The following is a 57671-nucleotide window of genomic DNA, read 5'->3' on the forward strand; positions in this document are numbered from 1 at the left end:
TCGAGCGTCTTGCGATCTTCGTCGCTGAGCTCAACAATGTACTTCTTCGCTCCCATTTGGTAAGAGACGCGCTCAGAGAAGATACGTTAGACGTTCACTGTTGAAGCTACACTTAGAGGTGGGTCGGGCAGAGGTTGTGTATCGAGAGGGCGTGTACTACCTACACGTCCCGATACGACACCCCATCACAATCGACACCGCAAACGAAGCGGAGTCAATTATCGCCATCGACATCAACGAACGCAACATCACCACCACCGTTCTTGACAGGGAGTCGAGTGAGACACTCGCACAGCTCACGCTTGATTACGGCCAAGTCAAGCAGAATCGCCAGCGATACTACGACATTAAACGTCGCTGTCAAGAACACGACAAACACAGTGAGGTTCACCGAATCGGGAACCACGTGGAGAACTTTACTGAGTGGACGCTACACCGACTCAGCAAAGTCATCGAACACTACGTCCAATGGTTCCCAAACCCTGTCGTGGTGTTCGAATCGCTCGAAGGCATTCGCAACGACATCGACTATGGCACGTATATGAACCGCAGGTTGCATAAGCTGCCGTTCCACGAGTTCGAACGCCAGGTCACGTACAAAGCTCACCGGCACGGTGCTCCAGTTGAGCATGTCGAGTCTGAGTATAACTCACAGCGTTGCTCGATGTGTGGCGAGAAAGGCCTTCGTAACGGTGGGAGGTTCACGTGTCAGAACGATGTGTGTGCTCTCGAGCAAGATCATAGTGATCGGAATGCGTCGGTGAATGCTGCGGTGCGATGGATTGCGAAAACAGAGACTGGCGATGACAGTCATAGCAGTGCGGATAACTACCGGCCTCGCAAAACCCCGCCTCAAGTACGGGTGCGCCGGGTCGGGTCGGGACGCCACAGCACCACCTCTTGTGGTGCGGTGGATGTAAACCGTCCAACCTCATCCCGTTCCATCGCGGAACAGGGAGTGCTTCACAGCTAAACTTGAGGGAATTACAAAAGCCGCGGGCCACCGCGCCCGCGGTCGTTTACGTTTGCCAAAGACACTGGACACAGTGGGGTGGGTGTGTCCCTCGTTTTCTTCCACTAAATTCCAGTATCGCATTATTCATTTCCATTGGGTTCTACGATCGATGGCCAGATGAACGTACGGCCGTATTCCCCTCTTTTGACCTCACCGTCTTTTTTTGATTTCTTTCAATCGGTGACGGGCGGTGTTTCGATGGCAGTCAGTTTCCTCGGCAACGCATGGTCATGAGTACAACAACTTTGTGTCCCCCAAAGGGGTGGGGACTCGAACAGAGTCTGCCGCAGCAACCCATGAGACAAAGGAACTCAACGCGACCAAAGACCGTGTCGGCGAACTCCAAGCACGCGAACTCGAGAAGGGCGCGCATCTCCTCGAGGAGCACATCGACGAGAGCGAGATCGATGTCGTGGATGGCCGCCTCGAACGCATTCGCAAAGACGACGGTGAGCGCTACTTTCGACTCTTAGGGTGAACAGACGAAACGTACTCTCCGTCTCTCTGGATACTGCTTCACTCTCTGAAAGAACAGACGAAACGTACTCTCTATCTTCTTCTATTATTTGTTACTTAGTCGAAAATTCTGTTGTAACGGACGAACTGTACTCTCTCTGGACCTCACTTGGATATTGAAATTCCAAAGGGACTCATAACGGATCGCCAGTAGCGTCGTCTCGCCATCCTGTCGTCAACGTTGCAGCACCCAGTGATTGATCCTTAGGACAGACGCTTCGATCCCCGGTGAGATGACAGGCTCGAATGGAGAAAGCGCTGGGCACAGCTGACGTCCACGGTTAGCCACCGTCTATTTTCAGTTTCACCGTGGTTGGATCGCCTATATGTGCATCCAAATACTATTCTGCTTGTAGAGGGAGTACCCACATCATCCCTGTCACAGTCACACGCTCCCTCCCTATCACCTTCATCAACCATGTCCGCGACGAACCCTCCGTCTCTCGGTACGTGTCCGTTCTGCCAGGCCGAGATCACGACTCTCAACGTGATCCTTGAGTATGAGACAGATATGGGACCGGCCGTATACGCTGAGTGCCCAGAGTGTCTCGACGTTGTAAACCCGGAGTGATCTACGTATGGTATTTGAAGGTGTGGATCGGTTGAAGGACTTGGTGAACCGGCCAGAAGTCGTGTACGAGTGCCGGCGCTGTGGCACCACTGTCGACAGCAATACTGAGACCTGTCCTGCCTGCGGTGCAGACGCGATCATCCAATATCAGATATCCTGACCGATGAACGCAGAATATGGTCCGGTCCTGGACATTGTAGCGGAGAACCCGGGGACCACCCTCGAGGAAATTACGGAGCTGGAAGCTGATCACGGCGTCATTGACACGGATATCCCGGATGTCCTCTCAGTGGCGGTCAGCAACGACGATCTTCTCGAGTTTGACGACCGGTACTGGGTGATGCGGAAAGGCAAGTACAGGTTCCACCGGTACGATCATCCGGAAACCTAATTCATAGGGGTGTGACCATCTCTGTCCTATGCCTGTGCGATCTCCGATCTCATCACCTGTATATAAATCAGCTACCCGTCGCTGCGCCACTTGTGGCCGCATCGGGTGCAGCGGAACAGTCGTGTCTCCGGTTCGTCGGCCGATCGGGTTTGATGTAGCCGCCACTCGGCTTCGTTGTATCCACAACGGGGACAGATCTCGTTAATCGTCGGCAGGTACAGGGCATCCTCCGGGACGAATCGAGACGAATCCTGTTGCTGCGATGTGGTTGTCGTGAACTCGAAGTTGGTGTCGGTGGCGGGTTGTCCGCATCCTTGTCGGCATTGCCAGCCGTCATGACCGGGTAATCGGTAGCTGCCGCAGGTGCAGAACACCGGGCCGGTATCGGATGATGCGTTCTCGGGATGATCACGGCGGATGTTTCGGGTCATCGGCACCACAGACTACACAGCACATACCTAACATCTCATAAGATAATTTATACTTCTGGTGGTTCGCCGTGTCCGTGGTGGATCGCCGTCACCGTAGTCATCCGAATGTTCGGATAGCAGATTGAGGAGGAAGAAAAACGATTTCACCGTCTTGACCGATCAGGCAAGTTCCTCGTCAAGAACGCGCTTGACCACCTTTGTTTTGGATTGCCTTTCAACCTCTTCTTCAAGGTTTTCAGATAGTTCGAAACAGTCACTGAGGGTTTTATCCGGGTCTTGTGCGATTTCGCCCCACCACTTGTCCTCGTCATCTGCTAGTATGAAGAGGAAGGTACGTACCCGGTCTTTTTCGGTCTCTTCATCGATGATCCGATTGTACTTGTAGATCTGGCCCAGCACCTTGTTTTTCGAGAGGTTCTCCGCGATCTTTGACTCGATTAGATAGCACTTGCCGGTCGGAGTGTGCTCGACGTACAGGTCGAACTTCGTTCGGGTGTGATCGTGGATACTGTGTTCCCGATACACCTTGTAGTCATCTCCGAACTCGTTGCGGAGCGCGCCATACATCTGCATCGACACCAGACGTTCACGCGGCCGTTCATCACCACATATCGGCGTCTGTAACAACACATGCTTGATCCGGGTCTCCGGTAGATTCGGGCTTCCTCGGAGGACCTCGTTATGGATCTGTCGGACCAGCTGGTCAAACGAGATGTCGCCGTCCTCGACAGATGTCCGTGCGGAGTTACGGATTCGTTTGGAGAACTCTGTTTCTGCCTTTTCAGGTGACTGTACGTTACACCAGTCGCAGCGGCGGCGAATCGCCCGTAACTCGCTTTCATCCAGTGTATCGAGAACTCGGTACAGTCCGTGCCATGGACTCGCCATATAATTTTCGCGCTCACCGCAAAAATATAGCTCTGTGGGAATTATCGCAGTGCTGTCGTACGATTTCCTATCCTGCCCATTTCAAAGCTGAGAGAGGATAGAGTTTACTCGGAGAGGAGGTCTTCCACGTATTGTTGTTCCCAGTCACGACGGGCTTCGATCTCTCGAGTGCCACGACGGGTCACCGAGTACACGTTTGTGCGGCGGTCGGCCTCCCCTTTTTCGATTAATCCTTTGTCGACGAGCGTGTCGAGGTTCGGGTAGAGACGGCCGTGGTGGATCTCTTTCTCGTAGTAGTTCTCGAGTTCTTCCTTAATCGCTAGGCCGTGCGGCTCCTCCAGTCCAGCGGTAACGTATAGCAGGTCGCGCTGGAATCCGGTCAGATCGTACATATCAGAACTCATGGCTATCATCCGCTTAAGGGTAGTGATGAGTGAACAGGGTAGGAAAGAGAAGTCCAGATCAAGTGAGGGTACCGAGATTCTGTAACGATCTTCCTACTCTTCCCTTGAATTCCCTTTAATTATGGATAGACAGGGAAACCAACGTAATAGTTATCCATATAGGAGATATTGACTGTAGTGGAGACAATAATGACGCAAACACCTGACGTCCCCGACGACCTTGATCCTGAACAGGTCAAGCAGTACGTGAAGAGCCTCCCAGAAGAGGAACGCGAAGAACTCCTGATGGAAGTCCAGACAGAGGATGTATATCCCGTTGTCAACTGGGCGCCGAATCCTGCAGCGGTTAAAGCCACGTTCAACTTCATCGCAGACAACGGCACGGTCACCTACGAGGAGCTGCGTCAGCACCTCGTTGATCTCGACTACGCTGATACCGATGAAGGAAAGTACAACTTCGGGATCGTCTCGATCGAAGACGACGACCCCATCTTCAACACGACCGGTAGCCGGGAAGCTGACACCGAGATCTCATTGACACCGATCGGTGAGAATATCGCCAGCGTGTTCGACGAAAGCGAGAATATTCGGCCTGTTGAGCGGGCATTGCTGTGCGGTCTCCAACCCTACGGCAGCGGGTTCACGTATCTGTCGCTGCTGGAGGAACACCGCGAAGATGGTATCCTCCGTCAGGATTTGGAAGACGCAATGGTGGACCAGTTCGGCGGGAAGGGTAAATACTTCACCGGCTATTTCACCTCTTGGTATGCGAAACTCGGATTGCTCGAGAAAGAGCGGGTCGGCCGGAAGAAGAAATTCCATCCGAACTTCCCCGAGGCCTGGTGAAGTTGGTCCGCTAGTAATCGCTGTCAGTTATCAGTTCTATCTGCCACGGTCTGAACTGAGAGAGACATAAATTGAGGATTGAAGCACCACTAAGCGGTTGGATCCTATTTTTGAATCTAGATCGGATTATCAATAATCTCAATAGATCTCGGATGTGCCTCGAGTGGCGTCTGAGGGGAGTGGGACAGCTGGTCGCAGGTTCCGCGAGCCGTTCGGCGTGAGGCGTCGGGCTCACGATCGTGGGTGAGGCCGACTGTCTCGAGAGGTCGTTCGGTGTGTGATTACACTCGGTGCGAGGGGTGATGTCCGGCACCCCGTCTGAGGCTGGCTCCCTCGAGAGGTCGTTAGTAGCAGCTACTAACAATCAAAAACTGTCACTTATTTTAGAATGGTTATAAACGAACTCGAAACCGACACGGAAGAGCTCGAGAAGACCGCGCTTGCCGACTTCGTCTGATGGCGCTGGTGAACCGTTAGACTGCGTCGGGTTGCAGTGTCTCGCTCTCTTCCTGAGATCGGCCAATCGGTTCGTTATCGACGGATTCCTCAAGGTTGCAGTCACGACCGTTCCAAGATGACGCCTTAAGCGATGTACTCTCCGGCGGTTGGTCGCTGCCGTCTAGTGATTCACCAGAGCCTTATGTGGTCAAGAGGTCCGATGCCACATCGATTACTCGCGAGACGAGTTTCTTTGCGTAGGTCTCACCCGTCTCAAACTCCTGGCGTCGAATCCAGTGTTTCAGATCCCTCGCTTTTACAGGGGAATCTATCTGTCGCTTTTGTACGTCTTCCCCTCTATGTTATCTAACCATTCTTCGATTTCTGCCATTTCGAAGCCGGCGGATGTGACATATTCTATGTAAGTTCCACACTCCTCGCCTGCTCCGTAGTAGTCATAGAGTTCACGAGCTGTGTTCAAACAGACCTTTGCCATTAAATCTGGATTTGCATCGTCCTGGATTCCTTTCACCATTAGTTTGTTGATTAGTATTACAAACTCTTCTTCGGCTGATTTCTCTTGATTTGTGTCTGCCATGGTTTATTGCCGGCCGGATCCGGCATGACCGCTCATGCCTCGTCATCAGTTAATAAATCAACGACCTAATCAACTCGTCAGATTGACAAACGAGATATAAAATGCATCGTCAACATAACTCCGAGTCCTCACGGCGAGGATAGGAGTAACAGCTGTGTGGTGGTTCGAGAGACGGAGTCTCTCGTCATCACGAAAATCGGAGATTTTCGAACGATACAGCCTTCGACACGACCTGTTCTCTCGTGCGAAACGTCCCGCTTTCGCGGTCGGACAGTGCGTGGAAGTGTCGATGGGACCGGCATCCGAACGCACACAACTCACGAGATCACTTCCATCCGCCACCAACCGCGATCCGCACTGACGCGAAGAATGCTCAGTGGCCGGATGACCATCTCGACGTGAGCCGCCTCGTTCTTGATCGGATCGAGGAGCGCATCGAGATGCTGTGGAAGTAGCAGTGATGTTTTGGATATCCCTCGGCGTTGACGAGACACTTCGGGCCACGTTCGTACACCAGAAGTCAGAGATTCCTGGGGACGCTGTATCCTCTCCCTGCTCGCGCCTTCGGAACTCGCCGAAGAAGGGGATTTCAGCGTCTCGATTCAGCTAACCAGCGATCGGAGTTCATCCTCGAGAGCTGTGATCTGCGACGGGTCCCAGTCGAACGATTCTGTCACACTACCGTCGGTGAATCGTAGCGTCGCGCGCACACTCCGAGACGAATCGTGCTGGAAGAGCGCCAGTGCATACGACAGCAGCTGCGGCCGATAATGGGCTGCAAGTTCCTCAGTGGGTGTCGCGGAAACGTCGTTTGTCTTGTAGTCGATGATATGATACCGGTCAGGTGTGACGAGAAGCCGGTCGATGTCACCAACGATCCTGTGCTTGTCGAGTCGAGCAACAACGGAGTACTCGTCGTACGTATGCTCGATCTCTGCCGCCGCTTCGACATCGTCAACGAATGCGATCGCATCAGTTGCGTGGCTTTTCGCTGCCTCGATGTCAGCCTCAGTCGGCTCGTCGCCGGCTATTTGACTGATGCGCTCGATCGTCGCTTCCCAGTCGCTTCGTGGCGGCCGCAACTCCGCAAGACGATGGATGACAGTCCCAAAGGTCGTCGGTTCCAACCCAGTAGCAGTCCGCTCAAAGGAATCGCGTGACGCTGGTCGCGCGACGGTGTCGCCGACGAGGGCCGTCGCAGAAACCCGCGTCCCAGACTCGCGTTCTGGCGGTGAAGGAAGCGTTATTTCGGGCAACGACGCGTCGGACGGAGGTTCATCACGCCACTCGACCGGACGTGGTGGTGACCGAACCGTGTAGGCTACGTCACCAATCTGTTCAGTTGTAGCTCCGGTCTCGAATGCGTGTACGAGTGTCTCCTCGCCATCCAATAGAAGCGGCTGCAACCAATCTCGCCATCGGTCTGCTTCGTCAAACGCGGCGGGCTCTGCAAGAGACACTGTCTCGTCCGCTGCCCCCAGTTCGATCTCGTGTGTCCCACAGAGCAGGAGATGATCACGTGTTCTGGTGCAAGCGACATAGAGGAGCCGTTTCGCCTCTGCTCGTTCTTGTGGCTGGGTGATGCGAGCAGCATACTCGTGGGCGGCAGTCTTCTCGACGGAGAACGCGTCGTCAGGGTCCGGTCCACCGACCGCAGGAATCGGTGGCGCCGCATCTGTATCATCGACGAGTTGAACGTACCCGTACTCGTCGATACTCCGCCCGAAGTTGAGCTTGCTACCGAGATCGGGGACTGTGACGATCGGGAACTCCAGTCCCTTCGCCGTATGGATCGTCATGATTCGGACGCCGTCAGCGTCGCCGGGAACGTCTGCTTCACCCTCACGCGGATCCAATTTGGCCTGACGATCGATCCGGTGAAGGAGTTCGGCAGTTGTTTGAACCCCACTCTCGCTCCACGTTCGCACCTGATCTCGAAACTTCTCGACGTTTGCGACGGCCTGTCGACCGCGCTCGTCGGCGCTTACACTTGCAAGATATCCAGTCTCGTTGATTACGCGCGAGAGCAGTCGATGCCACGGGAGGACGCCGTCCTCGCCGGGCGTCGAACACCCGCTGAGTGTTCGCCACGCCGTCAGCAAGTCGTACGCGTCTGCGAGCTGTGGGTCGTCTGTCTCCTCGAGAGCTTCCCAGACGGAATTGGCATCGGCGACCGCTGGTGCGAGTCGATCATCCGTGAAACCGAATATCGGTGACCGAAGGACACCGTACAGCGAGACATCGTCAGTCGGGTCTCCAAGGGCACGGAATAGATTCGTTAGGGCCTGAATCTCAGGCGTGTCGTAGAATCCAGTACCACCAACGACCGTGTACGGAATGTCGTACTCCTCGAGGGCCCGTTGGTACCGATCCAGATGTGTGCGCCGCCGGAGGAGAATCGCCACGTCGTCGGGCGTCGCCGCCCGTTTCTCACCGTTGTCTTGGTCCTGTATCTGTGGCGGATCATCGAAAAGCTGGGTCAACCGTGCAGCGAGTGCCTGCGCTTCGGCTTCGATCGAGTGATCACGCGCTCCCTCAGCGACTGGATGCGCGTCGCCAAGCAGCGTTGCGGCCGTCTCGTCGTCGTCGGGAATGACCAGATATTCGACGTGTCCGTCAAGCCCCTGAACGTCATCGAGCCGGTCCCGTTCCATCGTGAGCTGCTGGGGGGTTGCTTCGAATGACTCGTGCGCCGCACCGGCCGGCTGGAAGAGGTACTCGAACACCTCGTTGCAAAAGGACAGTGGGTCGTCGAGCGTCCGGAAGTTCCCCGAGAGTTCAAGCGACGTCGGATGCACAGCGTCACTGTCAGGAACTTCGTCGAGTCCGAGTGCCGCGTTAGCCATCTGGAGTTCGTCACGTGCAGCACCGAAAGTGGTGACGTCTGCGCCACGGAACCCGTAGATGCTCTGTTTCTCGTCACCGACCAAGAACGCGTTCGTCGCAGTCCCGTCGTCAAGCCCAGTCAGCAGCTTGACCAGCTCCCATTGGCGCGGGTCGGTGTCTTGGAACTCATCGACCATCACCGACGAAAACGTGTCCTGTATCCGCTCCCGGACGTGATCGGTTTCGTCGAGGAATCTGATTGTCGTCTCGATTAGATCAGTGAAATCGAGCGTCTCCCGGCGATGTTTCTCCTCCGTATAGTGCTCCAAGACGTCGTCGAAAACTCGGAGCAACGCGAACACGTAGGGTGCGCTGTTCTCCTCGAGGTCACCCGGCGTGGTCTCGACGTCGTCCTCGTATGGTTCGACGGCATCGATCACCGCGTCGACAGTGGTTTTCAGCTCATCGTAGACCGATGCATGGTCACCCCACGCGTCACGATCGCCGACCACGTAGCCAGAACTGCTGTAGAGGCCACCGCGTTTCTTCTCACAGGCTTCATAGAGGTCGACCACGGCTTGCTGGCAGGCACGGGAATCAGTCGCCGCTGAAGTGTCCGGGAGCCGAGCAGCGACGTCGGTGAATGTCTTGAACGCCTGGAGGCCATCCTCGTCGCCCACACCGTGGTCAGCAGGGAGTCGACCCTGTAGCTCGCGGAGCTGTGCGAGCAGTCCGTTGTCGTAGAGCGTGGCTCGCGCCTCATCGGCATCGAGTTCGCACGCCACGTCCCAGAGTACGTCGAGATAGTCGTCGACGGCTTTGTCCTGCCAGTGCTCGAGAACCCGTTCGCTCCGCGGGCGATCAGCAAGGAGCGCTGCAAGCACGGAGAGCAACTGGTTGCGCCCCCAAAGTTGGGCGAGAAACCGTACGTCGTCGGCTGCCTGATTGCGGTCGAGATACTCTGTGACGACTTCACGTTGCAGGACGGATGCGCCGTCTTCATCAAGCACGTCGAATCCAAGCGGAACGGGCGCCTCGACAGCGTGCTCCCGAAGCAACCGGGTACAGAACGCGTGGATCGTGTGGACGTAGCCGTTCTCGAGTTCGTCGAGTACCGCACGCCATCGGTGGTATTCGTCGTCAGACTCGACGGCGGCAAGCCGATCGTACACTTCCTCACGAACACGCTCGGTCAGTTCGGCGGCTGCTTTCCGCGTAAACGTGATCGTGACGATATTCTCGGGCGTCACGTCCGGGTTCTCCTCCAAGACGCGCACGTACCGTTCGGCCAACGTCGTCGTCTTTCCGGTTCCGGCGCCGGCGGTAATCGCCACGTTTCGATCGAGAACCAGTGCGTCCTGCTGTTCGGCGGTCAATTGAATCTCGTCGTTATCCTCAGTCATTGCTCATCACCTCCTCGAGGTCGGTGTCATCCTGTACGCGCAACGGAACGTACGCAGCATCATCCGTGGACGCTTCATCACGACGGTCGCGTTTTCGATGGTGGCGGACGTCACAGCTGCGTTGATACTCACAGTACGTGCAGTTGGCTTCGCGTTCGGACAGCAACGTCGTGTGGAAGCGCCCGTTTGCGATGGCATCGTCGATTGCCCCGAGTCGTCTCGGAACAACGTCCTGGAGGAACTGCCGGAGTTCGGCCTGTGAATCGAACTTCGACTCGACACCACGCCGAATACGGACATCGTTCGGCGGGCGGGCCTGATAATAGGTCGCTGCAAGATCAGCCTCGTCCAGCGCTTCCTCGAGGACTCCGTCCGCTGCGAGCAAGTAGATCGGGAGCTGAAACTTCGTTCCGCCCGTCGTCGTGGTCATGTAGGGAGCGCGGCCAGTCTTGTAGTCGTACAGCGTCAGCCGAGTCCCGTCCTCGCCTCGGGCCACGTCGATGCGGTCGATATAGCCTCGAATGGACACCGTCGATCCGTCCGGGCGCTGTACTTCGAACGGCCCCGTCTCCGAATCGGGAAGGCCGTCACCGAATGGTTTCTCGAACCATGTGGGTCGATCGTCTCCGCCTCGAGAGCGCTCTTGCTCGAGAAACGCCGCGAACAGACCTTTTTCGGGCGCCTCGTGTGGCCGGTGACTTTCGGCGTATGGATTCGACGCCTTGTCAGCGAGCCCAGCGAACAGTTCCGTCAGCCAGCGCTCATAGAACAGGCCGTCGTAGTCTAACTCGGCAGCATCGAGTTCGTCCAACGCGACAGCAAGCAGGTGCTGTTCGAGTTCCTCGGGATCATATGCGCTGAGATCGACGCCACTGCTGCTGTCTTGCTGTAGATCCGCGTAGAAGCGTTCGAAGACGTCGTGAACGTAGCTGCCCGTCTCCAAGGGATCGGGCGTCACGGCGATGTCGTCGGGATCTTCGATCTCGAGGATATTCTCGGCGAAGAATTTGAAGCCACACTCGACGTACCGCTCGAGTCGACTGGCGCTGTACGGTTCGCGATCTGCTGCTGGATACACGTCGGCGACAGTGTCCGGTTCGAGGACGCCATCGTGTGGTGTAAGTCCGGTCTGGCGGCGGTTTTCGGCACAGGCCACCCCTCGGTCGACTCGCGTCGTCTGTTCATGAGAGAAGTCACCGCGTTTGCCGGCATGATCGATCGCTGCCCGACGGTCATCACAGTCGGCAACGTGTCGCTGCAGGTCTTCCCGTGCGCCAATACGCTCGTCAACGCCAGTGGTCGGTTCGACCCCCGTCACCCGTTGGAGTTCGTCGAGGACTGGTGAGCGAACGACCGCCGAATCGTCGGCTCCGGTGTTTGGCGTCGTTAGCGTGACTTCGTCGACGTTTGCCAGTAGCGTCGCAAAGAGGTACCGACCGCGGAGTCGCTCGTCGGCGGTATCCAGCCGTGGATGGGCATCGGTCATCTCCTCGAAGAAGGCCGGCCGTTCCGGTGTCGATGGGAAGTGTTCGGCTGTCATCCCGACGACGAACACTTTCTCGAACGCTCGCATCCGTGCGTCCAGCATCCCGATAACCTCGACGCAGCTCCCTGCAGCAGTCTGTGGGAGTCGGACTGGGATACCATCGAACGCGCGTGTGAGCAGCGCCAGCGGTGACAGGTCACTCGACGCATCCTGCAGCGAGTCGAACGACTGGAGTACCTCGTCGATGAGGGCGTATCCACGGCGCTCGAGTACTCGGTCGGTCTCGTTCGCATACTCATCGATCGCATCGTCGATGCCCAGTCGATCGTCCAAGAGCTGGCGAAGCGTCTCGATTGCCGTCTCGAGGTCGCTTGTCCGGAGTGACTCGAGCGTGTCGAGTAAATCCCGAATCGGTCGTTCGATATCGCTCTCGAGTTCGCCGAGCATCGCCTCGAGCGCGACAGTATCCCGTCGACGGGTTGCCGCTGTGACGGCACTGGTTTGCTCCGATGAGAGCAGATCAGTCAGTGGATTAGCGAGCAACGAGGCGAGGTCGTCAGCCCGTGGGTCGGGTTCGGCAAGCGCGAGGAGATTGTGAACGATCTTCCCGGTATAGGTTCGGTCTAGCCGTGATGCAGCTGTACTGGTGTACGGGATATCGAACGTCTCGAACGTGTCCTCAACGGAGCCAGCGTACGCCTCAGTCCCCGGAATGACGACTGCAACATCGTCCGGATCACGCCCGTTTGCGAGCTCGCTTCGAAGTTCACGAGCCACAAAGCGAACCTCTCGTTCGGGCGTTGGCAACTCGCGCCACAACAGATGCTCCAGATCATCGACTGGATCTGGGTCAGGGCGATACAGTCCCATCGTGACGTCGGTTAACGGGGTTTCCGGTGTTTCGACCTGTTCGCGTTCGAACCCGAGCGCCTCGTACGTTTTTAGCGTCTCCGTTGTGACGGCGTCGACGCCGCCCTTCCCGGACTGGTGAAGCGGGAGGAGAGCAATCGTGTCGAACGCCTCAGTGATTTGTTCGAGCAGCGCACGTTCGACCGGTCGGAATTCGTAGTAGCCAGACAGAATGACGACGTCCACTTCTGGTGCGAGCGTTGTCAGTGATTGCTCCGTTTCGGCAACTGTGCGGATGAGTTCGCCCCGGGTGTGCGTCCAGTCGGCGATGTGCTCTCGCTGTAGTGTTTTGTAGTGCCGGTACACGTCGGTCGTTGCCGTCGCAATGCGATCGTCGAGTGGTGAGTCATCGAACTCGGAGGCGAGTTCGGCTGCCGTGGTCAGTCCAGCCTCGTCGAACAACGAAAACCGCGTACTGAACGCGTCTGCGAGTGCTGCCGACGCTGACTCATCGGTCAGCGCGTTCGCTTCGTCGGCGGTACCAGCATCGAGCGCGTACTCAGTGAGTCGGCGATTCGCTTGTCCGGCGAGTCGCGTTGCTGGTCCCTCGAGTTGCTCGTACCACTCGTGGACGACTGCATCGAGCGTTTCTGTGCGCAGTCGGAGGGGCTGGTGCGTCTCGGCCCACGTGTCTTCGACCGAGCTGCGACGAGCGTCATTGCGAGGAATGTACAAAATGCTCCCGGGAGCATCTCCTGCAGTTCTCTCAGCGATATTGAACGCTCGAGTCTCCAAGTCTCGGTGTCGGGGCCCAGTCAGAAGCGTCGAATCCATCGAATATACTGTATGGCCACACGACAGGCACTTTAACTTTCGGCCATAGTAAACCGCCAAACTGCGTCGGTTTCTGGCGTCTTGCTGTTTTTTTGAGGGCGTCAAATCGGGTTCGCTACCGCCAGATTCCTCAAGGTTACAGTCACGTTCGTTCCAGCGAGATGTCTTGAGAAGTATATACCCTTCCGATCGGTCGCGGTCGTCTAGTGGTTTACCAGAGCCTTACTGATTGGAAGTAGATTTCATCCACCACATAAATATATGAATTATAATAAACCCTCCAGCGGCAAAGGATTATAATAGTGGACTATCTCTGGTGAGATGTGGTGAAAATCAAACCAGCCTAAATGGTAGATAGAAGCCCTCTCGAGCCACTACCCATTGAATTGTAGTATGGCTCGACAACTACAGGACGATTAACGACCACACAACTCAGTGAGACTTCACTCCGCTTGTGTGAGAAACATCTGACCAGAGACATCTACACGATAAAACGCTGAACAAAAGCGAACACAACCCGGCAAGACTCGCGTTCTCGAGGTGATCGCCTGTTTGCGAGTGGAACGTGCGCGTTCTGTGGTCGGGTATTACAGAACATATGACCATGCGAGAGACACGTAGCAGCGAAAGTGACGTCGTCAAGACGACCGTTTGCCGAGCAGCGATAGCTGACAGTATAGGGGTAGGGCAATGAGCAGATTCGACATCCTTCCTTGTTCGACGTGTACGAATACGTGGATTCAAGAAAGCGGGTGGCAGGCTCAACAGACCGTCTTATGTCCACATTGTCAATCTGAGCATCCCACAGACAGAGTGGAACCCCGTGGATCACAGGAGACACTGGCCGGTGCATCTGAGCTCCGATCACGGATCGAAGCTGCCGAGGCCGGCGAGTCTGAGGTTTACGAGGCCTTCATTGAAGACCGCGGCCAGTACGCCGAACAAGCTGATGAAGTCGAGTCACAAATCGACTCACTTGCTTTTGATGACGAGGAGATGGATCTGTCACCACCAGGGAGTGATCGATATGAGGAACTTGCGAAGACTGTATTTGAATCAGATCGGTGGAGATTCGAAGAGTTGGCCGAGGAGTACAGCGGGATTGGGTTCGATGCGTTCGAAGACAAGGTGTCCCTTCAAGATTCGAACGCCAAGATCTACAGTGACTATGTCGACGATTCGCTTGAGGGTTGGGCCGACCGACCCGATCGCGACGAGCTACCGACTGGTGAAGTCTCGATCGCTGACACCCGACCGATCGACACGGCCGCAGTCGTCGAGATTGACGATGTGACGATCACTAGCGTCTGGGAAGATCTCATGGCCAGCCACGCATTACAGCGCGCTCTCGCACGCGCGCTTGGTAACCTGTTCGGTGGTTTGGACTTGGAAGAGTGTTACGACGAGCTCAAGACCCGTAACGTGCCGTTCTGGCTTCGGAAACCAATTGCAGATGCGACGAAGGGTTATACGCACGATATCTGGATTGTGGTTAGCAACTTCGTTCCTGAACTCGCTGACCCCTCTCTTTCGGCTATTGAAGACTTACTGGCCGTCGCCAGCCTATTTAACGGACTTGAGCACCCAGAGACGGTCACCATCGTCGTGCGTGATGCATTCGTCGATCCGACGCAGACTCGCCGCGATCAGCGTGTCGACGTCTGTGATCTGCTGGCCGTGCTGGCAGCCTCGCTTGACATCCAGATTGTGGGCGATAAGTCGACGCTACAAACATTGGCCGATCGGCATCGACTCGACCTTCCCGGCGTTAGCGAATGGTGCAATCGACACCGTGGGGACAACCATGTCGGAGATCTGAGTGAGCGTGCCCTAGCCGCACTAGATCCGGACGGTCGTGCGGCGATGATCCTCCGGGATCTGGCCGACTCCCCCGACGGTGTTCTGTCGCGTCACGCCCTCGAGAGCACGCATGCCGTCAGTTCCCAACGGATCTCTCAGGTCCTACGAACTGACGATAACTCGCTGATCGACCTCGGTCTGATCGAGATCTACGGACCAGACGGTGACCAGATGATTCAGTTGCTCGAGGCCGGCGAACGCGTAATCGATACATTCAACCGCGAACACGGCCGTCAACAGTCGCTTTCGGATTTCGACTTCTCGACCGGAAAATCACATCTACAGTGCCGTGTAACCCCACGTGAGGGAGTAGGTGGGGAGGAAGATGTCGACCTACCGCAGGAGGGTCGACCCTACCGCACCCGCTACGCCAACAGCAACACCCACGCTGCAGCTGCCGCATGTGGCCGCTCCGGCGCTGTGACCATAGTAGACGGCAGTATAGAAGGCCGAAACGGCGATGATGGGAAAGTGCGGCTGGTAAGCTACGACGATGACCGCGACGAGGCGGTTGTGGCTGTACGAGCGGCCGAACCGTTGCCGTGCACGGTGAGCGTTGCACTGGCGTTAGCGAGCCCGCGATTTATTGACCGTGCCCTACCGACCAATCGTCTCGGCACCATCGATGACCCACCGGCTATCCTTCGCGATGCTCGGAACATCGGTGCCCTTTCGAGTGACGCACTTGCCGATCCGGAGGTCCTTCGCGATGACCTCGTTGAGTGGGGCGAGTCCATCGCACAAATGACGACAAAACTTCGCCATCAGGACTACGAGGATCGCTGTGCGTTCCGCTCGAGGATTATGCGGCTGGCACATGGGCTGACAGGATCGATCGTGCACCTCCTCGATCTCGTCGGGACGGACATTATCCGGGAAATTCGTGTCCCTCAAGGTGCGAACCTCGAGAAACACCTCAAGCCGCTGGCGAAGTCGATTGGGATCTCAGCGGCGATCCAATCGCGGTATGGCGCGTTCGCTCCCTACCGACAGCTGTTCGATGTCCCGAACTGTGACAGCCCGCTGCTGTCGCCGACTGTCGACGCCGCTGATCCAACGGGCACTCTGATCGGGTCGTTCGTGATCCGTGGCCCGGATGTCCACCGCTTCCGTGACGTTCTCGAGTACTACCTTGAGACACCCCGTGAGCTCGTCGACGACGCACCGGAGTTTGGGATCGACATCACGGTTCGGGACGTCGACCGAACGGACTTTGAGCAGACCATAACACGGATCCTCGAGCAGAAGAACATCGCGACGACCCACCAAGCTATCTCGGTGCTGTACGGACTTGTCGCGACGCCACACGACGTCGCACGCGTTTTGAACACCCGACTTAGTCCCGAAGATCGCCGGCGAGAGATCCGTCCCGACGAACTTCGCGTGGCGCTGCGTGGACTCGAGCCAACAGCGCTCGTGCCGGAATTACCGCGATCGGTCGGAAAGATCATCGCGGCGCTGCTGACGGCATCGGAACCACTCTCACAAAAGACCGTCGCCGAGCGGGCTGATGTCTCTACTCGGACGGTCCGCAATCACGCCGACAAGCTCGCGGCGTTCGATATCGTCCGAATCGGCGCTGACGGGTATCGGCTGGCGCTTTCGTTTGTCAGTGCCTCCGAACGTAGACAGCCCGTGTTCCCGTCAACGACCTCAAAATCGGCGAGTCTACTCTTTGACGCCGTTGATCCACTCCTTGTCTCGACATTGCCACCAGCTCAGTATGGAGATCCTGCAGATCCAATCGGCAGCGTGCTCTTTGAGCCGCAGGACCCGTTGGCGTTGCTCGAGATCGATGCCTATGCGCCGTGGATCAAACTCGCCGGCCGGCTCACGGACTGTGAGCGACAAACGCAACCGGAAAAACACATTCACATGGGGCCAGAACTCGCACAACAACCGATCGAAGCCGCGGCGATGTCGGCGGCCGACTAATCCTTGAGTCCGATGAACCGACGTACGGAGATTCGTCCCACTCCACCCTACTCGCTTACGGTTGCCGCCGTTTGCTCCTCGAGGAAGGGGCCTTAGCGCCTCAACCCAATTATTCGTTTTGCGCTTGATCGGTCGAAATTCAGAAAGAGACGCTGGTCAATCCCGAAGTTTTGCAACCGAGTCGCCAATTTCGCGAACGTGTTCACAGAATGTCAAGGCGGATGCCACGGGGCTTGACCCCGAGGTTGTTGACTCGTTCCTTGAGGTCGGAGGCTCCACCTCGAATTGCTGACTCAGCAAAAAATCAGGGTATGATTCGACCGCAGAGAGAGAGCACGTTTCCAGTCAACAACCCCGACCTCAAGGGTCGGGGTATCCGCCTCGACCGCCGGTAGAAACGTATTAACGATGACTGACGAAAACAACGGCGTCGACCTGAACGATCCGCGATCGTCCAGCACTACGGGCGATTCCGAGATGTGTCGTGGTACTATGAATATTGACGTCCTCCTACGGCTTCAGCCGTAGGATTCCCGGGCGTTGGGATATTACGGTTTGCAGTCGGCGACCTGTTCTCGGCCGGCTACTACGCCGGTGTGTTTGTCGAACAAGCGGACTGCTGGCTGCGCCAAACCGCCGTTACTCCTATCCTCGGCGTCGGTGACCCCCACCTATTGTTTTTGCCAGCAGGGAACCGACTAACCAATTTTAGAATAGGCTATTTCAGAATAGGCTACTCGGAAGTATTATTCTCTGACGGAATAACATAGACGACAATTTCAGGATATCTTTCATACCCTGAATTTGGGGTTTCAGATACCAATCCGCCGAAACAGACAAGTCATTATCGTACGAATCATTAGGCAGAGTATGACCTTCTACAACCGGGATGACGAACTCGCTGCACTCGAGACTGCGTTCAATTCGCCCGGCCACGATTTTTATGTCGTCTACGGACGGCGTCGAGTCGGGAAAACGGAATTGCTCAAAGAATTTTGCACTGACCGTCCCCACATATACTATCTTGCAGCTCAGGAAGCCGAACACCGCCAGCGTGAGAAGTTCGTTGAACAAGTCGCCGACACCTTCGACGACCGTGTCCCACGCATCGATGGTTGGGATGACGCCTTCGAATATCTCGGAGACAAACTCACATCAGAGCGACACGTCGTTGTTGTCGACGAGTTTCCCTATCTGATTGCGGAGAACGACTCACTCCCATCGTATATTCAGGCGTTTGTCGACGAACAGCTCCAACACACTGACTCCATGCTCGTGCTCTGTGGCTCGAGCGTGAGTACCATGGAGTCAGAGGTACTCGGTCACGAAAGTCCATTGTACGGCCGTCGAACGGGCCAGATCGATCTCCAGCCGTTCTCGTTTCAACAGGCCCGGGACGTCATCACGTACGATCTTGCAGACGCGATTCGGTCGTACTCGGTTACTGGTGGGACGCCGATGTACCTCACGCTCTTCGACTACGACCGGACGCTTGCCGAGAACATCCAGACACAGCTCCTCTCACCGACAGCTGTACTCTACAACGAACCAGAGTTTCTGTTGCGGACCGAGCTACGAAACCCCGCTCGGTATATGAGTATTCTCGAGGCGGTTGCGCTGGGCCATACGACACCGAATGAGATTTCAGGAGCGACTGGAATCGATCCGGGACCGTTATCGAAATATCTCCAGACACTCCGGCGACTGCGACTCATTGATCGTGAGGTTCCAGTCACAGCATCGAGCCAGAAATCCAAACGGTCCCAGTATCATGTCGCCGATGAGTTCTTGCGGTTTTGGTTCCGATATGTCGAGCCGAATCGCTCCAGTATCGAAGAAGCGCCAACTATCGTCTTCGACGGCACCATCGAACCCGATCTTCCCACCCACGTCGCAACCACGTTCGAGGACGTCTGTCAAGAGGCCGTCTGGGAGGCGATTCGACGCGGTGAATTCGACCCGTACTCCAAGATCGGGCGATGGTGGTATGGCGAAGAAGAGGTCGACATCGTTGGTCTTGCCCCCGACGACGATCGAATCCTGCTTGCCGAGTGCAAGTGGACTGCCGAGCCTGTCGGATATGCACTCGTCGAGAACCTTCGGGACAAAGCTGAAAACGTTCGATGGGGGCCAGGGAATCGAGAAGAACGGTTTGCTCTCTTCTCGAGAAGCGGATTCGTCGATGGACTTGAAGAAGACCTTGATAGCAATTGGTCGCTATTTAGTATCGATGATCTTGATATACTATTCTCGAATAATAATCTCTGAGACACTAACGCATACTTTGGGGAAGACTGATCCAACTCATGCATCACACTTATAATGATGGCTGGCTAGAATATTGTTTTAAATAACCCCCGCGTCCGCAATGTCCGCCTGGAGGTTTCTTTAAATAACACCCCCACCCCCTCGCGCCGCATAATTCTCGTTCAAACAGGGGGGGAGGGGTGGATAGGATGATATACAACAAGAGGTGCCCGGGTGAGAAGACCAAAACAACCTCACTTATCATATACCTGTTGTGATCACTCACTCAGATACTTTCGCGACAGTTGGGAAATTAAGTCCCGTCTCCCGGGTACTTGGGAAGGAACTGCTGGGACGTTTGATCCGAAAATCGTGAACGTGGTTTTGGCTCCCCCACCCCGGAGTGCCGCCGCATAGAATGTAGAGGGAGGGGGATGGTTAGAGATGTTATTGAAATAATCTTTAAGACACGGTCATACACCGGACTTCGGATGTAAATCTCTATTTTAATGACGATATAGAGACTGAGACGCCAGATCTCATTCTGTACATACACCAGCATATATTGCTGATAAACATAAGACTTTACATACAGGACTCTTACTATTCCGTAATCCATCTTCGGCACACTGAAAAGCCGAGACGTCTTCGGCTTAGAAGACTTGAAATGATCCTTCAGTCTGTTTTACGGTAATCCAGCTATTTCGGTTCTATATGCGTGTGAAGAGGTTACTACGTAGATCTAACCCCTCTTTCAACTCCCCCATCCCCTTCGAATTCTATGCGGCGGCACTCCGGGGTGGGAGGGTCAAAAAACATAGGCTAGCCAGAAACGAAGGCTATCCCGTCTAGTCAACTGCGGAATCTCCTGTCTCTCACACCCTCCCCTTGTTTGAACGAGAATTATGCGGCAGAAGGGGGTGGGGGTGTTATTTAAAGAAACCTCCAGGCGGACATTGCGGACGCGGGGGTTAGTTAAAAGCTCTATAGAAATACAATGCGAGAAAATCTTTGAATCGTGGACGACCTCTTCCGCAAGTACATTGATATGGAAGTCAAGGTCGAGTTCGACCGGAGAGAGTACGCGGATACACAGTCACAAGATACGAAACGGTTCCGCGTCATCGGCGTCCACAACGAGGACGCCGACGATCTACCGATGTCGGTGGGGGTCGAGTTGCTGTCCCGGGAACTCCAGACATAGTACGAACTGGATCGATCGTGACTGCAACCTCGAAGAATCCAGCAACCGATCGACCGATCTCAGGAAAACGATGAGGCACTACAATCCGGTGCCGTATGGCGATTGTTCTCTGACATTCCCAACTCCAGACAGTGAAAGCTGGCGATAGCTGCAGGCGGCTCTCACTCACCTCACAAACTCGAATAACTCTGTTCGAGTCCGATCTTCGACGGTGACGATGGTGTCGTTATGCTGCCCGCCATGGGGGACCAAGAGGATTCGTCTCCTCTCAAACCCTCGAGTTTTACCGACGCCACCGCTGTTCCAGCCGCACGAGATGACCGTTGCACCGCTCGAACAGACGCGCTCGATTTCGTCTTTTACATCTGACCAGAATGTCGCCTGCGTCGTCTCAATCGACGTCTCGAGACCGATTGAGTCGTACACCTCTTTGATCTGCCGTGGCGAGTAGGGCGGATCAAACAGCACTCCACCATCGATTTCTCGGTCATCATACTGCTTGAGAAAATCGAGTGCCTGCATGGTGTAGTCAGACTCGATTTCGGGATTGAGATCGTTTGTCACGTCAGCGACGGTCGCTCCACCAGAATACGGATCGATCCATAGACCATCGGACTTGTGATACTCCTCAGTGACGAGATCTCCGATAGGCCCGATGTCAAACGTCGCGCTACTCGGCATTGCCCACGTGCGCTGAAATCGAATACCGTTATGCGTGGATTGCTCAGCATTGCTTCCCGACATCACGACCACCTCGAAACGGTAGTGTGGGTCGGACTATGGATTTCGTCAACGGCTACATGAGAGATCCGACGGTCACTCGTTGCGGTAATCGCACCTGTTGGGAGATATCCATTGCTATGGTTATTTTTGATAGACTGTTCGTCATCGTGTTCGTAGTCGCTGTCTTTAACAGAGAGACAGCGCGTACGTTGCACTGCGGGTTGCATGTATGTTCGTTTCATGTATGCTCAGTCTTTGGACCTGACACCCGCACTGCGAGGCCGCGGTCACCGTGTCATAGCACGGTGACTGACCTTGCGGCCTTGTGTCGTCTCAACTCGGCCTATCCGCAGTACGGGTGTCGGGTTGCATTTGATGTGCTGCAGGGATAATATATATAACTTGTGCACAATGTGTAGAGAATGTGAAACTCAATTACAGCTTACACTGCGCCGTCTTGCGGTTTTTTCGAGTGATAAACCTTTGGGGATGTGGGGGGTGAAGTGCTCAAATTTGCCCATTTATAAGTGCGTGTGAATCGCATTTTTCGGAGCAAATAATCTTTAGGATTGGGGTGTGACAAATCACTTTCACTAAACTCGCGCGCACCAAAGGTTGCTCTCAAACACACTCTTTCGTTAGTACCAGCTACTAACGTGAGGGTTGAGCTTCCTATCGCTACGCATGGAGAACGTCGCGTTCGGTCGCAGGATTGAGAGCAGGATCGCTCCGAGGTCGAGGCTCGAGGCCGTGTTCGAACTGGCACCACAGTCGCAATCGCAGCTGCAGCCAGCGTTCTGTTCAGTGTCGGATGGCTCTGTTGAAATCATATTCTTCAGATATATTCTCGTCTGAAACAGTCGGTCAATGAGAGCTGCGAATTGATCACTTAGAACCGGAACATGTATCGTAAATCTTGAGAGATAATAATACAATGCCTATAGATTCAGAGAGGCAGAGCGATATTTTACTGATGCTCTTTGCTGTACAGTTCACCCTACTTATCCTACTGGTTCCGTGGTTATGGCCACTTCTTCTCTTCCCGGTGCTTCTCACCCTACACGTAATGAAATCTGAGTATCACCGTCGATTAACCGAAGAAGAACTCCAGTAAGTCCTTCACCTGTATTGACCGTTCAGAGTGATCGGTCTATATTATGAATGAGACAGGCGATGGTGAGTTCACGGAACTGTTTCCACCAGCATCGTGATCGGACGAATGCACCGTACTTTCGCTTGAGCGTGGAATTGACAGTCTCGGATTGACTCCGCTGACCGTAGAGATCAGCGTCTATGCGTGCGTTCCATGCCTTGTGGAGCGATGTGAACTCACGATGCTTGATCAGTGGGCGAACCTCGTGTTGACGGGCAAGCCGTCTGATCTTCTGGTCGTCGTAGCCTTTGTCACCGAGAAGGATGTCAATGGTATTGGGGTTGCGTTTGATCAACGACGGCGCAATCTGGCTATCGTGCTTTCGTGTCGTCGTCACGTGTAGATCGAGGATTACGTTTACCTTCGTATCGACTAAGAGCGTGACCTTCAGCTGCTGAATCGTCAACTTCGCCCGTTTCGTGTAGTGCTTCGAGGCGTGAGTTCGGTCGAATCCTGACGCATCGATTCCCGCAACACTGTTGGTCGGGAGCAGTGACACAGAGAGATTGAGAAGCACTCGCCAGACCGCCATATCGAGTCTGTCGAACGCTTTGCACAGCGTTGACGGCGCAGGAAGTTCGGTAAGGTTGATCGCACTCCGAATGCGGGGCATCTCGATAAGTTCGTCGAGGAGTGTTCGATAGGTCGTGTTCTTCCGAACTTTGAGGCACAAGAGAACGATGTGTTGATGGAGCGTATAGCGCTGTTTCGAGAACTTTGAAGAGTATCGTGCCACAGCACGTTGCGCTAACTGAAATGCCTCCTCGACGAATCGGAGCAACCGTGATTTCGGGAGAGTCTGCATTTGGTTATACTACTGGCCAAACTTGTAACTCTTCAAGGATTTCAACAGAGCCTTATAGACTTATTCACATGAACCTACTGTACTCTACACGTGCATACTGACTACCAGAACACCTATCAGCTGTTTTAGAGGGCTTGTAAACTATCTGAGATGACTTTATGAACGATAGCGACAATAGTGATTATTAAAACACCAAAAGAAACCACAGACAGAGCCATTGGTATGAGATAATTGAGGATGCGAACCGGGAAACCTCCACGAATTATTTCTTCAAAAACCTGGAGCAACCAAAATATGAGAAACCCTAGATAGAGTGAAAGAAGGTCCTTGCTTGTTGCATACTTAATTGCATTCAGAGCAGTCATTTTCCTATACTGCTTTTACATATCGCTTAAAAATAAATATTACGTCTACAACCAATGCGGATATTTAATGAATTCACACTATCGTGTTTTCGTGTCGTCGTCACGTGTAAATCAAGGGCTGCGTTCACTTTGGAATCGACTAGCAGTGCTACTTTGAGTTGCTGAATCGTGAGTTTGGCTCGTTTCGTGTAGTGTTTTGAAGCGTGACTGCGGTCGAATCCCGAAGCATCGATCCCCGCAACGCCGTTGGTCGGAAGCAGTGACACAGAGAGATTGAGCAGCACTCGCCAGACAGCCATATCGAGTCTGTTGAACGCCTTGCATAGCGTAGACAGCACAGGGAGTTCAGTGAGATTCATCGCGTTCCGGATACAGGGCATCTCGATGAGTTCGTCGGGGAGTGTACGATAGGTCGTGTTCTTCCGAACCTTGAGACAGAGGAGAACGATGTGCTGATGGAGCGTGTAGCGTTGTTTCGAGAACTTCGAGGAGTACCGAGCTACAGCGCGTTTCGCTAACTGAAATGCTTCTTCGACAAATCGGAGCAACCGAGACTTTGGGAGGGTCTGCATCTACTCAGACTACCGTCTGAACCTGTAACTCACTAAGGATTTCAACAGAGCCTGTCGGATTTAAACGTCTGCCTTGGACGACCATCTAGGAAAGTAGTGCTGGGATCTGTGATAGAATTATAGTGCCTGAAGCGGTGGGAGGAATACCCGCCCAGGGGTGTTACCCTATGACTGAATTGGAGTCAATCCATCCGGCGGAGGCGTTCGAGATCTATCTTTAAGCAGCGAGAGAATCCCGTCGTTCACGACGGGCGTGAATCGCAAACGCAGACGCCACCCTCCCTGATTTGATTTGTAACGTACTCGTGGACGCTTCGAGCAAGTTGTTGCATCGTGTTTGCTTGGCGTTCTGTCGGGCGTCGCCCGCCGTAATAACTGTCTGTGCGGTTGGTGTCGTACAGTTGCCGGAGTTCGCGCGTCGTTGTGGTGGAGAGAAGTCCGAGGTCGGTGGCACGATCGTAGCAAGTGGTGTGGTCGTGGAAATCATTGAGTTCGTCGCCGCCTTCGGCTAATGCGAAGGCTTCGACCGATCGTTCGGTCGCACCGAAACACAATTCGATGGTAGCAGTGTAGAATTCCTGTTCGGCGATCGTATCGACTGCAGCCAGCAACCGGCACGCCTTCGTCAGTTGGGTTTTCCAGTCAGCGTCTGCGTCAATTGCCTCCTCTCGCGTAGGGACGCCGTATCCTTCTTCGTTGAACGCGTCGACGGCCGCGGTGAGCGCGTCGGTGATGGCCTGCGGGTCGGCTTCGCTACTCATCGAGATCACCGTGGAACACCATCTTCCGGACCGTTTCGAATTTATCTGTGTCGTGGACGACGAGCCCGTCGCTGAGTATGTCTCGGAGTTCGTCAGTGTAGTTCGGGATGGCTGGAAGCGATTCGACGTCGATCTCGTATGCGTACCGACCGGTGTCGAACGCGTGGTCTTCGAGATCTTGCCGGATACGGTTCGCAGTTCGTTGGTTCGCCATCCGGTCTTCCTCGACGAGGACCCACAGGTCAATGTCACTCCGCCGATCAGCGTCTCCACGCGCGACACTCCCGTACAACATGATACCGACGATATCGTCAAGCTGGTCCACCAATTCGTCGACGGCTGTGCGGACTGGTGTGTGGAATTCTGCTTGCGGGATCTGAAGAAACGGATCGTCGGGGTGGAGTAATCGTTCCCGATTGATCTGGACCAGTCGAGTGTTCCCTTCCCGATGGTCAGTGACGAGGTCGTTTGCAGCCAAAATATCGACGGCCTTTGAGATGCTGGGTTGGGAGTAGTCTACCGCGTCAGTCAGTTCCGTGATGGAGAACTCGTCGGTATGGTATTGAGATAAAAACGAGAGGACTTCGTGAACGGCCTGACTCTTGAATAGACTCGTGTCTTGGGCGGGGATATCGAGGGTGATCTTCGATCCACCTCCTGATCCAATATTCGACTTGCTTTCCATAGAAAAGCATTCGGTGTGCTAGGTACTTAAACTTCATAATGAATTCTGAGTCTTATTTATATGGTACCGGCATAGTTGAGGAACCTCGAATACCCAGTCAGATGTATCTCCCCGTGAAGTTCGCTGTACCGAGTAGTAGTGACATTCCGCCGTAACAGCCTTGATTAGTTCGACAGTACTTCTGTGGCTACGAACGGTATGGAGAACTATCTTTAGACAGCGAGAGAATCCCGTCCTGAAGCCGAGAGACGCGAGGCTGAAGGGCGGGCGTGAATCGCGTCACTCGATTCCACAACTACCGACGAATGCTGACTGGATATTCCACGCAGATCCATACCATTAAGTAGAAATATCCACATTGGCTATGTATGGCGATTAGGGTCACACGAACCTACGTTGGTTCCATCCAGAACCACCGGCAGGTTTGCGATGGCCTCGATTCGCTCGGAGACTCCGCCTCAAAAATCTGGAACGTCGCACGCTGGACAGCCGATCGGATTTGGGATGCAACCGGCGAGATCCCCGATGAAGGAACGCTGAAAGCGTACATGAAGAATCGCGAGTGCTGGAAAGACTTGAACGCACAATCCAGTCAGAAAGTCATCGAAGAACTTTCCGACGCTTTCCAGTCGTGGTTCGACCTGAGACACAAGTACGGTGAGGCGAATCCGCCCGGTTACCGCAAACACGGCGACACTCGCCCCCGAAGCACGGTTACGTTCAAAGTAGACGGGTTCAAACACGACCCAGAGAACAACCGCGTTCGACTCTCGAAAGGGTCGAATCTTAAGGAGTCTTGGTCGGACTTCATCCTCTGTGAGTATCAGACCCGCCCGGACGTTGACCTTTCAGAGGTCAACAAGGTACAGAACGTTCGCGCCGTCTGGAACGGCGACGAGTGGGAACTGCACTTCGTCTGTAAAGTCGAACTCGAAACCACCGACTCCGCAGGCGACGAAGTTGCAGGCATCGACCTCGGCATCAAGAACATCGCTACCGTTGTGTTCCCCGACGAGTACGTCCTATACCCCGGCAACTCCCTCAAAGAAGACAAACACTATTTCACCCAAGCAGAGTACGACACGGAAGGAGAGAACGGCCCGTCGCAGAAGTCGATGTGGGCACGTCGAAAACTCGCAGAACGCGAAACGCACTTCTATCACACCCTCACAGACAGCATAATTACGGAGTGTGTCAAACGTGGTGTTGGCACGCTCGCGGTAAGTTGGCCTGAAGACGTGCGAAAGTCCGACTGGGGCAAAACCGGCAACAAGAAACTCCACACGTGGGCGTTCGACCGTATCTACCAGTACCTCGCGTACAAGGGCGAGCTTCGTGGTGTCGAGGTGCTGAAAGAGAATGAATGGAACACCTCAAAAACGTGTTCGGCGTGTGGTGACGACACGAAGTCGAATCGGAAGCACCGTGGCTTGTACGTCTGCTCGTCGTGTGGGTTAGTCGGAAACGCGGATTGCAACGGCGCGGAGAATATACGTCAGAAGATAACTCCGAGTCCTCATAGCGAGGATAGGAGTAACGGCTGTGTGGCACAGCCATCGGTACACCTGTTCGATTCAGAGAGTGGGGTGTTCGCCCCGCGAGAACAAGTTGTGTCGTAGACCGGCAAATATCCCAACTGCGGTACGGGAAGCCTCGTCCGTTTACGGCGAGGAGGATGTCACCTTTAACTGCCCCGTTCGTAGCGAGAAAGCGTTCGGGCTTCGCCCAGCCTCGCTTCCAGTCCTCTGTGAGAACGACTCGAGAGGGCTAGCAGACCCCGCTCGTCCTGTTCTGTCGGCGGCGTTGCAGCGCTTGTTGATCGATTCACTGAGCATCAGCACCAGCAGTCCCATTCCAACCCGATAACCACCGAAGACACGACTACCACATCGACACACGAACAGTTCGATGCCGAACTCACCCGACTTCGCGATCGCATCACCCAACTCGAGGCCAAAGAAGCCCGAATCAACGCCCTCGAGACGGAACTCGAGGAAACCGAGCAGGAAAACACACGCCTCGAAGATCGCCTCAAGGACCTCGAAGTTCTCTGTCAGGCCACCCCCATCGGGGGTGAAACCCGCATCTCCGGATGAGGGAGATAATGTTGCTCTGGGTCAGCCGGTCGGTCGAAGATTGTGGCGTAAGTTCGGTCAGTGGGAGAACAGAAGCGGGGCCAAGAGAACGCCGTAGCGGGTCTCTCGATTGGTCCGTCTGCTGTCCCTCGATAACAATCACACCACACTAACTCCCACTAACTCCTTCAGCGGCACTACGGGCTTCGGTCACACCAGTCCTCCACGTACCAAAACCCGACCAGACGTCGTGGACCGGAAGGTCGGGTACACCAGAGGCAGCCATAGAGAGCGGTCAGAGAGGAGGTGTAGTTGCCTTCCGGTTCACGTCGTCGCGCCGATCACGGAGATCGTCCCTGTGGGGACAGTCCGCTATCTCGAGGCACCCAGCGCAAAAAAAGAGGCGTCCGACCGGCCTCACTCGTCGAGGACAGTCACGTGTTTGACCGCGTGGGTCTCGCCGCCGTCCATCCAGACTGCCTCGCCTTCGTACGTCGTCGTGAGATCGAAGTGCGTTCCGTCCTCGAGTTCGACCGTCTCCGAGGACACACTCGAGACTTCGGTCCACAGCTTCTCGTTGCACGACGAGTACTGGTACCCACCGTGGGTTCGAGTTGCTCGGTGCTCGACGACCACTTCGTCGCCGGCGTCGAGATCAGCGACCGAAGCGAGGCGACCGTGACGTTGACTCTCTTCGCCGAAGGATGTCTCGCCCTGTGGCAGCGACACTTGAACTCGAGCGCCGATCTGGAGCGGATCGGTTGGACACTCTCGAGCGAAGCGACTGCTCGATCGAGTGGACATCGGGATCGTGCTGTCGAGGTGGGGATCGCTCCCCTCGTCGTAGACGAGGTTGACCGTGTCGTAGGAGATCTTCCCGGGGTCGTGGACCCAGCCGAGGTTCCGCGCCTTCTTTCGAAGCGATCGGGAGTCGGAGCCACTGTTGGTTGGGCTCATCTCCGCAGAGGCGAACAGGCGACCGTCTTGTTCAACGACCGAGATCTGCTCGACGTATCGGTCGATTTCCGCTTCGAGTTCGGCGACGACGTCGCGGCTTTCGTTTGACAGCTGTGCAACTCCGACCGTCGTGGGTGTCTTAACAGACATTGGAATCACTCTCGGGATCACCCCCCTCAGGGGTGAAAACCCTCATCTCCGGATGAGGGCAATAATGTTTCTCCGTTTCTGACAGCCCCACGGAAGGCAAGAGCGAAGACAGAGTGTCGTCGACGACGTCTGGGACAGAGACCGTCGCTTTCAGTGGTTTCCAGTTCCTGCATTGGCAACTGCACTACGGCTTTGGTGGGGGTTGGGTAGCCGGCGCAAAAAAAGAGGCGTCCGACCGGCCTCACTCGTCGCTGCTCGAGCCGAACTTCACGTAGAGCACGTAGGCAGTCAGGGCGAAGATCGCAGGCGTGCTGATGAACCAGATCAGGGCTGCAGGCAGGAAGAAGATCGCGTGGAGGCCCACGCCGAGGATGCTCAGGAACGCCGCGGTGAAGTACGAGCCGAGCGCGAAGACGCCGATGGTGGAGAACGTCGCGTTCGGTCGTAGGATCGAGAGCAGGATCTCCCCGAAGTCGACATCGAGATCGTCGAACCTCGAGGTCGTCTCGGTGGCGCTGGTGTTCTGTTCGGTGTCGGTGCTACGCAGCTCGGAGATGCTTGGTCGAGACATGATTGATCGTCAGGCCCACCCCCTCGGGGTCGAAAGCCCTCATCTCCGGATGAGGGTGACAATGTTGTGTGGCCTGAGGATCTGGCTAAGAGACGGCGTCGAACAGGGATCGTCGTGGAGGCTTCTGTAGCCGACCGACGTCACTGCAGGAGTTGGAACCATCTGGTCTCGAGTTGCCCACAGACAGTTGTTCTTCCGCTGGTTTTCTCGACTTCTGTCGATTGGTTCCGGAACTGCACTACAGTCTGTTTTTGGTTCGGCAGTCGTCGCAAAAAAGAGGCGGCAGAGTGGTTAGAGGTAGTTGAAGAGACAGTCCTCGCAGGCATCGTGTCCATCGATTCGCCGGTCCGCTTCCGTACTCGAGCAAAAGTAGCAGCCTTCCGTCTTCGAACAGACCGAACAGCCACAGCCAGCATTCTCAGTACTCGGCCCAGCCAGTGCCAGCAGGACTACGCCAACGACAGCAGCACCCAGTGTGGAAAACGTCACAACAGTCACAGCGACGACGATGAACAGCATTGTTAGTATCTCGGCTCAGGCCTCCGCCACAATGTAGCCGATTGGGTTGGGACCATCTCGTCCCCCGTTTGGTTTGCCACCGTCGTTTCAGGATTTCGAGAGAAGAGAGTCGACCCGATTTCGGGAGACTCTCGGTGGGGGAGAGATCATAGTCAGGTGAGTGAGACGTTTTCCCGACTTCCCAGCGGCGACACCAGATTGCAAGTGTCTCATCGTAACTGCGTCGATGTCGACGACCAGTGGGATCACGACGGGGCAAACCCCACCGGCCGACTGGTCGATTTCGATGGGGTGATTTCGACCGGCAATTGCGACGTTCGTCCCTCGAACTCGAAGCGGTGTCCCGCCGTGTCTGTGGTCATCGATCAGCTGGCCAACGGCCACCACTCGGACGTGTCTCGATGAACTGATATGACTACCAGATCGGTCACCGAACGAGGATCGAAGATCGTCCAGCCTGTCGCCACGATCAGGAGGTGACTGGCCCTCCACGAAGTGGTGACTCGACAAGGTTGATTCGGAGCCGAAACGGAGGCCGAAATCGAGTCGAGATCGACGGTCGAACAGCGGTGGATCAACCACCGCATCTGTGGGTCGAATCGAGGCGTCGATCACGGCCAGTCGGTCACCGACGTCAGGGGTCGTTCACCGGGAGTCATCCACGGTTACAACGCGGTCAATTCGTGGCCGACTCTGAGGGACGAATCCCGGCGGAATCCAGCCGGCCAATAGCCACCGACATATAGGGCAAACTGACACAGAGATCGAGGCAACTCAGTGCCGGTGAATCGAGTCCGGTGGAACCACGATCGTCGCGACCAGTATGGCCACCAGAATCTCCCGTGGGTCGAGGGTCACCAGTCCCCCGTCGCAATCCGTGAAGCGGGAGTGGCCGTCGGCCATCAGGAGACAGCTGGATCGGAACGTCCAACAGCACATCTCGATAAGAAAGTCTCCCCACCACTGGGTCCGACTGACCGGAGGAAGTTGGGCTGGTTCTGTATATCAGATTCACCTAGATATTCGGCAGTCCAGTGTGTCCTCAGAGACGGCCAATCCTGACGGCCGTCGACTACTGGTGACTGGTGTTCGAGGAGAGGCCATCCGGCCGGTGGGAGGTCAGTTGGTCACGGCTCATCACTCCACTCTCACTCACCCCCATTTCTCTCCAGATCAGTCCATCCCCCTTCAGGGGGAAAGGGGGTGGTGTTGCTGTCTCTGGTCCTCCAATCCATTCTCATTTTCTTGACTCTTGGCCTTGTGGCCTGAACCCCCCCACCCAACGGGGGGAAATAGGGGTATATCTCAGACGCAGCGGCTCAAAATCGGGGGTGTCTGAGAACGTGAAATAAAGTCGAGTCTGTCGAGACCCTCGTATCGCGCAGATTCGAGCGAGACAGGTACTCGAGTCTCGAGGATTCGCTTCGAGGTCCAGTACAGCTTCTCACCCCCGGACACCCCGACGCCGTCTTGCGATTGTCCGGGGGTCGTCTGAGAGTGGCCCAGAAAGGCGATTATTTCAGCCGAACCCGACGCCGTCTGGTTATTTTCACGATAGAAACTTTTGTATCTGGGTTGTGGTAATTATATGCGGAATAAAGTGGTGAAACACCCCGGACATCCCGACGCAGTCTTGCGATTGTCCGGGGGGTAATTTTGGATAGTCGATACCCCCGGACACCCGACGCCGTCTGGTTATTTTCATGGTTTTCGAATATCCCATATTTCGAAATATGTCGGTCGTAAATATGGGTCTATGGAGGGGTTGACTGAAGGATATCAGCCACGGAGTTTATCACATAAAAATTTTCTTTGCATCTAACCCCCGGACACCCGACGCAGTCTTGCGATTGTCCGGGGGGGTATTTCGGAGGATCAAAGAGGAAACAGACCGCTGCTCAGGGGAGATTCTGGTTGGTTATTCAACAACTATAGCACAGCAGTTGTGGGGATGTTGTTTCCGCGCAATAGACAGTGGATTATAGTTCAGACAAGTACCGTTCTGAGAGTCATGAGAAAGAACAGATTTGGACCTCGAGTGTGCCTCGGGACGCAAAGGGAAGTGATCTGAAACACAGTGATTGAGAGGCTGAAATCAATGTCGAGAAAGAGAGGTTTTTGGGAAGAGTGTCTGCAAACCCGACGATAAAACAGAGAGTGAGTTACAGTATTCGGTTACTCGTCTTCGGCGAAGAGCCCCTCGAGTTGGGCGAGTTGTTCGCCCTGATCAGTGAGACTGATTCCGAAATAGCACCGGGGACGACCGCGTCCTTCGATAGTCACTTTTCGCTTGGGGTGATCATTGTTGAGAGCCGACTTCAGTCGGGTCGAAAACCCACCCGGAGGATAGGTTTTGACCTCCGCTTCGTCAGCGCTCTTCTCAGGATCTTGACGTAGATCTTCGAGGGTGATTTGCGCCCACGCATTGTAGGCATCGCGGATGTCTGAGACAGGGGTGACAGAACTCCGATCTCTATCCGCACTGATCTCGTCATCGATCTCCACGAACACGGTCAAGAATTGTTCCATCGGCTCCGGCCATTCATCTCCCGTCCGGTAGTAGTTACCGAACCGTTCGAGTGCGTCCTCACGGATGGCCTCATCGGGGTCCACATCGGGGGCCTCTGCCGGGCCATCACCGTGGCCGGTCTGGTCCTCTCTGGACCCACTATTATCGAGACGCGCTGGGGTGTATCCAGTCTCTTCTTCGATATCTTTGAGAACTGGGAAGTAGACGTCATCGGGGAGTTTGAGATTGCGCTTGAGCGCCTTCTCGTCCGACCCCGATCCGTCGCCATCTTCGCCCTCATCTGGACCCTCCGCAGCATCGAACTGCTCGAGGTCAGCTGGGTCACAGAAGTCGTGCTTGATCGCGTAGCCGACCAGCCCCTTGAGGGGGATCGGCGTGTGCTCTGGAACCAGTCCATTTTGGCGGGCGTACTTCCACAGCAGGAAGTACTCATAATCCTCAAGAGTCTGACCTTTCGCCGACGTGGACCCATCGCGGTGACCCATGTCGCAGAGTGCGAAGTGTTGGAAATTGTATACTGCTTCGCGCTTGTGACAGTAGGCGAAATCGTCGTCGATCACGACGAAATAGTTCTCCGATTCACCGAAGTGACCGAACGGATTCTTCCCTCGAGAGCCGGGGTTCAGTCCGAGGTCGCGGAGCTCGAGACTCCAGATCGGATTGTGTTTGCCGGTGAGTTTCTTGTAGTCGGCTTCCTCGACACGATCTTCGATTTCCTGTGGGTCGACGTCGATCGCTGAATCGCTGTCGGAGTTGACGAGCCCACTGACATTGCCCGAGGCTGCGGGATGCTGTGTGGGGTGGATCGTCGGGATGACACCGAACAGCGAGAGCGGTGGGTAGACGTCAGGCGACTCCGGGGCCGGCGTGAGTGCGTTGTTGTCCTGACGGAGGTCGGCAGCGTCAGCAACAGGATGTCTGTGAGCGGCCTGCAGTTCGTCGCTGTCGGCTTCGGGGTCGGAGTTGATGACATACGGGGACTTCACTGGGAAGTCGTCGCCTGCCGCTGCGTAGGGCAGCGAACCGACTGTGTGCAGGAGGTCGTTGGCCACCGGGTAGGTTAGCGAGTTGGTTTCCATCCCGGTCGGGTAGTCTGCGACGGGATCTGCCCGCTGGGTGAGAGCCTGCATCCACGCAGGGGCCGTGGTGTGTCCGTCACGCCGTTCTTCGACCGACGGACTGTCTTCCATCGACAGTCGGAGTGCCCAGTCTGCAGGTGGCGCGAGTGCCAGCCAGCCGTTCTGCAGATAGTCGTCGAGGTCGCGTTTCTCGTCCCCGAACTGTGGGAGTTCGATCAGCCAGACGTTCGTCCCGCCGTAGTCGAAGCGGTCGGGTTCCTCGAGAGAAGCTTGGTCGGCGTCGTCCTTAGTCGTCGCCTCTCCATCAGTCTCGGTATCGACTTCGATGACATCCAGCCGGCGGGCCACTTCTTCCCAGAGGTCGTAGTCGTCTTCTTCGGGGTCGGCATCGCCTTCGATGACTTCCTCGCGATAGACGTCGGCTGCGGCTTGCACTGTTCCCGTGAACGTCTCGTCCGGTGACGGCGTATGCGTATCCAGTACGCGACCCATGTCGACGGCGCTGTCGACACCGGGGCCATGGTTGTAGATTTCGATGACTTCGCTGATCGGGCCGGTATCTCGTGGGCGGTCGGCGTCGGTCGTCAGGAGATGGACCGGCACTTCATCGGCCGTGACCTGCGTTTCCTCGTCGGCGTCTTTCTCCGGATCAGCTGGTGGAGCGACACAGATGTCGTGGTCCTCGAGCATCTCCTCGAGGAGGTCGTTCGCGGCGGCACTCACTGCAGTCTTCGCGGTGAACTCCGACGGGCCGGGGAACTCCCCAGTACAGAACAGTTCCCGGATGTTCATCGCCCGCCGGCAGGCTCGTTCGTCGTGGTCCCGATCGTCTTCATCGAGGACGACGCGCTTCGGTGGGTCGCTGTCCTGCAGGAAGTAGACGTCGGGGATCTGGTGACTCCGAATGATATCGGCCAGCGTCTCGCGCTGTTTGATTTTGAACGTCTTCGTCACGGGCGAGATACACGGAATCCCGTGGGCGTGGGCCGTGATCGCGTCGGCCATCCCTTCCGTGATGACGAGCGGTTCGCCGTCGCGGATGGTTTCGCGGCCGTAGATCGGTTCGTCGACGATGGTGTAGTTCTTGGTCGTGGCGAGCTTGGCGTACTTGCCCTTCGTGAAGTCCTCGGGATGGATTCCATGCTCGGTGTCGAAGTCGGGTTGACGGCCGATGAAGAACGCGACCTGTCCGTCTTCGTCGTGGTAGGGGAAGATGTAACGTCCACGAAACAGGCACGAGAGGTCCTTCGGCTCATCGACTTGCGTGTAGTCGACGTAACCCTCGCCGTCGCTGTTCTCTCCGTAGGCGTCTCGAGGCTTCGTGAACAGCCCCGTCGCGATCATCGTATGATGAGCGAAGCCCGCTTCCTCGAGATGATAGAATAGTTCCTTCCCGAAGACGGGTGCCCAGCCGAGTTGTTTCTGGTCGACGATCGAGTCACTCCAGCCACGATGGTCAGCGCCGAGATACTGGTAGGGCTTCCCGTCGATCATGAAGTCGTTCGGACTGGCGACTTTTGTTTCGGCGTCGTCGACTGACTGAATGCCCGTCGGTTGCTCGTCGCGATGGGCGGGCATCGCGTCAGCTGCCTCGGGATCTCGCTCGACTGGGTACGCTGGGTCGTCTCCCTCGAGGGAAGTGAAGTACTCCCGTGGCGTCTCGGGCTTGCGGTAGCCCTCTTCGAACGCTCGCTCTTGGTTCCACTCGACGTTGTGTTCGATTTCCCGATCCAGCTGGTCGTGGAAGAACAGGGCGGCTTCCTCGAGACAGGCTTGGACAGCGCCGAGGTCTGGTTTGGGTTTCAGTCGAAGCTCCTCAAGATCGGTGTCGATGAGCGCGCTGTTGGGCTCGGCACGCGGCTCGCCGTCTGCGGTCTGGTCTGCACCACTCGTTTCACTGGACTCGCTCTGCGTGGCGCTGTCGGCCGCAGAATCGCTTCCGGTTTCGTCGGACGTCGTCTCGTCGTCCGACGACTCGAACATCTGCTGGTCGGTGATCGTTTCTTCCGACTCAGTTTCGGAACTCGAGTCTTGGTTTTCCGATTCGTTGTACGTCTCTGAGTTGGTCGCTGTGCGACTTTCGGCTTCAGATGTGGTCTCGGTCGTGTCGGTATTGGTCGGCTGCTCTCCGGGCGTGCTGTCCGACTCCTGTTGGCCCTCGTCGTGAGTCGGTTCGTCCGAGGGCGTCGTGTCGGCCGTCGACGTCGATTCCGTGGCTGGTTCGTCTCCACCACTCTCGGTTTGCTCGGTGGTTTCTTTGTCAGTAGTCTCTGTGGTTGACTGGCCAGTATTCTCGTTAGTTGACTCGGGAGATTCCTCAGTACCAGCGTCGGGACTCGAGCCAGAGCCGTCGTCATCATCTCCGTCGTCGCTGTTGTCTGCGTTCCCTGCGTCGTCGCTTGGTGGGTAGGCATCTGGATCGAACGCTTCCTCAGCGATCTCCGGGCCACGATCGTCTCGAGGCGTGTTGATGTAGTAGTGGTCTTCGGTATAGACGATCCCATGTTCACGGCCACGCTCGAGAGTTGCGTGTGCCTGATCTTCTGAGAGGTCGTGGACGAAAGTCAGACCGAGGATACACTCCTGTTCGGTGAACGAATCGTGAGGGGATCGGTTGTATTCATCGAGGAGCGCGCTCCAGAAGGTAGGGACAGTGCGGTCACCGAGTGCGAGCTGCTTTCCGTCTTCGATGATGACACCTGCATCAACACCAGCTCCGATTGCAGCCTTGGCGTCTACTCGCTCGAGGTCGTGAGTGGCGCGCAAACCCATGATGACACCCGGAATATCGATCCCATTTTCGGGACTGTGGCCGAGTGCATTCCAGACAGCAGTCCAGTTATCTCGCCGTTGCATCTTCGTGATCTGCTCATCCTCGAGGTGCTCACGGTAGGCGTCACGCGGGCCGGGGAGTCGAACGGCGTCTTCTTCTTCCCCAGCGGGGACGAGTTCGCCTGAGGCGAGGCCGAGTTGAACTGCGTCGGAAACTTGCGTCCGACGAGTGCCGGCGTGTTGGACGGCGCCGGGCAGTCGCTCGCGATAGATCGGCTTCGTCTCGTCGACGCTTGCTGCCTCCCAGACTCGAGTCCAGAACGTCCGGGTTGTCGGTTTCTTACTCCCGAAGCGATCAGCGACAGCCTCGTCGTCGATTTCGATATCTTCGGGATCGGTACTTCCGCCTGTGTCGTTTGCGATGTAGTTGTCGTTCAGATCGTCCATAGCTGCATATTGGTCGAACTCGATCTCTGCGATTCGCTCGGCGCCACTCTCGTCACTCGTATCTCCATCCTCGTCACCGAGAATGTCGATCGTTCCCTCGTCGTCCGTGTCTTCGACTTCAAAGCCATCGTCGGAGATTTCTGCATCGACCTCGACGTCTTCGACTTCGGTTTCGGCCGTGGCTTCTCCATCACTGTCGTCTGCCGTCTCGTCGCTGTCTTCGTTGAGTCCGACGGGGTCGGCGTCGTTGCCCTCCACTGCGAGTGCGGTCAACCCACGGTAGTCGTCCAGATGTTCGTCGGGGAAGAGTGACTCAAAGGCCTCGGGCGGTGCCTCGTGAACCTGATTGCTATGCGAAACCGATCGTTTTCCGCTGGTGTCCTCTGCTCGGCTGGGCATTTCCTCGGGCACGAGCGCTTCAGGGATTGGAACAGCCTCTCGAGTGAATCCGGCCCTTTCTGCATCGCTTTCGTTCCCTCCCTCGGCTGGTTGTTTCTCTTGCTCTTGGTCGAGGACTGCATCTTCAGGAACCTCGGCGATGTTGCTGATTTCCTCAGTAGAGTCTGAATCAGTCGAGGACTCGTCCGACTCTTCAGCACTGTCAGCCCCACCAGCAGGAGACAGGAAGTCAGGAAGAGGAGTTTGGACGATGTCCCATGCCTCTTCACCCGGAACATCTTGGAACTCTCGCTCGGGGACGAACGGTTCGTAGACGAGTTGCCAATCTTCTTTGAGGTCACCCAGCGTATCGTATCGCTGTTTCCGGCCTCCGGGGTAGACGACCCATTCATTGTTGTGAGTGTCGAGCCGACACCACGCCTCAAAGGCATTCGTCGAACCAAAGCGCTCATCGATGCGGAGTTTCCCTTGTTCCTCCGCATCGCTCATCCCATTATAGAGCGTCAGTTCGTTGTCGTCGGTTTTCGTCCAGACTGCCTGCTCTCCTCGTTCGATGACTGCGTGCTTTCGCTCGCCGTCAGTGGGTGTCCCCAACTGGAGATAGTCTGTCTTGTTGTAGTAGAGCTCCATTGGCGTCCGGTTCTGGAGATCGTCGACTTCCTCAGGGTCTTCGTTCGGACGCATCCGAATATGACCTCGAGTGAACATCGGATCTGTGAGGATATGGTTCACCCGAGCAGCTGGTTCTGCACTCTCATCGGACTCCGCTGCAGGGGTGATGAACATAGTCTTCCGGTCGTTTCGAACAGACCGGGCGAGGTTTTGGAGTGTGCGGGCCGGTTTCTTGTATGTGGCAGTCTCGGCTTCTATCGTGACTGCACCACCGTTAGAGAGTTCTGCCGCGATAGGATACTCCTTCTCGAATCGATCCAGCACTTTCGACGCTCGTTTCGCTTTGATTTTGCTCTCAATTGGTGGGAAGGCGATTGCGTCAGGTAGGCTTTCTTCGTGCTCCTGACGGACGATGGTGACTTCCATCCCGATCGCAGAGAACACGACGAACGCACGTCGCAGAACCTCGTTGTGTTTCTCCGTCTCGGGCCGCCAGTCTTCGTCGGCTTGCTCAAGGACAGCCCGGATGCCCTTGTCGGTGATCGTGAGTTCGGTGTCCGTATCCGCAATCCGAATCTCGCCGACCGGCGTTCCACCAGTCCCACGGAGTGAGTCGTCGTCATCGTCGTCTTCTGTCTCGATGAGTTCGACGTACTCCTCGTCGATCAGGACGCCATCGGGGAGCTCTTCGAACGCAGTCCCTGTTCGCGTCTTGAATCCGTCCACGATCTCCTCGACGGTGACCGTGAGCATGCCGCCGTCCGAGACTGTCTCGCCTTCGCCACCACCGCTCGGTGCGTCGATATTGAACGGCGGGGATGGATCCAGCACGTCGTACTCTGCCTCGAGTGTATCGAGGGCGTTCTGTCGGATCTGCTCGGCCCACAGCGCCTCGAGGAAACTCTTCGTGATATCGGCTTCGCCGCCGAGATGGGAGAGTGCGTGTTCGGACTCGTCGAGGTCCTGCTCGAGTGGATCGACACCGTACTCTGCAAGGCTCTCGGCGATGATCGACTCGGCGTCGGCTTTCGTCCGCCGTGGGGGGTAGTCTGCGAACGTGTTGGGGGCCAGTGGGTCCGACCGCATTGGCCCGTCTTCGTCCATCACCGAGATCGACGTCAGTGCCGTAAACGCCGGCAACGACATGAACGTACTCGAGTCGATATTCTCGTCATCGAAGCGTTCGGCGATGATCTTGGCGTCATCAACCTCGGTGACACCGAAGCTGATCAGCGTGTCCGAGTTCCCGAACATCTGCTTGAGCGTCTGCGGGGCGAAGTCCCGCACCTGCGAAGGGTTCTGCAGGCAGGTGATGACACCCATCTTCCCGGAGCGGGCCTTCGAGAGCATCTTGTCCAAGGCCATGTTCTCCGAGGCGATGTCGTCGAACTCGTCCATGATCGCGAAGAACGGTTCGCGCTCGGCTTCGGGCATCTTCTCGCGTTTTCGGATGGTCGACCAGACACGACGCATGATCCCCGTCGAGACGACTTTCCGAATCTCGTCGGAGCGGATCGTGTTCCGGACGAGGATGATCTTCCCTTCTTCGACGGCGTCGGAGATGTTGATCGTCCCGTCACGGTGGGCGACGATTCCCCGGGAGATGGGGTCTTCGACCCAGTCCTGAATCCGGCGCAGGATCGGGTCGATTTCCTCGTCGTCCATCTGCGCGATTTTCGTGGTGTACTCGTGGATGAACGTCATCCCCTCTTGGCTGACGACGTTCGAGAACTTCGCCCGACTCTCGCTTTCGGCCAGCACGTAGTACATGTCCACAAGCGTGAACTTACGCCGCGAGCGGATCATCGCCCGGGCGATGTTACACGTGATCCCCTCCATCTTCGGCCCCCAGTACTCGCCGCCACGCAGGACTGCCCGGAGGTCGTCGATGATCGACTCGACTTCTCGGTTGAACTCCTTTTCCGTCTCGCAGTTGCCCGGCTCAAGGAAGTTGATACCGGCGACCTGCTCGAAGGTTTCGCTGCCGGGTTCGACCCAGATGATATCGTCCATCCGGTCGTCGGGCAGCTGTGTTATCAGATCATCGACAGTGTCTCCTTTTGGATCAATGAAGACGTAGCCGTGTCCCTTCCGGGCGATTTGGTTCATGATATTATTCAGAGTTGTGGATTTCCCTTTCCCCGTCGAACCGAAGACGGTGGCGTGACGGAACCACGAGAACGGCTCGAGGCCGATTTCTCGGATGCCGTCCATCGGATTGGAATCGTAGCCAAGCCAGATGGGTTCGTCGGGGTTGTCCTTATGCGAATGCATGAGGCGGTCCCGAACGTCGAAGCCGGCGAACACGTCGCCCTCTTCGGCGTACTCTGTCCCGCTGGCGAACGATTTGAGCTCGAACGGGAAGTACTGCTGAAGCCCCGGCTCACGACGGAACTGCACGTCACTATCAGCCTGATCGTAGACGTAGTGAGCGTGGTGGGCCGAGTTGTCCATCCCGCGACGATCGGTTGTTGGTAGACCCGCTTCGGATTTCTCTGGGAGGGAGTCTGGCTGCTGGACCGTCTCGGGTAGGCCCGATGTCGTCTCGACGTCGTCGGGGACAGTATTCTCTTGGTCGGGGTCTTGGCCTCGAGTGTCGGTCGTTTCCCCAGTGTCTGTTTCGTCTGACTGCGTGGCCGGTTCCTCCGTCTGTTCCGGTTTCTTCTCGGGTGTGTTCCGAGCGCCGGGTTGATCGAAGATCGAACCGTCCTCAAGGTCCTCAAGGTCGATCCCCATTTCGTCGGCGCGGCGCTCGCGGAACTTCCGGAGGAGGTTGTCGGCTACGTGTTCGTTATACCGGGCTTTGATTTTCTCACGGGTGAGTTGGCCGTTGATGAACTGGCGATAGACGTCGTTGAACGCCTCCTGTTTCTCGGGCGTGTCGACAGTGATGACGTTTTGTGCGCTGTCCGCGCCACCAGTGTCTGAATCATCGGTTTTGTCGTCGAAGAGGAACCGGGCGAGGACTTCTGCCCCTTTCCAGAGTAGTGAATCGCTTTCGGACGTGTCGCTCGAGACAGTATCTGATTCTTCCGCCGAGTCGCTTGAGAGCGAACTCATCGCGAGGGCATCGCCGCTGACACTGGAAGTGTCCCGCTGGTACGCCATATCTGGTGGCTTGACCGTCCGCTTGGCTTGTGCTGGAGGGCGATTACCGGCACCTTTCCGAGTCCAGTCGACGTTTGTCGATTCGACGCCGTCGCCGGGAAGGTGAGCAGCCGCAGCGAGTTCTTCGACCGTGAGTGCGGTCTGATCGTAGTGGAACTCGCGGCCTGCTGCGCGGCGGGCTTCCTCGAGAAGGCCATCGCCATGGTAAGCCAGCGGCGTGAACGTCTGGTCGATCTCGTTGTTGTGGTAGATCGACGAGAAGATCGACCCGATACCGTGGGCGTGATGTTTGGCGATGTCTGCGGAAGAGGCAAAGACGAGGTACCGAATGTTGACGTAGAACGCCTGTTTCCCCTCCTGATTGAGGACGGCGTCTGCTGCTCGCAGGTCCTTTGAGGAGGGGTCGTCTAAGCGAGGACTCCAGTAGCTGCCTCTGACTCGACCATAGGTGAGACTATCGTTGATCTGGTCGGCGCTAAACTCGTGGAGTTTGTGTCCTTCAGTCCACTTGTCACTCGCGGGTGTGAATACGAACTGGACGATAGCGACTTCATCACTGTAGCCGACGAGTTCGCTCAGAATACTCTGATAAGGATCACTCTCGAATTGGTCGAGGCCATTCGTTCCTTTGATCGGGCGGTACTTTTCGCTGTGAAGCTCGAGTTTGCCGCCAGAGACATGCATCCCCGGTTCGATCTCGGGGAATTTGTTCTTGACGGGTTTGATCTCGGAGTTGGGGTAGAGTCCGGAGACCTGCTGGCGGAACTCCCGCTGCTCAATCGTATCGGGGAGGCCCCAGTGAAACTCAACAGTTTCGTCATTGAGGACGAGTTCGAAGGCGAACTTCTTGGGTTCCTCCGCGAGGTTGAATTTCTGAGCGAGCCGCGAGTGAGATGCGTTTTCGTTGTGGAGGCTGGCGATGAGTTCTTGGGCGTACTCGAGGCCGTCCTCGTTTTTGTGCGGACGAATGCGGTTGAGATAGCCTTGGTACGACTCACCTGCTTCCTGTAGTTGGTCGGCCTGTTCTTCTGAGAGTGCTACTGTGTCGTACGGACGTGACCCGAGTTGGTCATGTCGAATGTATTTGAGCCAGTCGGGCAGTGCATGATCGTCAATACGTCCTAATGGATCAGGCATGGTTGAAATAACACTGGTCCGTCTACTGAGATACAATCATATACTTCGCCAATGAAATTGGTTTTTTGCGATTTCTAACCTCTAATTTTTCGGACGTGGTATTTTCTTCTTTCATAGTTTGTGGATATAGATTCCTCTATTCGGACGTTTTTGCACAACTGGAGTGTCAACTTCTCGACTAGCGTGAACTATGTTCGTTCATCCAGAAACGACACTTGGTTCGGTTCTGGAAATTAGGGGCTCGATAGAGTTATGTTATTCACTTATCGGGGTTCGATTTTGATCACATACAGAGGCAGTTACCCCTCCGTTATAATTCTTTGTGAGTGGGGGGTGTGAAGCGAAATGCTTTGTAGGATCGCTAGACAGCACCGCCTCAATCGTATTATCTTTGTAGAAAGCTGGTCTGATTGAACTGGAAGCCACTCTGCCAATTGCACCTTCACGGCAGACCGATCGAGACGGGTTGCAGTCTGTCCCAGGGAACGGTGAGCAACGAGCCGAAGACGTACTCGAACGAGTTCAGTGAGAAGTGGAGGTCGTAGTACTCGCTATTCGCCAGACTCGGCAAGCCACTGCAACGTCTCGACGAGGGCCTGATTCGCAGTCCCGACGGTTGTCCGCTGTGAGAGCGTATTCGGGCCGCCGATCGGCCCCTCGAGAACGCGCCAAACACCGCCGTCTTGTGCGGCGACGAGCCGTTGCTTGCGATCGTGATCGTCGACAGCGATCATATCGTCATCAAAATCAAAGTTGATATTGACCACAGGTTAGTATTCTGCCACGTTGGTTTTGAATGCATCGATAACAGTCCCTACTCGCTATCCGGCGTGAGACTTGAGCAGGTTTAGGGGAACAGTTGGAACAATAGCTCGAGCCACTCCACGGAGATCTGAACGAGGAGTTCCCCGAAGACCGTACCGAGGAACGGATTCAAGAGTTGCAGAACCTCGAGTTGCTGTATCCTTGCGGTGATGAGTACGTCGAGTACCTCCCAGCGAACGATCCGTGGCATCAACGGAGGCGGTCAGCGTGATGTTTGATATGCACCGCCGGTGTTCACTCAGGCAGCATTTGTTCTCCGCAGTTCCCGCAACTAATTCCAGTGAATTCATCACCGGCTTTTATTATGCAGTTTGCTTCTGACCCGCAGTTGCTGCATACACAGCCCACCGTATCTACTGCATTGTTGCAGCAGTTTGCCCCGACAATATCCTGCATGACTTTGTAGTTCCTACCAGCGTCCGACTTCATCCATGCGTTCGATCGCTTCATCAACGGTCTCTTCAAGACTCGCTAATGCTTCTTCCGTCTCGTCTTTATCTAATCTGAGCTGGGGCAATTCATCAGAAGAGTCCTCTATAGATTCCTGCAAGATCTTTCCCAACTCTGCATCCTTCTGAGACGATTTCTCGATCTGTCTCGTAGCTTGCTGAAGCGCTTTTCCGAGTAGTTGGTTTTCGCGCTCCAGTTCTCTTACATAGTCGGTACTTCCCGAACGTCGCTTCGTGAACTGTGCTGAGTCATGGACGAACGGAGTGAATGCCGGTGTGGTAACTGAGTGAACGGCTCTGGTGAATCGCCAGACTGCGCCGACTTGATCCGCCACAACTAGGGAGCTGAAGCGGGAAACGGCGGATGGTTCATGTCCAAAATTTCCCGCTTCACTGGGAAGGTCGTGACGTTGGCTAAAAGTGCTGTTGGTGGCCGAGGCGAATCCGCCGCCCCGCAGGGTGGCGGCGGATTCGCCGACTACGCCGTCGTTTCGCTGCATTGTCTCCGGGTTTACTTGGAGAAATCCTACCGCGAAGCGCTTGATCTTCTGAGCGAAATGCCACAAATATTGGCGGAGATCGGCCTTGAGAAGGCCGATCTCCCAGATCACTCGACGCTAGTCAAAGCGTTTGACAGGATCAAGATGGCGGTCTGGCGAGTGCTGCTGCGCCTGTCGGCGCAGCTGCACGAGTCATCTGGTCACGCTGCGATGGACGCGACATTTTTCGACCGCGAAAACGCGAGCAAACACTACTGCCGTCGCACGAACTACCGCGTTCAGACGCTCAAAACAACCGCTCTCGTCGATACAGCGTCACAAGCTATCCTCGACGTTCACTGTACAACCGAGAAACGTCACGACACGCAGATCGGCTGGCAACTCGCCCGCCGCAACGCGGGCGAGTTGCACAGCCTCGCCGCCGACAAAGGCTATGACTGGCAACGATTACGTGATAAACTCCGGGAAGAGGACGTAAGACCGCTAATCAAGCATCGAGAGTTCCGTCCCATCGATCACGCGCATAACGCGCGGATCGATGGGACTCTCTACGGCCAGAGAGCGCTGTCTGAAACCGTCTTCTCCGTGATCAAGCGCACGCTCGGCAATGCCGTGCGTGCGCGAAGTTGGTATCGTGAGTTCCGTGAAATCGTCCTGATGTGTGCCGTCTACAACATCAAGCGGGCTGTGAGCTAAGCAAATCCAACGCTGTATGGCGATTCACCACGGCCAAAATCAGTACAAGTCGGTGCAGTCGTACCTTCCCAAGACCTCATCGAAGGATTACCGTGTCCGGTTGTTCAACTTCACGTTCGCGACGTTGCTGTACAATCTCTGGCGACTCACCGACTTTCTCGTGAAAGTCGGCATGGACCGTGAGATCAGATCGCCGCCAGTCGTGACCGCCAGGACATTCGTCCGGGCGGTCGGCCAGTCACTGCGAGAGATCGGCTGATCGTAATCAACCCTTGTGCTCGCCTGCGGCAAGCCGCAGGACTCGCGATCTAAGCGACATATTGGCGGCTGTCGTTCATTCGAACTATCCTGTCCAGCCAGCGAGGGATCCACGCATAGAACGCTCTCTCCCACCTCTCAGATTCTGACTAATTCGATCTATATTCATTTGTAGACGCTCTATATCCCGAAAACGTGGTAGTTTGTGATAGCGACGGCGAGGCGAAAGCACAGGACAAGAAGACGCTCCGTGAGGCAGGGTTATCACGCTATGGGGCGGATCCGTGTCACTTTATTCTCGCCTATTAAGGTATTCTTCGAGATTATTGATTATTTCTTCGTCATCAAACCGGAGATCGTTTCGGTCGAATCGAATACTCGGTAAAAGACCTGATCGATGTAATATTACATCGTTCTCTGATACTGTAAAGTATTTTATCTGTGACTTTGGTATAAATTGATGCCAGGTTAACAATTTTCCACTTCCACTCCGACGCTGCTCTAACCCAACCGGAGTAAGCTTATACGCTCTATCAGACAGCAGTGTGTTTGTTGTACCAACAAGTGTGACGACAACGAGAGCAGTTAACACAGTCAGATATGGAGGATACCAAAATGAAAGTAGCCCAACTAGGACCAATCCAGTGACCATGGTGAATATCTGCACCTTTATTTTGTGACCCCGCGGCCACCTGGAAGTCCATTCTATTAGGACATTCTCGGATGCGATAGCGGAAGACGCAACCCGATTACGGGCCGCTCGTATGGCGATCTCACCTGCCCCAGCTGCGACAATCCCGAGTAGGAACCCGGTCGCACCGACGAGACTTGACACGGGGATGGCAGCCGGGTCGATGAGATAGACAGCGACCACCTCGAGGACACTAAAATGGTAAGCCATCATTGGAACGAGTCCGAGAAGCGGGAAGAGCCAGGCTACCCAACCTGAGTTCAGCCAAGAGGCTATTTGTCCGTTGTCGGTTGTTAGGAATGCCGTCCCGGAACCAATAGTAATACCGATCGTTCCTAGAACGGCGAATGCAAGCACTTTGCTGCGCAAGCCCAAATACTCCACAGTGAACAAAGTAAGCGTCGGCGCAATCAGCGCGGCTACGTAGCTGCCGACGAGCACGCCGAATCGAGGACCCAATCCATCCGGTGAAACTACCGAGCTTTCGGTATTATATTTCATATTTGATTTTGATGTGGAGCGTATAAAGTATTTAGGTACGCTGAAGACTGAGTGTTGAGCTCAGCGTGAAGGAGGGAGTTGAAGCGGTTTCTGACGAGTGCTGTTACTGAAGACTTGCCGGCCCAAGGTCGCGGGCTGACCGTCAGCCCGTGACCGGAGCGTACGCGTCGGGACGCCGATACGTTCGTCTCGATCTTCCACCGCCACGCTACCTCTGCTTCTACTTCGTGGCGAATCCAGCCACAGAACGTCTGGAATGTGAACTGTTCGAGTAGGTCGCGCCCACCCTTTCGCGGTCGGATGACGGCTGTAAACAGATGCTGAACACATCCAGACGCAGACCTTCTCATGACAACTCGTCAATACGATTCAGCTGATTACGTCGGTTGGGAAGTACCAATCTTAGCAGTCACAATGCTGTGAAGATACGACATCTGAATCAGTCCCAATTTTAATGCCACATCCTTCATTAGTCAAACCGATATAGGCCGCAGTCACCGTCGCGAGGACGGCCGCCGCTGCCATCACAACCGGCGCCAATGCAGTTGCTCCAAAATAGGCGGCGATCGCAGTAGCGATAGTGAAGGTGCCGGCAGTTAATACGCTTCCCCACTGAATCTCATCGACAGCGTCGTCACCAAGATAGGCCACGTCGCCGTTAATCTCTGATTTCCCATTACAGTGGCTTTGGATCCGCACCTCACCTTGCCGATTGTTGTCACTCTTGAAAAATTCACTACGCCCTTTTTCGGTTAGATCAATGTCAAGTTCGCCAGCACTCTCTTTTATTTTCCAGTATCCTTTTTCTACACCCTTATTCATTTGTTTAACAATTTTTTGGACAGTGAATGTGAGCGATTTCCCGTTAGCAGAGATCTCGACTTTTTCCTTCCCAGATGTCCGACGTTTCGCCTTTTCCTTCCCGAGTGCGTTTGCCTGACCTTTCACTTTTGCCTTACCGTTGGCGACCGTGATTGAATCTGTGAGCTTTTCGAACTTATTAGACTTCTGATTGCCAATCGCTTTCTTGTCCTTTGCCGCAGCGGCGGAGCCAGCCATAAGACTGCCACCAATAAGACCGCTAGCTGATTTAAGAACACTACGCCTATTCACATCATTATAGACTTCTTTCATTAATACACTCATATTTTATCCTTACTAATTATAAATCTTCCCCATATCCTATTAGATTATATTATAGAAAGACTCCGATAGGAGGCCGCAGGGTTTGGAAACCGTATCCAGCAGTACCAACACCCTGCAAGACGTAGCTTCGGTAGACGACTTCTTGGATGCGGCGGCTACCGAGACAGTACCGCTGTTTGATCATCTTGCGTTCGAGTTTCTGTTGGAGTACGACGTGTTCGCCCCCGCTCGCCGGGGGCGAACACGAGTGCATTAGCCACCAGATCTCTTTCGTGGCTTTCTGCACTGCTACTACGGGGATGTCTACGGTACGCGCCCAGTTACACGAGAACTTCAGAACGGTCTTGTCTGGTATTACTGCGGACTCGACAAACCGCCATCTAGAGACACGATTGATCGATTTTTCACCGACCTCGAACACATTGTTGACGATGTCTTCGACAGGCTCATCGAGCAGGCCGCTGTCCGCGGCCTGCTCGACTTAACATACTCTATCGATTCAACCCACGTCAAGGCGATCCAGTACAACGACGCTGCATCGTGGAACTACGACCCAACAGCCGAGGAGTACTACTACGGCTTCGGTTGTACAATCGTCTCAACCGGTTCAAAGATCCCAATTGCAGCGGAATTCACCCAATCCAAGCAAGCATCTCAAGAGACGGCGAGCGCGTCACGCGTGACGCGCATCGCCGTCGGTACGCCGGACTGGATGCTCGGAGACAACGCCTACGACGTCCTTGATTGGCACGACCACCTGCTGGCCGCAGGGGTCGTGCCAATCGCTCCGTACAATCCACGAAACACTGACGACCCGAAAGACATCGGGTACAGGGTCGAAAATCGCATCGAGGAACATAACGAGGATGTTCAGCTGAAGCAATCTATCTTGAACGAGACGTACAACAACCGGACAGGCGTCGAACGAACCAACGACGCGGTCAAGGACTGCTGCCTCGGGCATGTCCGCGCCCGAGGCCGGGTTCACGCACGAACAGAAGTATTTGTTGCGCTCTGTCTACGACTCGGCGTTGCCATCACCAACTACGAGCGAGGAAACGATCCGGGCTGTGAGATATTATGAGATGGACCTATGAAAATCCTGCAAGCGAATTTTCCACTTGATCGGTGATAGTTGTTCGGGTGGGCGCTGCGCTCACCCGAACAAGAGGTGAGAACCGCTGGAAAGCAGTGACTTCGAGAAGTGAAACACCCGGCAGGCGGGGGACTTCTTGTTTGCGGTGCCGTTGCTGTTGAGAGCGCGAGCAGGTCGCGCCTGAGACGCTGGCCGCTTCTCAGGCGCTCACCCCCGGTGGATCGTACATTTCCTTTCGTGTGAGCATGTAGAAGATTGAGACAAGCATTTTCCGAGCTGTTGCAACAATCGCTACCTGGTGGTTCTTCCGTTGTTTTAGCCGAGTATAGAAGTTCCCGAAGTAGTCATCACACCGTACTGCGATGTTTGCACACTGAACGAGGGCCCAGCGCAACGGCGCTGAGCCCTCTTTACTGATGCTGCCGCGTATTTCCTTGTCGCCAGACTGGTGAACCATTGGATCAAGTCCGGCATAGCTCACGAGTTGCTTGTCGTTGTCGAAGCGATCGACCTCACCGACTTCAGCAACGATAACAGCGGCAGTATACTGCCCAACTCCCGGAATCGACAGCAGCCGCTGGGCTGCTGGCGATTCCAGAACCTCTTGTTCGATCTTCTCTTCAACTGCCTCGATCTGTTCGTCGTAGGCGTCGATCACCGAGAGGTGTGCCTCAATGATTGTCCGATCGGGATGACTGAGCGAGAGTTCCGCGAGGAACTCTCGCCCAGTTGGACCGAATAGCTCGCTATCGTACGTGTTGTCCGTACGCGTGAGGACTGCTCTGACGCGGTTTTTCTCGGCAGTCCGTGATTCGACGAGCGACTTGCGTGTCCGGACGAGATCCCGCAGTGTGCGGATCTCGTCCGGTGGAACGTAACTTTCAGCGAGCATATCTGCACGAAGCATCTGAGCAAGTCGCTTAGCGTCGACGCGATCGGTCTTGACCGTCGCGTCGGCGATGATCCGGTTCTTAGAAGGATTCACAAGGGTAACGTCGAGATGCTCGTCGAGCATCTCGTAGATCGGGCGATAATTGCCCGACGCTTCAATAGCAGCTTCACCACCAGAATACTGTTCGGCGAGTTCGGCAAGACGGTCGTTTGGCAAGCGAATCTCGTCTTGCAGGTTGCCGTCGCCGTCAACGACGGCAACCTGCGAATACCGTTTGTGGGTGTCGATTCCAAGGTACATTGAACGCCTCCGTTGGGGCTGATAGCGCGTGAATCGGAAAGGCACCTATACGTGCTCTGTGGCACAGTGTTCTTCTTCCTTCCACGGGCTAGGACCGGTCATTCTAGCGTGCTTGTTGCACTCCATCTCATTCGGTCTCTGCCAACCCCTGTTGTCCTGATTCACGCACAGGGGCTTCAAAGCAGGATTTTCATAGAGTCATTCTATGACACGCTCAGTGCCGTATGCTGAATAGTTTCAGGGATCTTTGGTGTTGCAGTTACTACCTTTGCTGGACACGAACTATGCTACTGTTATCCGTAGAACTGACCGAGGACGGAGAAGACCCACACAAGGACGTGCGCGCCGACGACTGGAACCAGCGTCCGGCGACTGAGATACACGAGCGTGAGAACGGCCGCGACCAGCGCGGTCTGAAGGAGGTTCCCGAGGGGCCAGTTGAGCGCGTGCGCGGCGGTGAATACGCCCCACGTGATCCCGCCCGCAACGAGCGAACTGTCCGTATACGCGAGTAATCGCTCGATAGGGTAGCCCCGGTAGAGGATCTCCTCAACGACACCCGTCGTCACAGCTCGCGCAAGCGCCACACCTATCCCGACGCTCGCACCCGCTGCGCTCGCTTCCTTGACCGAGAAGCCCAACGCCGTAACGAGCGGGTCCGTCATAGTATAGATGAGCAGAATCACCACGGAAGTCCCAACAATATACCCGAGATCGATCCAGGCTGGCCGTCGAAATCCGAGGTCGGCTAGTGACAGTCCTTCACCGCGCAGGGCAATCCCGACGACGATGCCAGCGAGTGCCCACTGGATACCGATCGAGACGACTGAGGGAATGTCGGCATCGAACACACCGAGTGCGAGCACGAACAGGGGTAATCCGAGGAAGGCGAGGGCGAGGTTACTGACGGTGAGTGCGGGGAGGCTGGACAGGGCGGACACAGACCGTCGGACGTTCTCCACCATATCGACAGCTACTCCCAGAATTCTAATAAAATTGTGTCACCTCATCAGTACAACAGACGACTAACGCGAACAGCTATAGTAATCGTTAGAACTTTTCACTCAGAGACTCTTGCAAGAGATAGTGAACCATCTCGACGAGATCTCCGTCGAGGAATTGGTCGCGTTGCAAATTTATCTAAAGTTTGATCCTGTTCTAAAAGTTCGTTCTCAGCTACGAACGTCGTCAATCGAATCGGAGACATCCTTCATCTTGACGTCGGCGTAGGCCTCGTGAGTAGTCTCGATCGAGTTGTGTCGTAACGCTTCCTGAGCCTTTTCGGACATCCCGCTGGTATAGAGGTCACGTCCGAGTGCCCGCCGAGCGCCATGCAGCGTCAGATAGTCGTACTCCCCATCTGGATCGATCCCAGCTTCGTCGGTGAACCGTTTTAACAACCGACGAACACCCTCTTTCGAGATTGACGGCGGCGGTACCTCGTGCTCGCGGTGCAGACGATCGAGGACCTCGGTTTTCCCGGCGTCACCCCTATCCTCAAGCGTCGACGATACTCGGTCCTCATCGAGTGCCTCCTCAAGTATGCGCTTTTTCGAGCCGTAGTGACCCGTCGGAAAGACGGGCCACGCTTCGGTCGTCGGCTCTTGCACCCGGTACCATCGCTTGAGGACGTTGTGGACACTCGCAGGAAACGGGGCCTGTTCGTACTCACGGGACTTGCCGTAGACTTCGATCAGCCGTTCGTCGAAATCGACGTCCTTCCACTGGAGGCCGTTACGCTTGTCGTCTTTTGGATCGGCGAACAACTCAGCACCACGCGCCCCTGTTCCGTCGAGCATGACAACGATCGCCCGGTCACGGAAGGCTGTCTCGGCGTCGGTCCGGATGGTTCCCTCGAGAGCCATATCCACACGCTTGGTGGCGTACTCGAGCAACGTCTCGCGGTCTTCTTGAGACCAATACTGGCGCTTGCGGTTCCCGTCGTCCTCTGGCAGCGGGTCCATCGCGGTGTTCGTATTCGCCGGGTTCGACTCGAGGTGTTGTTCTCGCACCGACCAGGAGAGAAAAGCTCGGACGTAGGCGAAGTAGTTGTGAGCAGTTGAAGCCGCCAGACCCTCGTCGATTATGACGCGGTCGTAGAGGTGCTCGCTGTAACTGCGGACATCGTGGGGTGTGAGGTCGTCGACGAACTCGAGGTCACGCTCGTCTCGACAGTGGTCGGCGAACTCACGCAGTGGTGAGCGCATGGTCGTCTTCGAACCGTCGGCGTTGATCTTATAGCGCAGGTAGCTCTCGATGGCCTCGTGGACGGTCGTTCCTCCGGAGGAAGCCCCTCGTTCCGTTGACCCAGACATTCGTATGTGGGGTACAGTGCCGACCCTCGTAAAGTCCCTTGGTTAAACTGGGATTTAACCAAGTGAATGCTGAAACGGCTCTATCGGGCGATTTCAGTAGTCTCGAATACTCGAGCGTGCAAAATCGTACTCGATAAACCAAATATCGCTGTACAAAACTCCGTTCGTGGGGCTGCGAATACCCCAAAATCCGTGCACGAGATTCGCGTCTGTCGGTAGAAATCGATCCCGAATACAGGGCCGATCAAGGAATCACGACCGCCACTCACCACCCGTGAGTGGCGGTCGGGTGGGCGAAAACGGTATAATCAGTCGATTTAGACAGTGATACCTCTCAGGAAGGGCAAGCACGGGGCGGAATCTACAGCAATGCGCTCACCTCCCTCCGGAGGAACGCACGAAACCGCGGGGCAGTCACCCGCGGTTTCGTGCGAAACTCGATGATGTCGATCAACGTCTGGACGAGAAAGTCCACAAGCAACCATAGATCGTACAGTAGAACTGCGAAGCCGAAGTGGAATAACCGGATAGAGAAGTTTGTCGACGTCGTCCACGGTGCGAACTCCTTGATCTTACTATAGGCCGTTTCGATCCCGCCTCGGCGTCTGTAGCGAGTGATTTGCTTTTTCGTCAAGCGACGGTCAAGACCAATCTCGTCGTTTACGTCGAGATTGGTCGCAAATACCTGCATCTCGTCGCAGTCCTCGTCTGGCGGGAGTCCAACCAGCGTCGTCTCAGCTCTGGTGTTGGAGACACCATGTTTTACCGGCCCGTACACCGCGTGCTCGGATTTGACTGTCACTTGCTTTTGTCCCTCTACATCCGTGTCCATGCGCGCGATGAACCGCTTGACGCGGTCATCGCGCGGTGCCGGAATCACGTAGAAAAGGTCTCGCTGTTCGAGTACCGAAAATACGTCCGTGGCGTAGAACTCCCGATCAGCGTAGAGTCGCCGCGTATGAACGCGACAGACGTCGTTGACGTGGTCGACGAGTCGGCGAACGATATCGCCGACTCGGTAACTCCTGTTTTTGCCAGGATAGCTCTCTGGGTCGTGGTAATCAGCGTGCCCGACTGGAAGCATCGCAGCTGCGAAGTGAACGTTGTCTCCAACAACGTTCGCGGTTGCAAACTTGTAGCACCAGTTGTAGGACTTGTCCTTCGGCGCACCCTGGACACGTACGAGTTCCTCACGCTCCCCGTAGAAAGCGACGTAGGTCATGTCGATCGACAGCATGACTGGTGTCTCGAACTCCAAGCGAGGCTTGGCCCGCGTCAAGACGCGGGCCGCGCTTTGGTTGACCATCTCCGCGATTTGTGTCGGTGAAAGGTCCTTGATCGCCTCCAGAAGCGTCTCTCCACTCGGTCCGTCCTCGTAGAAGGGATCGTCGAGATCTGGGTCAGGATTGACGAAATCGCCGTAGGTTTCGGCACCGCCGTTAGCGGCGGTGCCTGTCAGCCCGAGACAGGCCTCCAGCATCAGGAGTTCCTCGTCGTCGTAAACCGGGTCATCAGGCCGGTCAAACTCGAAGGCAGGCAACACGACAGTTTGGAGTTCGTCGAGGAGATCACGTGTTTTCCTCCGAATGAGACGGTTGACTGTGCGCTTCGAGGAGCCTGTTGGCTCCTCCGAAGCGCTGTCTTCGTACGGTGTCCCGATCGGACTACCGCGTTCGGCGGCCAACGCTTGGATCTGACGAGTAGCAGTCTCGATCGTGGATTGGAGGTCCGCAAACCGATTAGTCTGTGCCCGAGAGATCGTGCTTCGTGAAGGTGTGTCGTCGGGATTAAAGCCAAGAGCATCCGCAAGTTGAGGGTCACTGTCGAGCGTCCGATGGAGCCAGCCATCGGACGCGTCTTCGAGTTCCTTCAGGAGAATCGCCCGGAGCATCGGTTCGAACGGTTTAGAGTCGTGCCAATGGGGAATGGAATCAGCACGGCAGTATTGGCTGACATCGAGGTGAGTGACCAACTCGGCCGCAGAGGTCGTCTTTAATGATCGTGAAAACTTTTGTTGGCCACGTTCGCTCACCAGGTGATGGGTGAAGATCGTCGGAAGGAGATCAAATATCATCTTTCAGAAGAGAAAATTGATGAACTCCTCCGCGAGGCTAAAGACGATCGCCGGAAAGAGCGGTTGGGTTTTCTGAAGAACCTCTATTATGGCGATTCGATTGCGGAAGCTGCCGACCGTGAGGGCAGGTCGGCAGCGACCGGCGGTCGCTGGGCGGATGCTTGGAACGAAGGTGGGCTTGAAGGATTGATGCCGAGTTTCGGGGGCGGCCGACCCCCGAAACTCGACGAAGACGAACAGGAACAGTTGGTTGAGATGCTTCGAGAAGGACAGCCGTGGAAATCACAGGAGATTCGCCATCTTCTCAAACAGGAGTTCGACGTTGAATATCACCCGGACTATCTCGGGAAATTCCTCCGTGAGTTGGGCTTATCGTATGCAAAACCTCGCCCAAAACGCCCATGGCGACCGGAGAATCCAGAGGAGATTCTCGAAGAGCGCGTCGACGACGCGCTCGACGAAGATGATCAACCCCATAACAAACGTAAAGGAGATGATGAAGAAGGGTGGATCGTCGACGACGATATCTGTACAGATGGCGGCACTGTTCTCGGGTTTTTCGATGCATCACAACCGCAACCGTATGATAATTCACGACGTGTCTGGTACGTCGATGATCCACACGTTGAGCGGCCGTTAGTGAAGACAGAAGACTCGGCGGTTGGGTTCTACGCAGTGAACGGCACCAGTGTGGTCCAGTGGAAAGAAACCGAGGAGAAAGAGCAGATTTGCGAGGTGTTAGAGGCGGTACGCGAGCAGAATCCTGGCAAGCGGATTCTGCTCGTCTTGGACAAGCACGGCTCCCACATCTGTGAATACACGCGCAAGCGTGCGCACCAACTTGGCATCGATCTCGTGTTCCTTCCCTCAGGCTCACCGCATCTCAACCCAATCGAACAGGTTTGGAAATACCTCAAGTGGACGATGGCACCGATCATCGTTGAGAACGAAGACGAGTTCCACGAACTCGTCAAGGACGTATTTGATCAAGTGACACAACGAGTCAGTTTCGCAAAGAGCTGGTGTGAGAAGTTCCTTGATTTTCAAAAGTTTCCTTGATCATTATCGACGACCTCGGCGGCTTGCTTGGTTAGGGGCAGCCACCCGCCGGAGAGTGGACCGATATCTTGTAGGCGCTCGTCAACTGATCGTTGAGTGCGGCTGTCATCAGCAGCCGCAACACGATCTGACCAGTTATTTGTCACAGTGGGGGACGAATCGTCCCCCACCGGTCAGTTAATCGATGTTGAGATTCCGTGCACGGGTTCTGTCATTCGTAGCTACAGCCGTTCAATTTCCCCATACATGAAATGCCCGAAAACCAACGTCTGATACGTTCTATCTGCCGGATAGGAAATAGAAGGGTTGAATCGGGCTACTTGAGGGCCTCTACAACCGTCTCTTTCATCGCTCGGAACCGCTTTCCACGGTTGTCATAGAAGTTCACTCGCCGGAGACCTGGAATCACGATCACGTATCCCTTCGGCGGCGATCCGGACAAGGAGTAGACCACACTTCCAACAGCGTCGTGGCTATCGTTTCGTTCGTTCTTGATGAGTTCGCGATTGCTGTTATCGCCGCCGTAGTGGTCTGCCAGCTTCTCTCGAATTTCGTCTTCAGTGATCGTTTCCATACGCTCCGTTCGCTCGTGACGGTGTTTAAATTGCCGCCACTGGAGCGAAAGTGGAACTAGTCACTCAACTTCGGCCCGCTGACGAAGTGCATCCGTGAGCCCGAGATAGTAAGTGGCAGCTATCTCCCTAGCGAGTTCACGGGCGTAGTCGGTCCGATGAGAGTTGGTCTCCCACCGGTCGTGTGCGTATTTGACGAGTGCCTCGATGATGAGCAAGTCTTCTTGCGGCGTTCGTATATGGTCGCTGACCGTGGCTTCCGATAAAACCCCTACTACTAGTCAAAGTGACTGTCACGAAAGCGTTTATGTGTGATGCAAACGTTTGCGCAAACGGTTACGCAAATGTCTACAACAACAAAACGCGCCGCTACGTTCCTCGACAAGGGCGGGACTGGGAAAACGACCTCCGCGGCCCATCTCGGCGTTGCACTCGCCGAAGCCGGCGAAGACGTGTTGCTGATCGACCTTGCTGGAAAACAAGGCGACCTCGCGAAACACTTCGGCGTGTGGGAAGAGGTGCAAGAGCAGATCGACGAGGGTGATGACTGGCCGAACATTTCGACGGTTTTCGCTGAGGAGTGGGATCAGATCGCTACGAAACTCGGTGACGCGGCCGTCGAGAGTCTGATTATTGAGACCGACGAAGGTGTCGATCTGATTCCGGCCCATCCAGGGCTCGACTCGCTTGACGCCGACCTCGGGAACATCGACGATGCCCGCGAGCGATACTCAAGACTCGAGCAGTTCCTCGATGAGTACATCGACGATAGCTACGACACCGTGATTATCGACCTACCGGGTTTGACGAACAACGTCTCGTACAACGGTCTGTGGGCAACCAAACACGTCATCGCGCCCGTCGAGATGGGGCCGTTTGAAAGCGAACAGGCGGCGGCACTCCGAAACGACCTCGAGAAGATTCACGATCGCTTCAACGTCGCTGTCGAGCTGGCGATGGTCTTGCCAAACAAGGTCGACCGCCGAACCAACCTCGCGAATGAATACCTGGAAACCTTTGGCGAAGACTATGCCGACGCGATCGCGCCCGCACACGTTCCCGTCAGTCAGGACATTCGCAACGCTGCCGACGACGGCCAGACGGTCTTCGCACTTGAGGAACCGTCCACGACCGCCGAACGCGCACGCGAGGCGTTCCTCGAGAACGCAAGCGCACTCCAGCGTCGCCTGGATGGTTCGGCATGACCGACGATGCCGAACTCGAGGAACTCAAAGCGGCGACCCAACGCGGCGACCGCAACGACGAGGTCGACACCGAGGGACCGACGGCGTTCACCGACGAGATCGTCGACGCACTCGAGGCGATCGAACAGGGCGAGTTGGGGAAGACGATCGCTGTCCGTGACCAACCGATCGCCGCGTTACTGGCGACGCTCGATGCTGACGAGAACGAAGACAAAATGCAGTCAGTCGGACAGGCACTCGAGGACGAACTCGGGCGCAAGCACTCCAAGGTGTTCGACCGAAGTGAAATCGTCCGGCTTTCCCTCCGTGTCGGGCTCCAAGCTGCCGCCGAGGAGACGATGGCCGACTTGAACGACGCTGTTGGTGAACACGCCCGACAGAACCTGTAACGGTCGTTTTCAGTATCGTACACATTCGCGTTATCGTTCGCGTCTCCGCTTTCGCTTCCGCATTCGTGTGCGTTTGCGCTTACGTTTGCGCTTACGTTTGCGCTTACGTTTGCGCTTACGTTTGCGCTTACGTTTGCGGAAATGTCCTAGTGGTGGCGGTGGGGGTGCCAAGCCCCCACCCTCAAGTAATCCACAAGGAAGTTGGGGACGGTGTGCCTGAAATCGATATGCGGGGCGCCCAGAACAAAATTCCTCGAGAGGCTCTGTTGAAATCCTTAATCAGTGATAGGATTTAGCGACCGTGCTGAATAGACAGCGCGAATGTCGCACGAGATTCGGCTTGATTTACGACAATGAAGATCGGTCAGTACAAGCAGTGTAAGTAGCGTCCACCTGGCCTCCGAAAGGGTAGGCGAGGGCCGTCCGTAGCACCAGCAAGGAAGAGAGGCAAGCCATGTGAACACGAACCAACCCATATGAACAACGGAGAACAGCGTACCAGTTCTGGTGCTGATCGAGCCATTGAGGAGGGAGAGACGTA

Annotated in this window: 37 protein-coding genes and 4 pseudogenes; 16 read left to right on the forward strand and 25 right to left on the reverse strand. The window is 55.6% G+C overall.

The features are described 5' to 3' along the window. Positions 1-118 precede the first annotated feature (118 nt). The 4 genes from BW940_RS17540 to BW940_RS17550 all read left to right on the forward strand — a co-directional run bounded on the left by BW940_RS17540 (position 119) and on the right by BW940_RS17550 (position 2493). Entirely contained in the window at positions 119-973 is an 855-nt protein-coding gene (locus BW940_RS17540) for a transposase (protein ID WP_268875560.1), read from the forward strand. A 304-nt stretch (positions 974-1277) separates the two neighbouring features. Further along, positions 1278-1493, forward strand: a complete 216-nt coding sequence (locus tag BW940_RS17545) for a hypothetical protein (protein WP_076610505.1) — start codon at positions 1278-1280, stop codon at positions 1491-1493. Between the two features lie 456 nt (positions 1494-1949). Then, positions 1950-2102 carry a DUF7837 family putative zinc-binding protein gene (locus BW940_RS22695; RefSeq protein ID WP_449406683.1) on the forward strand — a complete coding sequence of 51 codons (153 nt, stop codon included), beginning with the start codon at positions 1950-1952 and terminating at the stop codon, positions 2100-2102. Between the two features lie 163 nt (positions 2103-2265). Further along, on the forward strand, positions 2266-2493 hold the full coding sequence (locus BW940_RS17550) for a hypothetical protein (RefSeq protein ID WP_076610506.1): 228 nt from the start codon (positions 2266-2268) through the stop codon (positions 2491-2493). A gap of 71 nt (positions 2494-2564) precedes the next feature. Here the strand turns inward: BW940_RS17550 and BW940_RS22420 are convergent, their stop codons facing one another. From BW940_RS22420 to BW940_RS17565, 3 genes are all read right to left on the reverse strand, one after another. Beyond that, positions 2565-2924 carry an RPA12/RPB9/RPC11 RNA polymerase family protein gene (locus BW940_RS22420; protein ID WP_076610507.1) on the reverse strand — a complete coding sequence of 120 codons (360 nt, stop codon included), beginning with the start codon at positions 2922-2924 and terminating at the stop codon, positions 2565-2567. Between the two features lie 159 nt (positions 2925-3083). After that, positions 3084-3812, reverse strand: coding sequence for a hypothetical protein (locus BW940_RS17560; RefSeq protein WP_076610508.1), 729 nt, complete (start codon positions 3810-3812; stop codon positions 3084-3086). Between the two features lie 104 nt (positions 3813-3916). Next, a complete protein-coding gene (locus BW940_RS17565; protein WP_076610509.1) occupies positions 3917-4204 on the reverse strand; it encodes a PadR family transcriptional regulator in 288 nt (95 codons plus the stop codon). 189 nt (positions 4205-4393) lie between these two features. Between BW940_RS17565 and BW940_RS17570 the strand changes: the two genes are divergently transcribed. Continuing rightward, positions 4394-5062, forward strand: coding sequence for a hypothetical protein (locus BW940_RS17570; protein ID WP_235847839.1), 669 nt, complete (start codon positions 4394-4396; stop codon positions 5060-5062). Positions 5063-5828: 766 nt separating this feature from the next. Here BW940_RS17570 and BW940_RS17575 read toward each other — a convergent pair. Continuing rightward, complete coding sequence (locus BW940_RS17575; RefSeq protein ID WP_076610511.1) at positions 5829-6098, reverse strand: hypothetical protein; 270 nt, start codon at positions 6096-6098, stop codon at positions 5829-5831. A gap of 152 nt (positions 6099-6250) precedes the next feature. Between BW940_RS17575 and BW940_RS22540 the strand changes: the two genes are divergently transcribed. After that, the gene (locus tag BW940_RS22540) at positions 6251-6553 is read left to right on the forward strand and encodes a hypothetical protein (protein ID WP_394329408.1); all 303 of its coding nucleotides are present in this window, start codon (positions 6251-6253) and stop codon (positions 6551-6553) included. Positions 6554-6700: 147 nt separating this feature from the next. On the opposite strand, the gene BW940_RS17585 is transcribed toward BW940_RS22540, so the two are convergent. Beyond that, positions 6701-10327, reverse strand: a complete 3627-nt coding sequence (locus BW940_RS17585) for a UvrD-helicase domain-containing protein (RefSeq protein WP_076610512.1) — start codon at positions 10325-10327, stop codon at positions 6701-6703. Beyond that, positions 10320-13496: a PD-(D/E)XK nuclease family protein gene (locus tag BW940_RS17590; RefSeq protein WP_084776804.1), complete on the reverse strand. Its 3177-nt coding sequence runs from the start codon at positions 13494-13496 to the stop codon at positions 10320-10322. The genes BW940_RS17585 and BW940_RS17590 overlap by 8 nt, the downstream gene beginning before the upstream one ends. Before the next feature lie 813 nt (positions 13497-14309). Between BW940_RS17590 and BW940_RS17595 the strand changes: the two genes are divergently transcribed. The 3 genes and pseudogenes from BW940_RS17595 to BW940_RS20900 form a co-directional block, all read left to right on the forward strand. Beyond that, complete coding sequence (locus BW940_RS17595; protein ID WP_235847840.1) at positions 14310-17291, forward strand: helix-turn-helix domain-containing protein; 2982 nt, start codon at positions 14310-14312, stop codon at positions 17289-17291. An 870-nt stretch (positions 17292-18161) separates the two neighbouring features. Further along, positions 18162-19559: an ATP-binding protein gene (locus BW940_RS17600; protein WP_076610514.1), complete on the forward strand. Its 1398-nt coding sequence runs from the start codon at positions 18162-18164 to the stop codon at positions 19557-19559. A gap of 994 nt (positions 19560-20553) precedes the next feature. Further along, positions 20554-20691, forward strand: a pseudogene (locus BW940_RS20900) (IS4 family transposase); the annotation flags it as partial. A 216-nt stretch (positions 20692-20907) separates the two neighbouring features. Here BW940_RS20900 and BW940_RS17605 read toward each other — a convergent pair. From BW940_RS17605 to BW940_RS17635, 5 genes and pseudogenes are all read right to left on the reverse strand, one after another. After that, positions 20908-21423, reverse strand: coding sequence for an adenine-specific DNA methylase (locus BW940_RS17605; protein ID WP_235847841.1), 516 nt, complete (start codon positions 21421-21423; stop codon positions 20908-20910). Between the two features lie 1178 nt (positions 21424-22601). Continuing rightward, the gene (locus tag BW940_RS17615; protein WP_076610517.1) at positions 22602-23423 is read right to left on the reverse strand and encodes an IS5 family transposase; all 822 of its coding nucleotides are present in this window, start codon (positions 23421-23423) and stop codon (positions 22602-22604) included. A gap of 442 nt (positions 23424-23865) precedes the next feature. Then, positions 23866-24360: pseudogene (locus BW940_RS17625) on the reverse strand (IS5/IS1182 family transposase); the annotation flags it as partial. A gap of 242 nt (positions 24361-24602) precedes the next feature. Beyond that, positions 24603-25121, reverse strand: a complete 519-nt coding sequence (locus BW940_RS17630; RefSeq protein ID WP_076610547.1) for a DNA-binding protein — start codon at positions 25119-25121, stop codon at positions 24603-24605. Beyond that, positions 25114-25806 carry a nucleotidyltransferase domain-containing protein gene (locus tag BW940_RS17635; RefSeq protein ID WP_076610520.1) on the reverse strand — a complete coding sequence of 231 codons (693 nt, stop codon included), beginning with the start codon at positions 25804-25806 and terminating at the stop codon, positions 25114-25116. Before BW940_RS17635 ends, BW940_RS17630 begins: the two co-directional genes overlap by 8 nt. A gap of 368 nt (positions 25807-26174) precedes the next feature. On the opposite strand from BW940_RS17635, the gene BW940_RS17640 reads away from it, so the two are divergent. Continuing rightward, positions 26175-27425, forward strand: a complete 1251-nt coding sequence (locus tag BW940_RS17640) for an RNA-guided endonuclease InsQ/TnpB family protein (RefSeq protein ID WP_076610521.1) — start codon at positions 26175-26177, stop codon at positions 27423-27425. Positions 27426-28298: 873 nt separating this feature from the next. Here BW940_RS17640 and BW940_RS17645 read toward each other — a convergent pair. The 7 genes from BW940_RS17645 to BW940_RS17675 form a co-directional block, all read right to left on the reverse strand. Beyond that, positions 28299-28988 (reverse strand): hypothetical protein, encoded by a 690-nt coding sequence (locus BW940_RS17645; RefSeq protein ID WP_076610522.1) that lies wholly within the window; start codon positions 28986-28988, stop codon positions 28299-28301. Between the two features lie 241 nt (positions 28989-29229). After that, the gene (locus BW940_RS17650; RefSeq protein WP_076610523.1) at positions 29230-29559 is read right to left on the reverse strand and encodes a hypothetical protein; all 330 of its coding nucleotides are present in this window, start codon (positions 29557-29559) and stop codon (positions 29230-29232) included. 291 nt (positions 29560-29850) lie between these two features. Beyond that, a complete protein-coding gene (locus tag BW940_RS17655; RefSeq protein WP_076610524.1) occupies positions 29851-30078 on the reverse strand; it encodes a hypothetical protein in 228 nt (75 codons plus the stop codon). A 2175-nt stretch (positions 30079-32253) separates the two neighbouring features. Next, positions 32254-42162, reverse strand: a complete 9909-nt coding sequence (locus tag BW940_RS17665; RefSeq protein WP_235847842.1) for a type IV secretion system DNA-binding domain-containing protein — start codon at positions 42160-42162, stop codon at positions 32254-32256. A gap of 551 nt (positions 42163-42713) precedes the next feature. Continuing rightward, positions 42714-42896, reverse strand: a complete 183-nt coding sequence (locus BW940_RS17670) for a hypothetical protein (RefSeq protein WP_235847843.1) — start codon at positions 42894-42896, stop codon at positions 42714-42716. Positions 42897-43009: 113 nt separating this feature from the next. Next, positions 43010-43177: a hypothetical protein gene (locus tag BW940_RS21570; RefSeq protein ID WP_159440185.1), complete on the reverse strand. Its 168-nt coding sequence runs from the start codon at positions 43175-43177 to the stop codon at positions 43010-43012. Between the two features lie 219 nt (positions 43178-43396). After that, positions 43397-43936, reverse strand: a complete 540-nt coding sequence (locus tag BW940_RS17675; protein WP_235847846.1) for a hypothetical protein — start codon at positions 43934-43936, stop codon at positions 43397-43399. Here BW940_RS17675 and BW940_RS17680 point away from each other — a divergent pair. Next, positions 43841-44632: an IS5 family transposase gene (locus BW940_RS17680; RefSeq protein ID WP_235847845.1), complete on the forward strand. Its 792-nt coding sequence runs from the start codon at positions 43841-43843 to the stop codon at positions 44630-44632. The genes BW940_RS17675 and BW940_RS17680 overlap by 96 nt on opposite strands. A 34-nt stretch (positions 44633-44666) precedes the next feature. Further along, positions 44667-44891, forward strand: a pseudogene (locus tag BW940_RS17685) (ISNCY family transposase); the annotation flags it as partial. Between the two features lie 291 nt (positions 44892-45182). Here the strand turns inward: BW940_RS17685 and BW940_RS17690 are convergent. Both BW940_RS17690 and BW940_RS17695 read right to left on the reverse strand, forming a co-directional pair. Continuing rightward, the gene (locus BW940_RS17690; RefSeq protein ID WP_143823930.1) at positions 45183-46082 is read right to left on the reverse strand and encodes a hypothetical protein; all 900 of its coding nucleotides are present in this window, start codon (positions 46080-46082) and stop codon (positions 45183-45185) included. Positions 46083-46484: 402 nt separating this feature from the next. Continuing rightward, positions 46485-47216 carry a hypothetical protein gene (locus tag BW940_RS17695; RefSeq protein ID WP_143823931.1) on the reverse strand — a complete coding sequence of 244 codons (732 nt, stop codon included), beginning with the start codon at positions 47214-47216 and terminating at the stop codon, positions 46485-46487. Between the two features lie 94 nt (positions 47217-47310). Here BW940_RS17695 and BW940_RS17700 point away from each other — a divergent pair. Further along, positions 47311-48312: pseudogene (locus BW940_RS17700) on the forward strand (transposase). Positions 48313-48523: 211 nt separating this feature from the next. Here BW940_RS17700 and BW940_RS17705 read toward each other — a convergent pair. The 4 genes from BW940_RS17705 to BW940_RS17720 form a co-directional block, all read right to left on the reverse strand. Further along, a complete protein-coding gene (locus tag BW940_RS17705; protein WP_008422008.1) occupies positions 48524-49516 on the reverse strand; it encodes an IS110 family RNA-guided transposase in 993 nt (330 codons plus the stop codon). Between the two features lie 293 nt (positions 49517-49809). Then, on the reverse strand, positions 49810-50481 hold the full coding sequence (locus tag BW940_RS17710; protein ID WP_076610531.1) for a CPBP family intramembrane glutamic endopeptidase: 672 nt from the start codon (positions 50479-50481) through the stop codon (positions 49810-49812). Between the two features lie 207 nt (positions 50482-50688). After that, a complete protein-coding gene (locus BW940_RS17715) occupies positions 50689-51831 on the reverse strand; it encodes a tyrosine-type recombinase/integrase (RefSeq protein WP_076610532.1) in 1143 nt (380 codons plus the stop codon). Between the two features lie 361 nt (positions 51832-52192). Further along, the gene (locus tag BW940_RS17720) at positions 52193-53863 is read right to left on the reverse strand and encodes a transposase (protein ID WP_394329407.1); all 1671 of its coding nucleotides are present in this window, start codon (positions 53861-53863) and stop codon (positions 52193-52195) included. 6 nt (positions 53864-53869) lie between these two features. Between BW940_RS17720 and BW940_RS17725 the strand changes: the two genes are divergently transcribed. Continuing rightward, positions 53870-54964, forward strand: coding sequence for an IS630 family transposase (locus BW940_RS17725; RefSeq protein ID WP_076610534.1), 1095 nt, complete (start codon positions 53870-53872; stop codon positions 54962-54964). Between the two features lie 316 nt (positions 54965-55280). Here BW940_RS17725 and BW940_RS17730 read toward each other — a convergent pair whose 3' ends face one another. Then, positions 55281-55538: a hypothetical protein gene (locus BW940_RS17730; protein WP_076610535.1), complete on the reverse strand. Its 258-nt coding sequence runs from the start codon at positions 55536-55538 to the stop codon at positions 55281-55283. Between the two features lie 342 nt (positions 55539-55880). Here BW940_RS17730 and BW940_RS17735 point away from each other — a divergent pair, with 342 nt between their 5' ends. Both BW940_RS17735 and BW940_RS17740 read left to right on the forward strand, forming a co-directional pair. Next, the gene (locus BW940_RS17735; protein ID WP_076610536.1) at positions 55881-56741 is read left to right on the forward strand and encodes a ParA family protein; all 861 of its coding nucleotides are present in this window, start codon (positions 55881-55883) and stop codon (positions 56739-56741) included. Continuing rightward, entirely contained in the window at positions 56738-57130 is a 393-nt protein-coding gene (locus BW940_RS17740; protein WP_076610537.1) for a hypothetical protein, read from the forward strand. The genes BW940_RS17735 and BW940_RS17740 overlap by 4 nt, the downstream gene beginning before the upstream one ends. Positions 57131-57671 lie beyond the last annotated feature (541 nt).

Origin of the sequence: Natronorubrum thiooxidans (genome assembly GCF_900156475.1) — an archaeon.
Lineage (GTDB): Archaea > Halobacteriota > Halobacteria > Halobacteriales > Natrialbaceae > Natronorubrum > Natronorubrum thiooxidans.

Coding starts and splice junctions, on each gene's coding strand:
- BW940_RS17650 (WP_076610523.1), bottom strand. CDS start 29,559: ATGTCTCGACCAAGCATCTCCGAGCTGCGTAGCACCGACACCGAACAG.
- BW940_RS17695 (WP_143823931.1), bottom strand. CDS start 47,216: ATGAAAGAAGTCTATAATGATGTGAATAGGCGTAGTGTTCTTAAATCA.
- BW940_RS17740 (WP_076610537.1), top strand. CDS start 56,738: ATGACCGACGATGCCGAACTCGAGGAACTCAAAGCGGCGACCCAACGC.
- BW940_RS17575 (WP_076610511.1), bottom strand. CDS start 6,098: ATGGCAGACACAAATCAAGAGAAATCAGCCGAAGAAGAGTTTGTAATA.
- BW940_RS17565 (WP_076610509.1), bottom strand. CDS start 4,204: ATGTACGATCTGACCGGATTCCAGCGCGACCTGCTATACGTTACCGCT.
- BW940_RS17640 (WP_076610521.1), top strand. CDS start 26,175: ATGGCGATTAGGGTCACACGAACCTACGTTGGTTCCATCCAGAACCAC.
- BW940_RS22420 (WP_076610507.1), bottom strand. CDS start 2,924: ATGACCCGAAACATCCGCCGTGATCATCCCGAGAACGCATCATCCGAT.
- BW940_RS17635 (WP_076610520.1), bottom strand. CDS start 25,806: ATGGAAAGCAAGTCGAATATTGGATCAGGAGGTGGATCGAAGATCACC.
- BW940_RS17600 (WP_076610514.1), top strand. CDS start 18,162: ATGACCTTCTACAACCGGGATGACGAACTCGCTGCACTCGAGACTGCG.
- BW940_RS17725 (WP_076610534.1), top strand. CDS start 53,870: ATGGGTGAAGATCGTCGGAAGGAGATCAAATATCATCTTTCAGAAGAG.
- BW940_RS17645 (WP_076610522.1), bottom strand. CDS start 28,988: ATGTCTGTTAAGACACCCACGACGGTCGGAGTTGCACAGCTGTCAAAC.
- BW940_RS17675 (WP_235847846.1), bottom strand. CDS start 43,936: ATGCAGCGAAACGACGGCGTAGTCGGCGAATCCGCCGCCACCCTGCGG.
- BW940_RS17560 (WP_076610508.1), bottom strand. CDS start 3,812: ATGGCGAGTCCATGGCACGGACTGTACCGAGTTCTCGATACACTGGAT.
- BW940_RS17705 (WP_008422008.1), bottom strand. CDS start 49,516: ATGTACCTTGGAATCGACACCCACAAACGGTATTCGCAGGTTGCCGTC.
- BW940_RS17550 (WP_076610506.1), top strand. CDS start 2,266: ATGAACGCAGAATATGGTCCGGTCCTGGACATTGTAGCGGAGAACCCG.
- BW940_RS17605 (WP_235847841.1), bottom strand. CDS start 21,423: ATGCCGAGTAGCGCGACGTTTGACATCGGGCCTATCGGAGATCTCGTC.
- BW940_RS17715 (WP_076610532.1), bottom strand. CDS start 51,831: ATGTCTGGGTCAACGGAACGAGGGGCTTCCTCCGGAGGAACGACCGTC.
- BW940_RS17670 (WP_235847843.1), bottom strand. CDS start 42,896: ATGATCGCTGTCGACGATCACGATCGCAAGCAACGGCTCGTCGCCGCA.
- BW940_RS22695 (WP_449406683.1), top strand. CDS start 1,950: ATGTCCGCGACGAACCCTCCGTCTCTCGGTACGTGTCCGTTCTGCCAG.
- BW940_RS17590 (WP_084776804.1), bottom strand. CDS start 13,496: ATGGATTCGACGCTTCTGACTGGGCCCCGACACCGAGACTTGGAGACT.
- BW940_RS17665 (WP_235847842.1), bottom strand. CDS start 42,162: ATGCCTGATCCATTAGGACGTATTGACGATCATGCACTGCCCGACTGG.
- BW940_RS17655 (WP_076610524.1), bottom strand. CDS start 30,078: ATGCTGTTCATCGTCGTCGCTGTGACTGTTGTGACGTTTTCCACACTG.
- BW940_RS17735 (WP_076610536.1), top strand. CDS start 55,881: ATGTCTACAACAACAAAACGCGCCGCTACGTTCCTCGACAAGGGCGGG.
- BW940_RS17585 (WP_076610512.1), bottom strand. CDS start 10,327: ATGACTGAGGATAACGACGAGATTCAATTGACCGCCGAACAGCAGGAC.
- BW940_RS17730 (WP_076610535.1), bottom strand. CDS start 55,538: ATGGAAACGATCACTGAAGACGAAATTCGAGAGAAGCTGGCAGACCAC.
- BW940_RS17690 (WP_143823930.1), bottom strand. CDS start 46,082: ATGAAATATAATACCGAAAGCTCGGTAGTTTCACCGGATGGATTGGGT.
- BW940_RS17630 (WP_076610547.1), bottom strand. CDS start 25,121: ATGAGTAGCGAAGCCGACCCGCAGGCCATCACCGACGCGCTCACCGCG.
- BW940_RS21570 (WP_159440185.1), bottom strand. CDS start 43,177: ATGCCACGGATCGTTCGCTGGGAGGTACTCGACGTACTCATCACCGCA.
- BW940_RS17710 (WP_076610531.1), bottom strand. CDS start 50,481: ATGGTGGAGAACGTCCGACGGTCTGTGTCCGCCCTGTCCAGCCTCCCC.
- BW940_RS17615 (WP_076610517.1), bottom strand. CDS start 23,423: ATGCAGACTCTCCCGAAATCACGGTTGCTCCGATTCGTCGAGGAGGCA.